This window comes from Streptomyces sp. NPDC050448 (genome assembly GCF_040655295.1).
GTDB lineage: Bacteria > Actinomycetota > Actinomycetes > Streptomycetales > Streptomycetaceae > Streptomyces.
The window spans coordinates 170,323-225,330 of record NZ_JBFAJR010000008.1 but is presented as its reverse complement, the minus strand read 5'-3'; the positions used below and the strand labels follow the sequence as shown (position 1 = coordinate 225,330).

General features: G+C 72.5%; 54 protein-coding genes and 4 pseudogenes (1 of these 58 only partly in view). 28 read left to right on the top strand and 30 right to left on the bottom strand.

The annotated features are described in order from the left end of the window. A protein-coding gene (locus AB0I68_RS13390; RefSeq protein ID WP_363177411.1) for an SAM-dependent methyltransferase crosses the window boundary here: on the top strand, positions 1 to 789 show its 3' portion. Its footprint begins 42 nt before the window's first position; only the last 789 of its 831 coding nucleotides appear in the window; its start codon lies beyond the left edge, outside the window; the stop codon is at positions 787 to 789. 107 nt (positions 790 to 896) lie between these two features. Further along, complete coding sequence (locus AB0I68_RS13385) at positions 897 to 3,062, top strand: EAL domain-containing protein (RefSeq protein WP_363177410.1); 2,166 nt, start codon at positions 897 to 899, stop codon at positions 3,060 to 3,062. A 104-nt stretch (positions 3,063 to 3,166) separates the two neighbouring features. Here the strand turns inward: AB0I68_RS13385 and AB0I68_RS13380 are convergent, their stop codons facing one another. Beyond that, complete coding sequence (locus tag AB0I68_RS13380; protein WP_363177372.1) at positions 3,167 to 4,297, bottom strand: FAD-dependent monooxygenase; 1,131 nt, start codon at positions 4,295 to 4,297, stop codon at positions 3,167 to 3,169. A 106-nt stretch (positions 4,298 to 4,403) separates the two neighbouring features. Between AB0I68_RS13380 and AB0I68_RS13375 the strand changes: the two genes are divergently transcribed. Next, a complete protein-coding gene (locus tag AB0I68_RS13375) occupies positions 4,404 to 5,048 on the top strand; it encodes a TetR family transcriptional regulator (RefSeq protein ID WP_363177371.1) in 645 nt (214 codons plus the stop codon). 32 nt (positions 5,049 to 5,080) lie between these two features. Then, a complete protein-coding gene (locus tag AB0I68_RS13370; protein ID WP_363177370.1) occupies positions 5,081 to 5,404 on the top strand; it encodes a hypothetical protein in 324 nt (107 codons plus the stop codon). 41 nt (positions 5,405 to 5,445) lie between these two features. On the opposite strand, the gene AB0I68_RS13365 is transcribed toward AB0I68_RS13370, so the two are convergent. Further along, positions 5,446 to 6,324, bottom strand: a complete 879-nt coding sequence (locus tag AB0I68_RS13365) for a LysR substrate-binding domain-containing protein (RefSeq protein WP_363177369.1) — start codon at positions 6,322 to 6,324, stop codon at positions 5,446 to 5,448. Positions 6,325 to 6,418: 94 nt separating this feature from the next. Between AB0I68_RS13365 and AB0I68_RS13360 the strand changes: the two genes are divergently transcribed. The 6 genes from AB0I68_RS13360 to AB0I68_RS13335 all read left to right on the top strand — a co-directional run bounded on the left by AB0I68_RS13360 (position 6,419) and on the right by AB0I68_RS13335 (position 12,904). Further along, positions 6,419 to 7,123 carry a succinate dehydrogenase gene (locus AB0I68_RS13360; protein ID WP_363177368.1) on the top strand — a complete coding sequence of 235 codons (705 nt, stop codon included), beginning with the start codon at positions 6,419 to 6,421 and terminating at the stop codon, positions 7,121 to 7,123. Between the two features lie 2 nt (positions 7,124 to 7,125). Further along, entirely contained in the window at positions 7,126 to 9,075 is a 1,950-nt protein-coding gene (locus tag AB0I68_RS13355; RefSeq protein WP_363177367.1) for a fumarate reductase/succinate dehydrogenase flavoprotein subunit, read from the top strand. Further along, positions 9,072 to 9,818 (top strand): succinate dehydrogenase/fumarate reductase iron-sulfur subunit, encoded by a 747-nt coding sequence (locus tag AB0I68_RS13350; protein WP_363177366.1) that lies wholly within the window; start codon positions 9,072 to 9,074, stop codon positions 9,816 to 9,818. Before AB0I68_RS13355 ends, AB0I68_RS13350 begins: the two co-directional genes overlap by 4 nt. Further along, positions 9,785 to 10,102, top strand: a complete 318-nt coding sequence (locus AB0I68_RS13345; RefSeq protein ID WP_363177365.1) for a hypothetical protein — start codon at positions 9,785 to 9,787, stop codon at positions 10,100 to 10,102. Before AB0I68_RS13350 ends, AB0I68_RS13345 begins: the two co-directional genes overlap by 34 nt. An 85-nt stretch (positions 10,103 to 10,187) precedes the next feature. Beyond that, positions 10,188 to 10,841, top strand: coding sequence for a hypothetical protein (locus AB0I68_RS13340; protein WP_363177364.1), 654 nt, complete (start codon positions 10,188 to 10,190; stop codon positions 10,839 to 10,841). Positions 10,842 to 10,891: 50 nt separating this feature from the next. Next, positions 10,892 to 12,904, top strand: a complete 2,013-nt coding sequence (locus tag AB0I68_RS13335; protein WP_363177363.1) for an SGNH/GDSL hydrolase family protein — start codon at positions 10,892 to 10,894, stop codon at positions 12,902 to 12,904. Here AB0I68_RS13335 and AB0I68_RS13330 read toward each other — a convergent pair. Further along, positions 12,868 to 15,315: an excinuclease ABC subunit UvrA gene (locus AB0I68_RS13330; protein ID WP_363177362.1), complete on the bottom strand. Its 2,448-nt coding sequence runs from the start codon at positions 15,313 to 15,315 to the stop codon at positions 12,868 to 12,870. The two genes, AB0I68_RS13335 and AB0I68_RS13330, sit on opposite strands and share 37 nt — an antisense overlap. Before the next feature lie 27 nt (positions 15,316 to 15,342). Continuing rightward, positions 15,343 to 16,332, bottom strand: a complete 990-nt coding sequence (locus tag AB0I68_RS13325) for an LLM class flavin-dependent oxidoreductase (protein WP_363177361.1) — start codon at positions 16,330 to 16,332, stop codon at positions 15,343 to 15,345. Between the two features lie 35 nt (positions 16,333 to 16,367). On the opposite strand from AB0I68_RS13325, the gene AB0I68_RS13320 reads away from it, so the two are divergent. Beyond that, on the top strand, positions 16,368 to 16,880 hold the full coding sequence (locus AB0I68_RS13320) for an HAD family acid phosphatase (RefSeq protein WP_363177409.1): 513 nt from the start codon (positions 16,368 to 16,370) through the stop codon (positions 16,878 to 16,880). 165 nt (positions 16,881 to 17,045) lie between these two features. Here the strand turns inward: AB0I68_RS13320 and AB0I68_RS13315 are convergent, their stop codons facing one another. Further along, positions 17,046 to 17,261 carry a dodecin gene (locus tag AB0I68_RS13315; RefSeq protein WP_363177360.1) on the bottom strand — a complete coding sequence of 72 codons (216 nt, stop codon included), beginning with the start codon at positions 17,259 to 17,261 and terminating at the stop codon, positions 17,046 to 17,048. A gap of 170 nt (positions 17,262 to 17,431) precedes the next feature. Here AB0I68_RS13315 and AB0I68_RS13310 point away from each other — a divergent pair, with 170 nt between their 5' ends. The 3 genes and pseudogenes from AB0I68_RS13310 to AB0I68_RS13300 all read left to right on the top strand — a co-directional run. Further along, a complete protein-coding gene (locus tag AB0I68_RS13310) occupies positions 17,432 to 18,688 on the top strand; it encodes an extracellular solute-binding protein (RefSeq protein ID WP_363177408.1) in 1,257 nt (418 codons plus the stop codon). A 135-nt stretch (positions 18,689 to 18,823) separates the two neighbouring features. Continuing rightward, on the top strand, positions 18,824 to 19,666 hold the full coding sequence (locus tag AB0I68_RS13305; protein WP_363177359.1) for a GNAT family N-acyltransferase: 843 nt from the start codon (positions 18,824 to 18,826) through the stop codon (positions 19,664 to 19,666). Beyond that, positions 19,663 to 20,238: pseudogene (locus AB0I68_RS13300) on the top strand (lysophospholipid acyltransferase family protein); the annotation flags it as partial. The gene AB0I68_RS13305 and the pseudogene AB0I68_RS13300, both read left to right, overlap by 4 nt. A 191-nt stretch (positions 20,239 to 20,429) precedes the next feature. Here AB0I68_RS13300 and egtD read toward each other — a convergent pair. The 4 genes from egtD to egtA are packed head-to-tail and all read right to left on the bottom strand — an operon-like array spanning position 20,430 to position 24,875. Continuing rightward, positions 20,430 to 21,464, bottom strand: a complete 1,035-nt coding sequence (egtD, locus tag AB0I68_RS13295) for an L-histidine N(alpha)-methyltransferase (protein ID WP_363177358.1) — start codon at positions 21,462 to 21,464, stop codon at positions 20,430 to 20,432. Beyond that, the gene (gene egtC / locus AB0I68_RS13290) at positions 21,461 to 22,219 is read right to left on the bottom strand and encodes an ergothioneine biosynthesis protein EgtC (RefSeq protein WP_363177357.1); all 759 of its coding nucleotides are present in this window, start codon (positions 22,217 to 22,219) and stop codon (positions 21,461 to 21,463) included. The genes egtD and egtC overlap by 4 nt, the downstream gene beginning before the upstream one ends. Next, positions 22,219 to 23,541, bottom strand: a complete 1,323-nt coding sequence (gene egtB / locus AB0I68_RS13285; RefSeq protein WP_363177356.1) for an ergothioneine biosynthesis protein EgtB — start codon at positions 23,539 to 23,541, stop codon at positions 22,219 to 22,221. Before egtB ends, egtC begins: the two co-directional genes overlap by 1 nt. Next, positions 23,538 to 24,875 carry an ergothioneine biosynthesis glutamate--cysteine ligase EgtA gene (gene egtA / locus AB0I68_RS13280; RefSeq protein ID WP_363177355.1) on the bottom strand — a complete coding sequence of 446 codons (1,338 nt, stop codon included), beginning with the start codon at positions 24,873 to 24,875 and terminating at the stop codon, positions 23,538 to 23,540. The genes egtB and egtA overlap by 4 nt, the downstream gene beginning before the upstream one ends. A 131-nt stretch (positions 24,876 to 25,006) precedes the next feature. Between egtA and AB0I68_RS13275 the strand changes: the two genes are divergently transcribed. Together AB0I68_RS13275 and AB0I68_RS13270 are read left to right on the top strand one after the other, a co-directional pair. Then, complete coding sequence (locus tag AB0I68_RS13275; RefSeq protein WP_363177354.1) at positions 25,007 to 25,840, top strand: TIGR02452 family protein; 834 nt, start codon at positions 25,007 to 25,009, stop codon at positions 25,838 to 25,840. Between the two features lie 48 nt (positions 25,841 to 25,888). After that, a complete protein-coding gene (locus AB0I68_RS13270) occupies positions 25,889 to 26,029 on the top strand; it encodes a hypothetical protein (protein WP_363177353.1) in 141 nt (46 codons plus the stop codon). A gap of 21 nt (positions 26,030 to 26,050) precedes the next feature. Here AB0I68_RS13270 and AB0I68_RS13265 read toward each other — a convergent pair whose 3' ends face one another. The 5 genes and pseudogenes from AB0I68_RS13265 to AB0I68_RS13245 all read right to left on the bottom strand — a co-directional run. Beyond that, positions 26,051 to 26,515 (bottom strand): type II toxin-antitoxin system PemK/MazF family toxin, encoded by a 465-nt coding sequence (locus AB0I68_RS13265; protein WP_363177352.1) that lies wholly within the window; start codon positions 26,513 to 26,515, stop codon positions 26,051 to 26,053. 46 nt (positions 26,516 to 26,561) lie between these two features. Continuing rightward, entirely contained in the window at positions 26,562 to 26,996 is a 435-nt protein-coding gene (locus tag AB0I68_RS13260) for an ester cyclase (RefSeq protein ID WP_363177351.1), read from the bottom strand. A gap of 51 nt (positions 26,997 to 27,047) precedes the next feature. Then, a pseudogene (locus AB0I68_RS13255) lies at positions 27,048 to 27,176 on the bottom strand (methyltransferase); the annotation flags it as partial. Positions 27,177 to 27,632: 456 nt separating this feature from the next. Further along, on the bottom strand, positions 27,633 to 29,063 hold the full coding sequence (locus AB0I68_RS13250) for an amidase (RefSeq protein WP_363177350.1): 1,431 nt from the start codon (positions 29,061 to 29,063) through the stop codon (positions 27,633 to 27,635). A gap of 76 nt (positions 29,064 to 29,139) precedes the next feature. Next, a pseudogene (locus AB0I68_RS13245) lies at positions 29,140 to 29,391 on the bottom strand (alpha/beta fold hydrolase); the annotation flags it as partial. A gap of 153 nt (positions 29,392 to 29,544) precedes the next feature. Between AB0I68_RS13245 and AB0I68_RS13240 the strand changes: the two are divergent. The 5 genes from AB0I68_RS13240 (at position 29,545) to AB0I68_RS13220 (ending at position 35,630) form a co-directional block, all read left to right on the top strand. Further along, positions 29,545 to 30,591: a LacI family DNA-binding transcriptional regulator gene (locus tag AB0I68_RS13240; protein ID WP_363177349.1), complete on the top strand. Its 1,047-nt coding sequence runs from the start codon at positions 29,545 to 29,547 to the stop codon at positions 30,589 to 30,591. 193 nt (positions 30,592 to 30,784) lie between these two features. Beyond that, entirely contained in the window at positions 30,785 to 31,984 is a 1,200-nt protein-coding gene (locus tag AB0I68_RS13235; protein WP_363177348.1) for a thiolase family protein, read from the top strand. Between the two features lie 151 nt (positions 31,985 to 32,135). Then, entirely contained in the window at positions 32,136 to 33,575 is a 1,440-nt protein-coding gene (locus tag AB0I68_RS13230) for an aldehyde dehydrogenase family protein (RefSeq protein ID WP_363177347.1), read from the top strand. Between the two features lie 73 nt (positions 33,576 to 33,648). Further along, positions 33,649 to 34,056: a thioredoxin family protein gene (locus AB0I68_RS13225; protein WP_363177346.1), complete on the top strand. Its 408-nt coding sequence runs from the start codon at positions 33,649 to 33,651 to the stop codon at positions 34,054 to 34,056. Between the two features lie 143 nt (positions 34,057 to 34,199). Beyond that, positions 34,200 to 35,630 (top strand): NAD(P)/FAD-dependent oxidoreductase, encoded by a 1,431-nt coding sequence (locus tag AB0I68_RS13220; RefSeq protein WP_363177407.1) that lies wholly within the window; start codon positions 34,200 to 34,202, stop codon positions 35,628 to 35,630. A 37-nt stretch (positions 35,631 to 35,667) separates the two neighbouring features. Here AB0I68_RS13220 and AB0I68_RS13215 read toward each other — a convergent pair whose 3' ends face one another. From AB0I68_RS13215 to AB0I68_RS13185, 7 genes are all read right to left on the bottom strand, one after another. Beyond that, the gene (locus tag AB0I68_RS13215) at positions 35,668 to 35,973 is read right to left on the bottom strand and encodes a DUF2087 domain-containing protein (protein ID WP_363177345.1); all 306 of its coding nucleotides are present in this window, start codon (positions 35,971 to 35,973) and stop codon (positions 35,668 to 35,670) included. A 201-nt stretch (positions 35,974 to 36,174) separates the two neighbouring features. Continuing rightward, entirely contained in the window at positions 36,175 to 36,825 is a 651-nt protein-coding gene (locus AB0I68_RS13210; protein ID WP_363177344.1) for a hypothetical protein, read from the bottom strand. Further along, positions 36,822 to 37,337, bottom strand: a complete 516-nt coding sequence (locus tag AB0I68_RS13205) for a DUF6114 domain-containing protein (RefSeq protein WP_363177343.1) — start codon at positions 37,335 to 37,337, stop codon at positions 36,822 to 36,824. Before AB0I68_RS13205 ends, AB0I68_RS13210 begins: the two co-directional genes overlap by 4 nt. Continuing rightward, positions 37,328 to 37,885, bottom strand: coding sequence for a DUF6230 family protein (locus AB0I68_RS13200; protein WP_363177406.1), 558 nt, complete (start codon positions 37,883 to 37,885; stop codon positions 37,328 to 37,330). The genes AB0I68_RS13205 and AB0I68_RS13200 overlap by 10 nt, the downstream gene beginning before the upstream one ends. A 211-nt stretch (positions 37,886 to 38,096) precedes the next feature. Next, positions 38,097 to 38,864 (bottom strand): MerR family transcriptional regulator, encoded by a 768-nt coding sequence (locus AB0I68_RS13195; protein ID WP_363177342.1) that lies wholly within the window; start codon positions 38,862 to 38,864, stop codon positions 38,097 to 38,099. A gap of 40 nt (positions 38,865 to 38,904) precedes the next feature. Beyond that, positions 38,905 to 40,101, bottom strand: a complete 1,197-nt coding sequence (locus AB0I68_RS13190) for a methyltransferase (RefSeq protein WP_363177341.1) — start codon at positions 40,099 to 40,101, stop codon at positions 38,905 to 38,907. 84 nt (positions 40,102 to 40,185) lie between these two features. Next, positions 40,186 to 40,536, bottom strand: a complete 351-nt coding sequence (locus AB0I68_RS13185) for a tetratricopeptide repeat protein (RefSeq protein ID WP_363177340.1) — start codon at positions 40,534 to 40,536, stop codon at positions 40,186 to 40,188. A 106-nt stretch (positions 40,537 to 40,642) separates the two neighbouring features. Here AB0I68_RS13185 and AB0I68_RS13180 point away from each other — a divergent pair, with 106 nt between their 5' ends. After that, a complete protein-coding gene (locus AB0I68_RS13180; protein WP_363177339.1) occupies positions 40,643 to 41,608 on the top strand; it encodes a pirin family protein in 966 nt (321 codons plus the stop codon). Between the two features lie 837 nt (positions 41,609 to 42,445). On the opposite strand, the gene AB0I68_RS13175 is transcribed toward AB0I68_RS13180, so the two are convergent. Next, complete coding sequence (locus AB0I68_RS13175) at positions 42,446 to 42,991, bottom strand: SRPBCC family protein (RefSeq protein WP_363177338.1); 546 nt, start codon at positions 42,989 to 42,991, stop codon at positions 42,446 to 42,448. A gap of 138 nt (positions 42,992 to 43,129) precedes the next feature. Here AB0I68_RS13175 and AB0I68_RS13170 point away from each other — a divergent pair, with 138 nt between their 5' ends. The 4 genes from AB0I68_RS13170 (at position 43,130) to AB0I68_RS13155 (ending at position 47,773) form a co-directional block, all read left to right on the top strand. Then, positions 43,130 to 44,107: a helix-turn-helix transcriptional regulator gene (locus AB0I68_RS13170; RefSeq protein WP_363177337.1), complete on the top strand. Its 978-nt coding sequence runs from the start codon at positions 43,130 to 43,132 to the stop codon at positions 44,105 to 44,107. A gap of 208 nt (positions 44,108 to 44,315) precedes the next feature. Beyond that, the gene (locus tag AB0I68_RS13165) at positions 44,316 to 45,284 is read left to right on the top strand and encodes a hypothetical protein (protein ID WP_363177336.1); all 969 of its coding nucleotides are present in this window, start codon (positions 44,316 to 44,318) and stop codon (positions 45,282 to 45,284) included. A 30-nt stretch (positions 45,285 to 45,314) separates the two neighbouring features. Further along, complete coding sequence (locus AB0I68_RS13160; protein ID WP_363177335.1) at positions 45,315 to 46,220, top strand: MBL fold metallo-hydrolase; 906 nt, start codon at positions 45,315 to 45,317, stop codon at positions 46,218 to 46,220. Between the two features lie 95 nt (positions 46,221 to 46,315). Beyond that, the gene (locus tag AB0I68_RS13155) at positions 46,316 to 47,773 is read left to right on the top strand and encodes a carboxylesterase family protein (protein ID WP_363177334.1); all 1,458 of its coding nucleotides are present in this window, start codon (positions 46,316 to 46,318) and stop codon (positions 47,771 to 47,773) included. A gap of 499 nt (positions 47,774 to 48,272) precedes the next feature. Here the strand turns inward: AB0I68_RS13155 and AB0I68_RS13150 are convergent, their stop codons facing one another. Further along, positions 48,273 to 48,917 carry an NAD(P)-binding domain-containing protein gene (locus tag AB0I68_RS13150; protein ID WP_363177333.1) on the bottom strand — a complete coding sequence of 215 codons (645 nt, stop codon included), beginning with the start codon at positions 48,915 to 48,917 and terminating at the stop codon, positions 48,273 to 48,275. Between the two features lie 48 nt (positions 48,918 to 48,965). Next, positions 48,966 to 49,778, bottom strand: a complete 813-nt coding sequence (locus AB0I68_RS13145) for an inositol monophosphatase (protein WP_363177332.1) — start codon at positions 49,776 to 49,778, stop codon at positions 48,966 to 48,968. 115 nt (positions 49,779 to 49,893) lie between these two features. Between AB0I68_RS13145 and AB0I68_RS13140 the strand changes: the two genes are divergently transcribed. Continuing rightward, positions 49,894 to 50,871, top strand: a complete 978-nt coding sequence (locus AB0I68_RS13140) for a LysR family transcriptional regulator (RefSeq protein ID WP_363177331.1) — start codon at positions 49,894 to 49,896, stop codon at positions 50,869 to 50,871. A gap of 363 nt (positions 50,872 to 51,234) precedes the next feature. Here the strand turns inward: AB0I68_RS13140 and AB0I68_RS13135 are convergent, their stop codons facing one another. The 6 genes and pseudogenes from AB0I68_RS13135 to AB0I68_RS13110 form a co-directional block, all read right to left on the bottom strand. Further along, complete coding sequence (locus tag AB0I68_RS13135) at positions 51,235 to 52,026, bottom strand: ABC transporter permease (protein WP_363177330.1); 792 nt, start codon at positions 52,024 to 52,026, stop codon at positions 51,235 to 51,237. Then, complete coding sequence (locus tag AB0I68_RS13130; RefSeq protein ID WP_363177329.1) at positions 52,023 to 53,009, bottom strand: ATP-binding cassette domain-containing protein; 987 nt, start codon at positions 53,007 to 53,009, stop codon at positions 52,023 to 52,025. The genes AB0I68_RS13135 and AB0I68_RS13130 overlap by 4 nt, the downstream gene beginning before the upstream one ends. 128 nt (positions 53,010 to 53,137) lie before the next feature. Continuing rightward, positions 53,138 to 53,461, bottom strand: coding sequence for a DUF1048 domain-containing protein (locus AB0I68_RS13125; protein WP_363177328.1), 324 nt, complete (start codon positions 53,459 to 53,461; stop codon positions 53,138 to 53,140). 1 nt (position 53,462) lies between these two features. Beyond that, on the bottom strand, positions 53,463 to 53,819 hold the full coding sequence (locus AB0I68_RS13120) for a DUF1048 domain-containing protein (protein WP_363177327.1): 357 nt from the start codon (positions 53,817 to 53,819) through the stop codon (positions 53,463 to 53,465). Then, a complete protein-coding gene (locus AB0I68_RS13115) occupies positions 53,816 to 54,142 on the bottom strand; it encodes a PadR family transcriptional regulator (protein WP_363177326.1) in 327 nt (108 codons plus the stop codon). The genes AB0I68_RS13120 and AB0I68_RS13115 overlap by 4 nt, the downstream gene beginning before the upstream one ends. A 146-nt stretch (positions 54,143 to 54,288) precedes the next feature. Continuing rightward, positions 54,289 to 54,429, bottom strand: a pseudogene (locus AB0I68_RS13110) (MerR family transcriptional regulator); the annotation flags it as partial. A gap of 6 nt (positions 54,430 to 54,435) precedes the next feature. On the opposite strand from AB0I68_RS13110, the gene AB0I68_RS13105 reads away from it, so the two are divergent. Next, the gene (locus AB0I68_RS13105) at positions 54,436 to 54,660 is read left to right on the top strand and encodes a hypothetical protein (protein ID WP_363177325.1); all 225 of its coding nucleotides are present in this window, start codon (positions 54,436 to 54,438) and stop codon (positions 54,658 to 54,660) included. The last annotated feature ends 348 nt before the right edge of the window (positions 54,661 to 55,008 follow it).

Here is a 55,008-nt window from a genome sequence, read left to right as displayed (position 1 = left end):
GTGCCGAGCGTGTCCCGCATCTACGACTTCTACCTGGGCGGCTCCCACAACTTCGAGGTCGACCGCCAGGCCGCCCGCCGCGCCATGGAGTTCCTGCCGGGCCTGCCCAAGATCATGCAGGCCAACCGCGCCTTCATGCGCCGCGCCGTCCGCTACGCCGTGGCCCAGGGCGTCACCCAGTTCCTCGACATCGGCTCCGGCATCCCCACTTTCGGCAACGTCCACGAGATCGCCCGGGCGGCCAGCCCCGAGGCCCGCGTGGTCTACGTGGACCACGACCCGGTGGCCGTCGCGCACAGCCGCGCCGTCCTGGCCGGCGACGACCGCACCGGCATCGTCGCCGCCGACCTGCGCAAGCCGAAGGACGTCCTCGCCGCCCCCGAGGTCGCGCAGCTGCTGGACCTCGAACGCCCGGTCGCCCTGCTGCTCGTCGCCGTCCTGCACTTCCTGGAGGACGCGGACGACCCGTACGCCGCCGTCGCCGAGCTGCGCGACGCGCTGGCCCCCGGCAGCCTCCTGGTGCTCACGCACGCCTCCTACGAGGGGATCCCGCTCTCCCAGGAGGTCGCGGGCGGGATGGTCGGCGTCTACCGGGACATCCGCAACCCGCTCGTGATGCGCAACGGCGAGCAGATCACCCGCTTCTTCGACGGGTTCGAGCTGGTCGATCCCGGCGTCGTGTCGATGCCGTTGTGGCAGCCCGAGGGCACCGAGGACCCGGAGGACAGTGAGGCGTCCGAGGACCCGTACGCGTTCTCGGGCTTCGGCGGAGTGGGACGCAAGGCGTGAGATCCCCGGCCGCGGTGCCCTCCGGCACACCGACCCCGAAGAACGCGGAGCCCGCGCAGGGAGCAGAGCCCCCGGCCCCGCTCACAGGCCCGTCGGCTCCGGCGGGCCTGTCGGCGGGTCCTGCCGCGTTGCGGAGCGGGCTGGAGGACCGGATCGGGCGCTTCGCGACCATCTGGGGACGGGCGATCTTCCCCGTCACCGCGACCTCGCTGACCCGCGTCGAGTTCGAACAGCACCTCATACCGCTCGCCCGGACCCTCGCCGAGGCCCTGCACGCCCGGCCCTTCGAAGCGGGCGTAGCCCAGCGGGTGGGGGCCGAACTCGTCTCCGTGCACTGCACCGACCCGGAGGCGCTGGCCGGCACGCTCGGCGTGGTCGAGTCGTACCTCGTGCTCTACTGCGGCCCCGACGGCGTGGGCGTGGAGGGCACCGAGGAGTACCGGTCCCGCTGCGCCCGGCTCCAGCACGGGATCGCGGCGGGATTCGCCCGCGCCCTGCGCGAGCGGACGCTCAGGGAGCAGGAGGCCATCGCCCGCTCCGCGCTGACCGCCCGCATCGACGCCCAGCAGGCCCTGCACGCGAGCGAGGAGCGCTTCCGGGCGGTCTTCGAGGGGGCGGCCATCGGCATCGGCATCGCCGACCTCGAGGGCAACGTCCTCGAGGTCAACGACGCGCTGCTGCAGATGTTCGGCGGTATGGGCGGGCACGTCCGGGGCCGCAACGTCAGCGAGTGGGGCCACCCCGACGACGCCCCGCACGTCTGGCGCATGTACGGGGAACTCGTGCGCGGCGAGCGCGAGAGCTACCGCGTGGAGAAGCCGTACTACCGCCACGACGGGACCGTGCTGTGGACCAACCTGACGGTGTCGCTGCTGCGCGACGCCGAGGGGATGCCCCAGTACCAGCTGGCCCTGATGGAGGACACCACCGAGCGCCGGCTGCTGAACCTGCGGCTCCGCTACGAGGCCACGCATGACGCCCTGACCGGGCTGCCGAACCGGACGCTGTTCTTCGAGCGCCTGGAGAAGGCCCTGAGCGGGGCCGGCGGCAGTCGCTTCGGCCTGTGCTACCTGGACCTCGACGGGTTCAAGGCGGTCAACGACAGCCTCGGCCACTCGGCGGGCGACCGGCTCCTGGTGGAGGTCGCCGACCGGCTGCAGAGCTGCGCGACGGGCCCCGGCGAGGTCGTCGCACGACTCGGCGGCGACGAGTTCGTCGCGCTGACCACCGGCTCGGACACCGAGGAGAAGGTGACCGAACTCGCGGTCCGGATCCTGTCCGCCCTGTCGGTGCCCATCCGGATCGAGGGCCGCGAGCTGTCGGTCCGCGGCAGCATCGGCATCGTGGAGGGACCGGCCCGGGAGCGCACCGCGGCGGAGGTGCTGCGCAGCGCCGACATCACCATGTACCGGGCCAAGGCGGCCGGCGGCAACCGCTTCGAGTTCGCCGACGCCGAGGCCGACGCCCGCGCCATCACCCGGCACGGCCTGACCAACGCCCTCCCGGCGGCACTGGAGCGCGGCGAGTTCTTCATCGAGTACCAGCCGCTGGTCCACATGCACGACGGCAGCGTCCACGGTGCCGAGGCACTGGTGCGCTGGTCGCACCCCCAGTACGGGGTGCTCGGGCCGGACCGCTTCATCCCGCTCGCCGAACGGACCGGGCTGATCGTGCCGCTCGGCCGCTGGGTCCTGGAGGAAGCCGTCCGCCAGGCCCGCAACTGGCAGCGCCAGCACGGCGGCTCGGCCCTGCGGATCAACGTCAACCTCTCGCCGACCCAGCTGCACCACCCCGGCCTGGTCGCCGACACCGTCGCAGTGCTGGAGAACTCGGGCCTCGCCCCGGGCGCCCTGTGTCTGGAGGTCACCGAATCGGCGCTGATCGGCGCCGACGACGAACTCCTGGAACCCCTGCGCCGGCTCGCCGCCCTCGGTGTGGACATCGCGCTCGACGACTTCGGCACGGGCTACTCGAACCTGGCGAACCTGCGCCGCCTCCCGGTCAGCGTGCTGAAGCTGGACCGCTCCTTCACCAAGGGGATGCAGCAGCAGCCCGCCAACCCGGTCGACGTCAAGATCGTGGAAGGCATCGTCGCCCTGGCCCACAGCCTCGAACTCGCCGTCACGGTCGAGGGCGTGGAGACGGGCGCCCAGGCCGCCCAGCTGCGCGACCTCGGCTGCGATACCGCCCAGGGCTGGTACTACGCTCGGCCCGGCGCCCCCGACCGCATCCACACCCTCTCGCTGTCGGACGCGGTGCCCACACCCTCCTGACACCGGCTCCGGCCCCGGACCCCCGATCCCGGGCGGCCGGTCGGCCCGACCGGCCGCATCGGCCCGGACCCGGTCGGCCCGACCGGCTCCCCGGCGGGCGCCGGTCACTCCAGGCCGGCCTCTATGCCTCGGCCGGGCGTCCGGACGGCCTCCACGACCCGCTCGTACCGCTGCGCCGTATCGGCCACCACCGCGGTGGCCACCGGCAGCCGCTCGGCCTCGTACACGTCGAGCACCTCCTCCCCGCCGTCCCCTTCGAGGGCGGCGCCGAGGGTCCGCGCCAGGGCGGCCGCGTCCTCGATGCCGGTGTTCATGCCCAGCCCGCCGGCTATGGGGTGGACGTGCGCGGCGTCTCCGGCGAGGAAGGCCCTGCCCTCGCGCAGACGGCCGGCCACGCGGACGTTGACCCGCCAGGTGGAGAGCCAGGTGGCTTCGGTCAGCCGGATCCCGGGCGTCCGGGCGTGCCGGTCGAAGAGCCGCTGGAAGCTCTCCAGCGAGGGCGGCAGCGGCTCGCCGTGCTCGTCCGTCTCGGGCGAGGCCTGCAGCTGGAAGGTGTCCGTCCCCGGCATGGGGCAGAGCATGGTCCCGCCGCCCTCCGAGGTGAACCACTGGTGCCAGTGGTCCCGGCTGAGCCCGGGTGCCCGGACGTCCCCGACGACCATCGCGGGCTCCGTCTCCGTGCTCCCCTCGAAGGGAATCCCGAGCAGCTTGCGGGTGGTGCTGCGCCCGCCGTCACAGCCGGCGAGGTAGCGGGCCGCGATCACGCTGCCGTCCTCCAGCTCGGCCCGGACCCGGGCCGCGTCCTGGGTGATGCCGGCGAGCCGGGCGCCGTACTCCACCGTCACGCCCAGCCCGGCGAGCCGGTCGCGCAGCGCCGCCTCGATCTGCCACTGCCCTATCAGGATCCCGGTGCCGGCCACGGGGGTGTCGTTGATGTGCTCCCCGTCGAAGTACTTGCGCAGGACCACCTCCTCGTAGCCGATGGCGGTCAGGGACTCGGCGACACCGAGCCTCCGGAAGATGTCGAGGCTGCTCTGGCGGAGCCCCTTGCCGCGGGACTCTTGGTGCGGCTCGGTGCGCTGGTCGATGACGCGGACGGCGGCGCCGCGCAGGGCGAGGTCGCAGGCCAGGGTCAGCCCCGTGGGCCCGGAGCCCACGATCAGCACGTCGGTCGGCGCGCCGCTCCGCGTCTCGGCCATCGAGTCGGTCGTCGAGCCGGTCAGTACGTCGGTCATCGGAGGTCCTCTCCTCGTCGTTGCCTCAAGGAAAGCGGCTCCCACCGGAAAATGCAACCCGGTTAAGAAAGTTACCGAGTCGCATATTTCGTGGTACGCTCGCGCCATGGAGAACACGACGGGTCTGCGCGAGAACAAGAAGCTCCGCACGCGGGGCCGGCTGGCTGCCACGGCGCTGGAGCTCTTCCTGGAGCGGGGCTTCGATGCCGTGTCGGTGGCGGATGTCGCCGCTGCGGCCGAGGTCTCCAAGCCCACCCTGTTCCGGTACTTCCCGAGCAAGGAGGACCTGGTCCTCGACCGGTTCGCCGACCATCAGGACGAGGTGGCGCGCATCGTGCGCGACCGGCCCGCCGGCCGGACGCCGGTGGGTGCGGTCCACACGCACTTCCTGGACGCCCTCGCCGAACGGGACCCGATCACCGGCCTGTGCGACCACCCCGAGGTGCTCGCGTACCAGCGGCTGCTCTACACCACGGCCAGCCTGGAGACCCGGCTCGGCCACTACACCGACCGCGAGGTGGAGCTGCTCGCCGCCGTGTTCGAGGCGGAGTCGGTCCCGCCGCTCACCGCCCGGCTGGCCGCGATCCACCTGGTGGCGGTCCGTCACGAGCTGGGCCGGGAGAACTGGCGGCGGGTCGACTCCGGTCAGAGCGCGGACGAGGCCCACCCGGCCGCCGTGGCCGACGCCGACCAGGCCTTCGGGATGCTGGCCGGCGGCCTCGACAAGGCCCTGCCCGTACGCCCGGCCTGACGGCCGCTCCGCCCGTGGTGTTGGATGGCCGCATGGTGAGAGCGAACGGGAAGACGGAGCCGCGGTCCTCGCCCTTCGGATGGCCCACGGGGCTCGTCCTGCTGGCCGGCCGGGGCGGCACGGGGACGGACGGGTGGCGCACCGTGCTCATCACCGAGAGGCCCTCGGGGACGGTGTGCGGCGGGGTCCGCGGTCTGGCGGCCGACGCCACCCCGGAAGAGGCGCGGCGGGCTGCCGCCACGATGGTGGAAGGGCTCGCCCGCGAGTTCCACGGCCAGGAGGTCCAGGTGCTCTGGGAGCCTCCCGGCGACGCCGGCTCCTGGACGGCCCGGGTCGTCCTCGCGGACGCCGGCTGACGGGGCACCCCGGCGGGGTTCGGCCCGGCAGCCGACGCGGGTCAGCCCAGCAGGATGCGCTTCAGCTCGCGGGCGGCGCGCGGGGGAGCGACGTCCGTGCGGTGGGCCAGGGCGATCGTGCGGCGCAGCGGAGAGCCCGCCAGCGGGGTGACGCGCAGTCCCGGGCCGGCGTGGTCGACGACCATCGCCGGGACCACCGCGACGCCGAGCCCCGCGCGGACGAAGCCCAGGATCGCGTCCATCTCCCCGCCCTCCACCGTGAACACCGGCTCGAAGCCCTCCGCCCGGCAGGCGGCCACCGTCAGGTCCCGCAGGTCGTAGCCGTGGCGGAACATCACCATCGGCTCGTGGCGCAGCGCGGACACCGTGAGCGGGTCACCGCCCGCCGGAGGCGGCAGCTCCGCGGAGGAGACCACCACCAGGTCCTCCGTCAGCAGCTCCACCGTGGTCAGTGCCGGAGCCGAGGGCGGCAGCGGCAGCGCGATCAGGGCCAAGTCCAGGGCCCCGCGCGCGAGTTCCCGTACGAGGTCCAGCGAACCGCTCTCCTCGATCAGCAGCTCGATCCCCGGATGCGCGGTGTGAAAGGCCCGCAGTACATGCGGCAGCAGGCCCGTGCACACGCTCGGAGTGGCCCCCAGTCGCACCCGCCCGCGCCGCAGCTGCGCCAGTTCCTGCACCTCGAGCCGCGCGGTGTCCGCGTCCGCGAGGATCCGCCGGGCCAGCGGCAGCAGCGCCTCGCCCGCGTCGGTGAGCGCGATGTTTCCCCGCGCCCGGCTGAACAGCTCGGCCCCCAGCTCCCGTTCGAGCGCCTTGATCTGCTGAGAGAGTGACGGCTGGGCGACATGTACCCGCTCCGCGGCCCGGGTGAAGTGCCGGGTCTCGGCGACGGCCACGAAGTACAGGAGCTGCTGGAACTGCATCGTCCCAGCATACGCCGTACATAGGCAGCCCCTATCGGGATCAGCGTCATCATGTCTTGGACCTCTCGGGGCTTTGGTCCTTACCGTCTGTGACATGGCTCTGGCAACGCGGACGGGCCGACGGCCGTCCACCACGCGCACGCTCTGGGACTCCACCGTCGGCAAGAAGTCCGTGATGGCGGTGTCCGGGCTGATCATGCTCGGATACCTGGTCGTCCACATGCTCGGCAATCTCAAGATCTTCTTCGGTGCGGAGGAGTTCAACGGGTACGCGCACTGGCTCCGCCACATGGGCGAGCCCTTCCTGCACAGCCACTGGGGTCTGTGGGCGGCCCGTGTCGTCCTGCTCGCCGCCGTGATCGCGCACGCCGTGTCCGCTTACCAGCTCAGCCGCCGGGACATCAAGGCCCGCCCGGTCAAGTACGCCCACAAGCGCCGCCGCGCGAGCTACGCCACCCGCACCATGCGCTGGGGCGGCGTCATCCTCGCCCTGTTCATCGTCTGGCACCTGCTCGACCTCACCACGCTCACCGTCAACGAGCGCGCGTGGTCCGGCCACCCCTACGAGAACGTCCTCGCCACCTTCTCCACCTGGTACGGCAACACGATCTACATCGTGGCGATGGCGGCCCTCGCGGCGCACGTCCGGCACGGCTTCTGGTCCGCCGCCCAGACCCTCGGCGCGGGCAACGCCCGGCGCGACCGGGCGCTGAAGATCCTCGCCAACACCCTGGCCCTCGTCCTGTTCGCGGGCTTCGTCTCCGTCCCCGTCGCCGTCATGACCGGAGTGGTGAGCTGACCATGAGCGAGTACGCCGACTACGCCACCGGCGAGAAGATCGCCGACACCAAGGCCCCCGCAGGCCCCATCGCCGAACGCTGGGACCGCCGCCGTTTCGAGGCCAGGCTCGTCAACCCGGCCAACCGCCGCAAGCACACCGTCATCGTCGTCGGCACCGGTTTGGCCGGCGGGGCGGCCGGCGCCACCCTCGCCGAACAGGGCTACCACGTCGTCCAGTTCTGCTTCTCCGACTCCCCGCGCCGGGCCCACTCCATCGCCGCGCAGGGCGGCATCAACGCCGCCAAGAACTACCGCAACGACGGCGACTCGGTGCACCGGCTCTTCTACGACACCGTCAAGGGCGGCGACTTCCGCGCCCGCGAGTCCAACGTCCACCGCCTCGCCCAGATCTCCGTCGAGATCATCGACCAGTGCGTGGCCCAGGGCGTGCCCTTCGCCCGTGAGTACGGCGGCCTCCTCGACACCCGCTCCTTCGGCGGCGTCCAGGTCTCCCGTACGTTCTACGCCCGCGGCCAGACCGGCCAGCAGCTCCTCCTCGGCGCTTACCAGGCGCTGTCCCGGCAGATCGCCGCCGGCGCCGTGGAGATGCACGCCCGCACCGAGATGCTCGACCTGATCACGGTCGACGGCGTGGCCCGCGGCATCGTCGCCCGCGACCTGGTCACCGGCAGGATCTCCTCGCACTACGCCGACGCCGTCGTCCTCGCCTCCGGCGGCTACGGCAACGTCTTCTACCTCTCCACCAACGCCATGAACTCCAACGCGACCGCCATCTGGCGTGCGCACCGGCGCGGCGCGTACTTCGCCAACCCCTGCTTCACCCAGATCCACCCCACCTGCATCCCGCGCACCGGCGACCACCAGTCCAAGCTCACCCTGATGAGCGAGTCCCTGCGCAACGACGGCCGCATCTGGGTCCCCAAGGCCCAGGGTGACACCCGTCCCGCCGCCGAGATCCCCGAGGCGGAGCGCGACTACTACCTGGAGCGGATCTACCCCTCCTTCGGCAACCTCGTGCCCCGCGACATCGCCTCCCGCGCCGCCAAGAACGTCTGCGACGAGGGCCGCGGCGTCGGCCCCGGCGGCCAGGGCGTGTACCTCGACTTCGCCGACGCCATCCGCCGCATGGGCCGGGACAAGGTCGCCGAGAAGTACGGCAATCTCTTCGAGATGTACGAGCGGATCACCGCCGAGAACCCGTACGAGGTCCCCATGCGGATCTACCCCGCCGTGCACTACACGATGGGCGGCCTGTGGGTCGACTACGACCTCCAGACCACCGTCCCCGGCCTCTTCGCGATCGGCGAAGCCAACTTCTCCGACCACGGAGCCAACCGCCTCGGCGCCTCCGCCCTGATGCAGGGCCTCGGCGACGGCTACTTCGTGCTCCCCTCCACCATCAACGACTACCTGGCCCGCCATCCGCACCGGGAAGTCGTCGACGACGGCCACCCCGAGGCCGCGGCCGCGATCCGCGAGACCCGCGACTGCCTCGCCAAACTGCTCGCCGTCGACGGGGACCGCACCCCCGACTCGTTCCACCGCGAGATCGGCGAGCTCATGTGGGAGTACTGCGGCATGTCCCGCACCGAGGAGGGCCTGCGCAAGGCGCTGGACCGGATCCCGCAGATCCGCGAGGAGTTCTGGAAGCGGATCAAGGTCCCGGGCAGCGGTGACGAGTTCAACCAGTCCCTCGAGAAGGCCAACCGCATCGTCGACTACCTGGAGCTCGCCGAGCTGATGTGCCTCGACGCGCTCCACCGCGCCGAGTCCTGCGGCGGCCACTTCCGCGAGGAGTCCCAGACCCCGGACGGCGAGGCCGCCCGCCGCGACGAGGAGTTCGGCTACGCAGCCGCCTGGCAGTACCAGGGCACCGGCGCGGCCCCCGTCCTGCACAAGGAAGACCTCGTCTTCGAGTACGTCCACCCCACCCAGCGGAGCTACGCATGAGGCTCAACCTGCGCGTCTGGCGCCAGCAGAACCCCGACACCCCCGGCGCCATGGTCACGTACGAGGTCGACGGCATCTCCCGCGACATGTCGTTCCTGGAGATGCTCGACACCCTCAACGAGGACCTCATCCTGCGCGGCGAGGACCCGGTGGCCTTCGACCACGACTGCCGCGAGGGCATCTGCGGTGCGTGCAGCCTCGTGATCAACGGCGACGCCCACGGCCCCGAGCGCACCACCACCTGCCAGCTCCACATGCGCTCCTTCGCCGACGGCGACACCATCGACGTCGAGCCCTGGCGGGCCGCCGCCTTCCCGGTGGTCAAGGACCTCGTCGTGGACCGCAGTGCCTTCGACCGGATCATCCAGGCCGGCGGGTACGTCACGGCCCCGACCGGATCGGCCCCCGAGGCACACGCCACCGCCGTGCCCAAGGCCGACGCCGACTTCGCCTTCGAGCACGCCGAGTGCATCGGCTGCGGGGCGTGCGTGGCGGCCTGCCCCAACGGCTCCGCGATGCTCTTCACCTCCGCCAAGGTCAACCATCTGAACGTCCTGCCGCAGGGCTCGCCGGAGCGGGAGACCCGCGTGCTGGACATGGTGGCCCGGATGGACGGCGAGGGCTTCGGCGGCTGCACCCTCACCGGGGAGTGCGCCACGGCCTGCCCCAAGGGCATCCCGCTGCCGTCCATCGCCGCCATGAACCGCGAGTGGCTGCGGGCGGTCCGCAAACACGGCGCCTGAGGGAGGCCGGAGGGTACGGACGCTGCGCCGGCCCGGCGGCGTACCGAAACAGCTGCGCGGTCGAGGGCGAACTGCTCCACGCGTACGTCAGCACCGGCCGGACCGGCGAGATCGACCGGCTGCGCGGCCTCGCCGCCGACCGCTGGGCCGACGCGTTCTGCCTCGCCGACGACGACGCCGGACCCGGCCTGTCGCCCCGGGAACAGCAGCGCGCGGTCGCCGCCTTCCTGGAGGCGTACTTCCCGGTGCCCTCCCCGTACGAGAAGTCTCGGCCGATCGGCTGATCCGATCGGCCGACCGGGCGCTCGTGGCGGCAGTACGACGCGCCGCGGCCCGCCGGCGTCCGGTCCGTGGGGGACAGTGGGCCCCATGCCAGAAGCCCCCGCCGGGTCCGGACCGCGCCGCCGCACCCTCCTGGCGGCCGCCGCCCTCGCCCCGCTCGCGATGGCCGGCTGCTCTGCGCAGGACCCGTCCGGCGCCTCGGCCCACGGTCCGAAAGCCGCACCGAAGGACGCCCTGGTCATGGTGATCCGGCACGCGGAGAAGCCGTACGCCGGGGACCTCGGCGAGGACGCGGAGGGCAACGAGGACCCCGGATCCCTGGCCGGGCGCGGCCGGCGCCGCGCCGAGGAACTGCACCGTCTCTTCCCGCCGGCGGGCGGCTCGGCGCTGCCCCGCCCCACGGCCGTCTTCGCGGCCGGCGGCCCGGCCGGAGCCCCCGCCCGATGCCGCCAGACGGTCGAGCCGCTGACCGCCGCCCTCGGTATCCCCCTGCGCGGCGAGTTCGCCGTCGGCGGCGAACCGGCACTGGCCCGCGCCGTGCTGGCCGCCCCCATGCCCGTACTCGTCTGCTGGGAGCACACCGGCGTCCCCCGCCTGATCCGCTCCCTCGGCGCCCACCAGGTGCTCGGCATCCCCGCCGCCTGGCCCGACCGCTACGACCTGGTGTGGCTGTTCACCCGCCAACAGGGCCGGTGGAGCTTCCGCGAACTCCCGCAGCACCTGCTGCCGGGGGATGCCTAGCACGTCGGGCGGCGTCCGGCGTCGTCCGACCGGCAGAAGGGTGCAGGGACATGCACAGTGACGAGCCGGCGGGACCGGCCGGCGGGCGGGACCGGCGCGCCATCCTGCTGTGGTGGGGACCGCGGACCCTGTTCGTCGTGGGCGCCGTGGTGCTCGTCGTCGAGTCGAGCCGCGGAGTGCCCCTCCCGGAGCTGTACCTGGCCCTGGGCTTCTTCGCCGTCTGCAGCGCCGTCTTCGTCGGACGACAGCTGGGGCTCGGGCACGAGCGAGACCCCGGCGGGCACTCCCCGCGCTGGCTGCTCTGCGCGGCCGCCCTGCTGAGCATCTTCGGAGTGGCGGCACTCGTTGCGCACCTGGCAGGCCTGGCATGGGACGCTCTGCCGCTCGTCGGGTCGGTTCTGCTGCTGCTCGGCCTGGGCTGGTTCGTCGAAGTGTGGCGGGGAGCCGAGCCGGGCCGCCCGAGGCCGGCCCTGCTGGTGTGGGGTGCGGCCCTGATGGCCGCGACCGCGCTGGCGGCAGTCGTCGCCGCCCTCGCCATGCCCAAGGCCAAGGGCAGCCTGTTCGCCGTCCTGCTCATCATCCTCGGCGTGGCCCTCTTCGTGTTCCTCCCGCTCGGCCTCAACCTCCTGTCCGAATGGGGGGTACGACAGCTGCACGCGCGGCGCTCCGACCCCGGAACCGGTGCCGGTGTGCGCGTCGTCGCGTTCCTGGGCCTCGCCGTGGTCGTCCTGGCCGTCCTGTTCGTGGTGGCGCTCTGGTATCTGGACTGGGTGCTGGCAGCGGTCCTCGTCGCCGTGGCGCTGGTGCTGCTCCTGGCCATCGTCTCGAATACGCACGCCGACATCGCCCTCGTGCTGGCGGGCCTCTGCCTGCTCGCTGCGGCCCCCCTGGAGTACCCCGCACCGCAGACGCTCTCGCCCACCGGAGGGCAGCGCGTCCTCGTGGCGATGGGGGACTCCTACATGTCGGGCGAGGGAGCGGGCAGCTACTTCGAGGGGACCGACGACGGCGGCGGCAACGAATGCCGACGCTCGCCCTCCGCCTACGCGGTGGGACTCACCAGCGCCGGCCGGGGGTTCGACCGCATGCTGTTCCTCGCGTGTTCCGGCGCGCGGACCTACAACGTCAACCCGGGCTCCGGCCCCGGCCCCTTCCGTAGGCAGCCGGGCGAGCCGGCCACCCAGATCGACCAACTGAAAAGCCTGGCGTCCTCGTTCCACCCGGCCCTCGTCATCGTCGCGGTGGGCGGCAACGACGCCGGTTTCGCCATCCTCGGAGAGGCGTGCCTCGCGCCAGGAGACTGCGAGACCCGCAAGCCCGTGTTCGTGAACAACCTGCCGAAGGTCCGCGAGGACCTCGTCGCGACCTACCGGTCGCTCCGGCAGGCCGTGCCCGCCGACGTGCCCATCGTGGCCGTTCCCTACCCGCAGCCGATCGCCGCGGCCGGCAGTTGCACCGGAGTCGCCCTCACGAAGACCGAGCGCGATTTCATCCGCGCCTTCGTGGAACGGATCGACACCACGATGCACGAGGCGGCCGACACGGCGGGCATCACCTACATGGCCGAGATGAAGGACAGCTTCGCCACGCACCGGCTCCAACTGTGCGAGCGGAGAAAGGGCGCCGCCGGAGTCAACTTCGTGGACATCGAGACGGTCAACGGGCTCGCCTCACAGCGCTTCAGCCCCGCCAAATGGCTCCACAACAGCCTGCACCCCAACGAACGCGGCCACGCGGCCATGCGCGACACCTTCACCACCTGGCTGGACTCCCACCCCGAGCTCCTGACGCCCCGCACGCCCACGGGCCGGGAACAGGCGAAGGTCGTCGCCGCGGCCGAACCCGAGCCGCTGTGCGGCATGACCGACATCGCGGTGAGCGCACACTGCAAGGTGCAGATCCGGGCCTGGGAGCTGGAACAGGTCCGCAAGGGCTGGCCGTGGCTGCTCCTCGTCCTGTTCGCACTGGCCGTCCTGTGGGCCGCGAGCATCGCCGTCTTCAGCCTGCTCCCCTGGACGGGATGGTCCTACCGGGATCCCGTCTCCAGAGCGCGGGCGAGGTAGGGGGCCGTGCGGCTCGCCGCCGTACGGGCCACCCGCGCGGGCGGACCGGAGGCGACGATCCGGCCGCCTTCGTCGCCCCCGCCCGGGCCCAGGTCGATCACCCAGTCCGCGCCCGCCACCACCTCCATGTCGTGCTCCACGACCACCACCGAGTGCCCGCCGTCCACCAGCCCGTGCAACTGCCGCAGCAGCACCCGCACATCGGCCGGATGCAGCCCCGTCGTCGGCTCGTCCAGCACGTACAGGGTGTGGTCGCGGCGCTGCCGCTGGAGCTCCGTCGCCAGCTTGATCCGCTGCGCCTCGCCGCCCGACAGCTCCGTGGCCGGCTGCCCCAGCCGCAGATAGCCCAGCCCGATGTCCTCCAGCGCCCGCAGGCTGCGCGCCGCCGCCGGGACCTGTGCGAAGAAGGCGGCGGCGGACTCCACCGTCAGGGCCAGCACCTCCGCGATGTTCAGCCCCTCGTACCGCACGTCCAGGGTCTCGGTGTTGTACCGGGCGCCGGCGCACTCCGGGCACGGCGCGTACGTACTCGGCAGGAACATCAGCTCCACCGAGACGAAACCCTCGCCCTGGCAGGTCTCGCACCGGCCGCCCGGCACGTTGAAGGAGAACCGGCCCGCCTTCCAGCCGCGCGCCCGCGCCTGCGGAGCCGCCGTGAACAGCTTGCGCACCACGTCGAACAGCCCCGTGTACGTGGCCAGGTTGGACCGCGGCGTCCGGCCGATCGGCTTCTGGTCCACCTCCACCAGCCGCCGCACCGGGAACCCCGGATCCCCGAGCCGCTCGCCGACCTCCCGGGCGAGTACCTGGCCCACCAGCGTGGACTTGCCCGACCCCGACACCCCCGTCACGGCCGTGAACACCCCGAGCGGGAACTCCGCGTCCACGCCCCGCAGGTTGTGCCGGTCGACACCGGTGAGCCGGACGGAACCGCTCGCCTGCCGCACCTCCCGCACCACCCGTACGTCCCGTCCCTCCCGCCCCGGCACCGCCTCGCGCGCGGCGAACAGGTGGCGCGCCGTCGCCGACCCGGGCACAGCGGCCAGCTCCTGAGGCGGCCCGCTGTACAGCACCCGCCCGCCGTGCTCCCCGGCCAGCGGACCCACGTCCACCAGCCAGTCCGCATGCCGCACCACATCCAGATGGTGCTCCACCACGAACACCGTGTTCCCCGCCGCCTTGAGCCGGTCCAGTACGCCGAGCAGCGCCTCGGTGTCGGCCGGATGCAGCCCCGCCGACGGCTCGTCCAGCACGTACACCACCCCGAACAGCCCGGACCGCAGCTGCGTCGCCAGCCTCAGCCGCTGCAGCTCGCCCGCCGACAGGGTCGGCGCCGTGCGGTCCAGGCTCAGGTAGCCGAGCCCGAGCTCCACGACGGGTCCGATCCGGGACCGCAGATCCTCGGCCAGCACCCGGGCCGCCTCCCCGTCCACGGGCGCGGCGGCCAGGACGTCGTCCAGGGCGGTCAGCGCCAGCGCCGCCAGCTCCGCGATCGTGCGGCCCGCGAACGTCACGGCCAGCGCCGCAGGTCCCAGCCGCCGCCCCTCGCACACCGGGCACGGCGAATCGGCGAGGAACCGCTCAGCGCGGGCCCGGAGCGTCGCGCTCTTGCTGTCCGAGAAGGTCCGCATCACATAGCGGTGGGCGCTCATGTACGTGCCCTGGTACGGCCGTTGGATCCGGTCCGCGTCCCGCACCGGATGCACGGTGACCACCGGCTGCTCCTCGGTGAACAGGATCCACTCGCGGTCCTTCGCCGCCAACTCCCGCCAGGGCGCGTCCACGTCGTACCCCAGCACCTCCAGGATGTCCCGGAGGTTCTTGCCCTGCCAGGCGCCGGGCCAGGCGGCGATGGCCCCCTGACGGATCGACAGCCCGGGGTCGGGCACCAGGAGCTCCTCGCCGGTGCGGTGGACGCTGCCGAGTCCGTGGCAGGACGGGCAGGCCCCGGCGGCGGTGTTGGGGGAGAAGGCGTCGGAGTCGAGCCGCTGCGCACCCGGCGGGTAGGTTCCGGCGCGGGAGTAGAGCATGCGCAGGGAGTTGGACAGCAGGGTCACCGTCCCGACCGAGGACCGCGAGCCGGGAGAGGAGCGCCGCTGCTCCAGCGAGACGGCGGGCGGCAGCCCGGTCACGGAGTCCACCTTCGGGGCGCCGATCTGGTGGATCAGGCGGCGGGCGTACGGGGCCACCGACTCGAAGTACCGGCGCTGGGCCTCGGCGTAGAGCGTGCCGAAGGCGAGCGAGCTCTTCCCTGAGCCGGAGACCCCGGTGAACACGGTCAGGGCGTCGCGCGGGATGTCCACGTCGACGCCGCGCAGGTTGTGCTCCCGGGCGCCCCGTACCCGTACGTAGGGATCGAGGGCGGGGGCCTGGGCCCGGACCGGGTCCCGGGGATCGGTGGAGTGGTGCATTCGCCCCACTTTACGGGCCGCCCCGGATCAGAGCCCGGCCACCCGGGCCAGCCGCTCGAAGGAGTCCAGCAGCGCCGTCCGGTCGTACGTGGAGGTGGTGACCAGCAGCTCGTCCGCGCCCGTCAGCTCGGCCACCGCGGCGAGCTCCGCCGCGACCTGCTCCTCGGTGCCGTGGATGTGCCCGGCGAGCCCGCCCTCGTACAGCTCCTGCTCCTTCGGGGTCATGGCCATGGCCTCCACCTCCTCCGCCGGACGCAGGGGCGGGAAACTGCCGCGGGTGCGGGAGTGCGCGAGGGACCACGCCTCCGGGACCAGGATCCGCCGGGCGGCCTGCGGGGTGCGCGCCACCGCCACCGTCCCGGAGACCACGACGTACGGCTCCGAGCCGCCGGGCGAGGGGCGGAACTCCTCGCGGTAGCGCCCGATGACCTCGGTGACCCGGCCCCGGGCCCGCAGGTCGCCCACGACCAGGGGCAGCCCGGCCCGGGCCGCGATCCCGGCGCCCTCGCCGGTGGCCAGCACGTACGCCGGGATCCGCAGCCCCTCGGCCGGGCGGGCGTGCACCTCGGGGTGCGCCTGCTGGGTGCCGTCGAGCCAGCCCAGCAGCTCCGCCAGTTGCTCCTCGAACCGGTCGGCGTCCTCGGTGTCCCGGCCCAGCGCGCGCCGGATCCCGCCCGTGAAGCCGACCGAGCGGCCGAGCCCCATGTCGATCCGGCCCGGGAACAGCGACTCCAGGACCCCGAACTGCTCGGCGACCATCAGCGGTTGGTGGTTGGGCAGCATCACCCCGCCGGTGCCGACCCGGATCCGCCGGGTCGCCCCGGCGACGGCCGCGGCCAGTACGGCGGGCGCGGAGCCCGCGACTCCGGGGACGCTGTGGTGCTCGGACACCCAGAAGCGGTGGTAGCCGAGCCGCTCCGCCGCACGGGCGAGCTCCACGGTGTCGCGCAGGGCCTGCGCGGGCGGGTGCCCTTCGCGGGTGCGGGACCGGTCGAGGATGGAGAGTTTCCGGATCACACAAGGCTGTAACGCACGCGCGCCGTCAGGATTCCCTGCCTACTCTGACCCGTATGAGTGACAGCAACGACCACCGGCCGCTGGCCGTCTTCGACATCGACAACACCCTGGCCGACACCGACCACCGCCAGCATTTCCTGGAGAGCCGGCCCCGGGACTGGGACGGGTTCTTCGGCGCGGCCCCGGCCGACCCGCCGCTCGCGCCCGGGGTGGCGCTGGCGGCGGAGCGGGCGGCCGACTGCGAGGTCGTCTACCTGACCGGGCGCCCGGAGCGGTGCCGGGCGGACACGGTGGAGTGGCTGACCCGGCACGGGCTGCCGGAGGGGCGGCTGTGGATGCGCGGGAACCAGGACCGCAGGCCGGCCCGGACCACCAAGCTGGAGGTGTTGCAGCGGATCGCCCGGGGCCGGGAGGTGCGGATGCTCGTGGACGACGACGAGCTCGTCTGCCAGGCCGCGCGCGCCGCGGGCTTCAAGACGGTGCTTGCGGACTGGGCGGCGGACGCGCCGGAGCTCAGGACCGCGCAGGAGGGCGAAGGCCGTACCTGAGGCGGCAGGCAGCCGACCCGGGCCGGCCGGGGGCCGCAGGCAGCCCGCACGGGCAGGCCGTGCCCGCCGGGCCGTGCGGGCGGAGCCGTGCGGGCGCCGGCATGGGATCGAGCCGTGCAGGCGCCGGCCCGGGCCCGGCCCGGCGCCTGCACGGCTCCGCCGTGCTCAGTCCCCGCCGTCGAGGCGGAACCCGACCTTGAGCCCCACCTGGTAGTGCGCCACCGCGCCGTTCTCGATGTGTCCGCGCACCTGTGTGACCTCGAACCAGTCCAGGTTGCGCAGCGTCTGGCCGGCCCGGGTGATCCCGTTGCGGATGGCCTGATCGATGCCCTCGGGGGAGGTGCCGACGATCTCGGTCACCCGGTAGGTGTGATGGGACATGGGGGTCTCCCGACGGTGGGGGCTTGTGCCTCGTTCCACGGTGCCCCAGTAAGTCCGTCTCCGCGAACTTTGTGTGGACAGTCCCGAGCGAAAGGGCCTTGACCCGCCCATTGGTCTATGCCAATTTCAAGCCATCTGAGATTGATCCCCAGAAGGTGACCCTCGTGAAGATGCGCTTCCTCGCCGTGTGCACCGCCCTCGCGGCCGCGACCGCCCTCACCGGCTGCAGCCGGCTGGAAGGATCGGCCGAAGGGACGCAGAAGGTGACGCTCTGGCTGATGAAGGGCAGCGCGTCGGAGGACTTCGTCACGAAGTTCACCGCCTCCTTCGAGAAGGACCATCCCGGCGTCGACCTGGACGTCAAGATCCAGGAGTGGACGGGCATCGGCGTGAAGGTCAACGCCGTGCTCGCCGGCAAGGGCAGCGAGAGCGCCGACGTCATCGAGGTCGGCAACACCCAGGTCGCCCAGTACATCGAGACCGGCGGCCTGTCCGAACTCACCCTCGAGGGCCTGCGCGAGTGGGGCAACAAGGACTGGCTCAAGGGCCTCTCCGACCCGGGAAGCATCAACGGGGCCCAGTACGGCATCCCCTGGTACGCCGCCAACCGCGTGGTGATCTACAACAAGGACCTCTTCGCGAACGCCGGGATCAAGAACCCGCCCAAGAACCGGCAGGACTGGATCCAGGCCACCCAGAAGCTCGACAAGGGCGACCAGCAGGGCATCTACCTGGCCGGGCAGAACTGGTACGTCCTCTCCGGGTTCATCTGGGACGAGGGCGGCGACCTCGCCGTCGAGACCAGCGGACAGTGGGCCGGCACCCTCGACGACGAGAAGGCCCTGGCCGGCATGGAGTTCTACAAGCAGCTGCAGGCCCTCGGCGACGGCCCCAAGGACGCCGACGAGGAGACGCCCCCGCAGTCCGAGGTCTTCGCCCGCGGCGAGGTCGCCCAGATCATCGCCCCGCCCGGCCTGGCAGCCGCGATCGAGGCCGCCAACCCCGCACTCAAGGGCAGGATCGGCTTCTTCCCGATCCCCGGCAAGACCTCCGACAAGCCCGGAGCCGTCTTCACCGGCGGCTCCGACCTGATCATCCCCGAGCGGACGAAGCAGCGGGCCCACGCCGTCGACGTGATCACCGCCCTGGTCAGCGAGACCTGGCAGACCGAGCTCGCCCGCACGATGAGCTACGTACCGAACAAGACCACCCTCGCGCACGTGGTCGACGGCAACGAGGGCGCCGCGAGCATGGCGCCCGGAGCCGCCCAGGGCCGGGCCACCCCGAAATCCGCCCTCTGGGCCCAGGTCGAGGCCAAGAACCCGATCAAGCCCTACATGACGGCCGTACTCACCGGCCAGAACCCCCAGCAGGCCGCCAAGGCGGCCTCGGACACGATCAGCAAGGTCCTCGACTCCGACCGCTGAGCCCGCCGAGTTCAGCGTTCGCACATCCAAGGGCCGCTGAGCGGTCATGTCGAATCCAGTCGGTCACGGAAGAAGTAAAGGAGCCAGGCCACCACACCTGCCGGCCTGGCTCCCGTGCCCGGATCAGGAGCCGCCATGACCATCGCCCCCCTGTCCCCGTCCACCCTTCCCCCCCTCGTCACCCCCACCGTCACCCCCGCCGCCGTCCCCGCGGCCGCACCCGTCGCGGCACCCGCCGCCCTCCCCGCCACCCCCCGCTACGCCGTCCGCCTCGCCCGCAACGAGGACGAGGTACGCGCCGCCCAGCGGCTGCGCCACCAGGTCTTCGCCGGCGAACTCGGCGCCCGCCTCGACGGACCCGAGCCGGGCCTGGACTCCGACGCCTTCGACGCGTACTGCGACCACCTCCTCGTCCTCGAGGAGGAGACCGAACAGGTCGTCGGCACCTACCGGCTGCTGCCCCCGGAGCGCGCCGCCGTCGCCGGCCGGCTCTACTCCGAGAGCGAGTTCGACCTCTCCGCCCTCGACCCGATCCGCCCCGACCTCGTCGAGGTCGGCCGCTCCTGCGTCCACCCCGACCACCGCAACGGCGCCGTCATCGCCCTGATCTGGGCCGGCCTCGCCCGCTACATGGACCGCTCCGGCCACAACTGGCTCGCCGGCTGCTGCTCGCTACCGCTCGCCGACGGCGGGGTCCTGGCCGCCGCCACCCGCGAGAGCGTCCTCACCCGCAACCTCGCCCCCGAGGAGTACCGGGTCACCCCCCACCTCCCCTGGAACCCCGAAGGCATCACCTTCCCGGCGCGCATGGAGCTTCCCCCGCTGCTCCGCGGCTACCTGCGCCTGGGCGCCTGGGTCTGCGGCGAGCCCGCCCTCGACGCCGAGTTCGGCTGCGCCGACCTGTACGTCCTGCTCTCCCTGCGGCGCACCAACCCGCGCTACCTCAAGCACTTCCTCTCGCTCGCCCCGGCCGCATGAGCGTCTGGCTGCCCACCTCGCCCTGCACCCCCGAGGCCTGCGCCGGCCACGAGGGGGACAGCGCGAGTCCCGTCCGCGCGGTGCTCCGGCTCACCGCCGCCGTCGCCCTCGTCCTGCTCGGGATCCTGGGCGCCCCGCCGGTCCGGCTGCTCCCCGCCCGTCCCCGCCAAGCGCTGGTGAGGGGCTGGGCGACCGCCCTGGTCCGGTCCTTCGGGATACGGATCACCGTGCACGGAAGTCCCGGCCCGGGCGGCGGCCGCCTGATCGTCGCCAACCACATCTCCTGGCTGGACATCGCACTCGTCGCCGCCGTCATGCCCTGCCGGATGCTGGCCAAGAGCGACATCCGCGACTGGCCGGTGCTCGGCCCGCTCTCCCGGCAGAACGGCACCCTGTTCATCGAACGGGAGCGGATCCGCGCCCTCCCCGACACCGTCGAGGCCATCACCGGCGCCCTGCTGGCCGGAGACCGCGTCACCGTCTTTCCCGAGGGCAGCACCTGGTGCGGGCGCGCCCAGGGGCCCTTCCGGCGGGCCGCCTTCCAGTCCGCCCTGGACGCCCGGGTGCCCGTACAGCCCGTACAGCTCGCGTACCGGCTCCCGGACGGGAATCCCGCCGCGGCGCCCGCCTTCGTCGGGGACGATCCGCTGACCGCCTCCCTGTGGCGGATCGCCCGGGCCCGCGGGGTGCGGGCCGAGGTCCGGCTGCTGCCGCGGATCCCGCCGGGCCGTCACACGGACCGGCGGGAGCTCGCGGCCGCGGCTCAGGCGGCCGTCGCCGTCGGCTCCGTCCCCGCCTCCTCACTGCTCGCAGGGGTGCCGGCCCAGCCGGCCTCGCCGTCGGCCACCGCCAGGGACAGCGCGAAGCGGCCCTCGGCATCCGTCCACCACTGGGTCAGCTCAAGCCCGGCCTCGGCGAGTTCCTTCCGTACGCCCTCCTGACGGAACTTCGCGGAGACCTCCGTCAGAATCTCCTCACCCGCCCCGAACGGCACCACCAGATCCAGCGCCCGGACCTTCACCACCAGCTCCGACCGGGCCCGCAGCCGCATCTCGATCCACTCCTGCTCCCGATTCCACACCGCGACGTGCGCGAAGTCGTCGGTGTGGAAGTCCGCGCCCAACTCCCGGTTGACGACGGTCAGGACGTTCTTGTTGAACTCGGCCGTCACCCCCTGCGCGTCGTCGTACGCGGCCACCAGCACGGCCTCGTCCTTCACCAGGTCCGTCCCCATCAGCAGGGCGTCCCCGGGCGACAGCATCGCCCGTACGGAGGCCAGGAACGCGGCTCGCTCCGGCGGCAGCAGATTGCCGATCGTGCCGCCGAGGAACACCACCAGCCGGGGGCCGGGCGTGTCCGGCAGCCGCAACGGCTTCGTGAAATCGGCCACCAGCGCGTGCACCCGCAGCCCCGGGTGCTCCGCCAGCAGCGTCTCGGCCGCTCCCTCCAGGGCGCTCCCGCTGACGTCCACCGGGATGTACGTGTCCAGCGCGGGCATCGCCTCGATCAGGTGCCGGGTCTTCTCCGAGGAGCCGGAGCCCAGCTCCACCAGCGTGCGCGCCCCGCTCGCCGAGGCGATCTCCCCGGCCCGAGCCAGCAGGATCTCCCGCTCGGCGCGCGTCGGGTAGTACTCCGGCAACCGGGTTATCTCCTCGAAGAGTTCACTTCCCCGGGCGTCGTAGAACCACTTGGGCGGCAGCACCTTGGGGGACACCGTCAATCCGTGCAGGACGTCCGCGCGCAGCGCGGTCTCGGCTGCGTGTTCGTCGAGGGTGCGGGTCAACTGGAAGTCGCTCACGGGGAGGTCTCCTTCAGCGGGGTCAGGGCGACCCGTGTGCCATGGGTGGTCAGCAGGGTCCGGTCGGGTACTTCGCACCAGCGGGGATCGTCGTCGTACGGCTCGGACGCCACCACCGTGCGCTGCGCCGCCGTGTCGGTCAGGTACCAGAGCGAATCGCCCCAGGCCGTCGCGGCGATGCCGGTGCCGTCGGTGAGCAGCAGGTTCAGCCGGGAGTCGGGCGAGATCGCCGCGAACTCCCGCACCGGCTCGGCGAGCGCCGTGCCGAGGTCGTCCCCCCGCTGCAGCCGGTGCAGCACCAGCGCCCAGATCAGCGCCGAGTCCGTGCTCGCGGCCAGGGACAGCAGGACCTCGGGCGGCAGGGCGGCCGCGAGCGGCGCCGCCGCGTCCGGCCAGTCGCGCACCGCGCCGTTGTGGCTGAACAGCCACGGCCCGGACGCGAACGGCGCCGCCGCGGCCTCCCCGTCCGCCCCGAACACGGTGGCGTCCCGTACGGCGGCCAGCCCGGCCCGCGTACGCACCGTGCGGGCCAGATCGGCGAAGTTCAGGTCGCCCCAGATCGGCCCGGCCCGCCGGTAGCGGGCGGGGACCGGGTCGCCCTCCGCGTACCAGCCGACGCCGAAGCCGTCGGCGTTGACCGTTCCGTGGCGCTGCCGGCGCGGCTCCCAGGACTGCCGCACGAGGGAGTGCTCCGGCTCGCTCAGCAGCCGCGCCAGAGGCACCTCCGGGCCTACGAACGCGATATGACGGCACATCAGGCGTCCCTCGCGGTCCGGAAGCCGGAGAAGATCTGCCGGCGCACCGGCAGGTCCCAGTTGCGGAAGGTGCCCCGGCAGGCCACCGGGTCCACGGCGAACGAGCCGCCGCGCAGCACCTTGTGCTCCGGACCGAAGAACACCTCCGAGTACTCGCGGTACGGGAAGGCCCTGAACCCCGGGTACGGCAGGAAATCGGAGGAGGTCCACTCCCACACGTCGCCGATCAGCTGGCGCACCCCGAGCGGGGACGCCCCGGCCGGGTAGCTGCCCGCCGGGGCCGGGCGCAGGTGGCGCTGGCCCAGGTTGGCGTGCGCGGGGGTCGGGTCCTCATCGCCCCAGGGGTAGCGGGTGGAGCGGCCGGTGGCCGGGTCGTGCCGGGCGGCCTTCTCCCACTCCGCCTCCGTGGGCAGCCGGCGCCCCGCCCAGCGGGCGTACGCGTCCGCCTCGTACCAGCTGACGTGGAGCACGGGCTCGTCGGCGGGCACCGGCTCGGTCACGCCGAACCGGCGGCGCAGCCACTGCCCGGCCTCCCGGCGCCAGAACAGCGGTGCCTCGATCCCGTGCCGGCGTATCTGCTCCCAGCCCTCGGCAGCCCACCAGCGGTCGTCCCGGTAGCCGCCGTCCGCGAGGAACGCCTGGTACGCGGCGTTGGTCACCGGCGCCGTGTCGATCCAGAACGGCCCGGTGTCCCGGGTGTGCGCGGGCCGCTCGTTGTCCAGCGACCACGGCTCGGCCGACGTGCCCATCGTGAACGGGCCGCCGGGCACCAGGACTTCGGCGGCGGCCGGCGCCGCGCCCTGCGGCGGATCCGGATCCGGGGCGGTGAGCACCGGACCGCCGCGCCGCAGCTGATGGGTGATCAGCATTGTCTCGTCGTGCTGCTGTTCGTGCTGGGCGATCATCCCGAAGGCGAAGCCGTCGTCCAGCAGCGCCGAGCCCTCCAGCGGAGTGCGCTCCAGCAGGTCGAAGACGCGCCCGCGGACCTCGGCCGTGTAGCGCCGGGCCTCCGCCGGTCCCAGCAGGGGCAGTTTCGGCCGCTCGGAGCGCGGATGCCGGAAGGCGTCGTAGAGCGGGTCGATCTCGGGGCGCAGGGACGCCTGCCCGGCCACGTTGCGCAGCAGCCAGAGCTCCTCCTGGTTCCCGATGTGCGCCAGGTCCCAGACCAGCGGGGACATCAGGGGGGAGTGCTGTTCGACGAGGTCCCGGTCGCTCACCGCGTCGGTGAGCAGCGCCGTACGGGCGCGGGCGGCGGTCAGGGCCTCGACGGCCCGCTCGCGCAGGTCCGCGGGCGCCGGCTCCGTGGCGGGTGAAGTGGTCATGAGCGTGCCCCCGTCCCGGTGAGCTGCAGGTATCCGTCGTCGGCGGGACATCGGCCGCGCAGTACGAAGCGCTCCGTGAAGGCGCCGACCACGTCCTGGACGTGCCGGCTCGCGCCGAGGCGAGGCAGCGCCTCGGCGGCGGCCCGGAAGAGCGCCGCCGCGGCCGTGCGCAGCTCCGGATCGGCCAGGCCGTGCCGGGCGGCGGACTGCCACAGGGGATTGCGCGGCGCGGGCCGCGACCCGTGGGTGTCGGCCAGCGCCTTCGCCACCCGGTACGCGCCCTCGGCGGCCTCCGGGTCGTCGAACAGCGCGTGCACGACGGCCACCGGAACCAGCCAGCCGTCGTCGCCGGGCTGGGCGTCGATCATCCGGAACTCCAGGTGTCCGCGCGGGCGTACAGGCGGGAACAGCGTGGTCAGGTGGTACTCCAGGTCCTCGGCGGTGGGCGGCCGGAGGGCGGGTGGGCCGTCGGCGCTCCCGGTGCCGTCGGCGGCGCCGCCGGCCCGGAGCCAGTCGCGGAAGGTCAGGCCGGGCGGGACCGCCCACGGCCCGCCGTCGTGCGACCGCACGCACATCACCTCGGTGTCCAGCGCGTGCCGGGTCCACCCGGCCCGCGGCTCGGCGTCCGGCGGCGGGGCGAGCGCGCGCCGGGCATCGAGATCGCTCCAGATCCCCTGGCGGGCGCACCGCCAGCCGGCGTACGGGCCCTCGTGCGCGGGGGAGTTGGCGAAGGCCGCCACGAACACGGCGCCCAGCAGATGTGCCAGCCGCCAGCGCCGGCCGTGCCCGAGCGGACCCGGTTCCTCGTACCCGGCGTCCACGCAGACCTGCACGGAAGCCGTGGAGCACATCATGGCCCGTCCGGCCGGGCCGGTGCGGTCGAAGTGGATCTCCATCGCGTCGTAGCGCGGGCTGGACAGCAGCCGGCGCAGCGGCCGGCGCGGATCCCGGCCGGTCCCGTGCAAGACCAGGCCCTGGGACCGCAGGGCGGTCCGTACGGCGGTGAGATCGGCCTGCAGGCCGTCCACGCAGCCGGAGAGGGAGGGGGCGGGGGCCGAGCTGAGCTCCAGCTGGCCGCCGGGCTCGATGCTGAGCCGGGAGTGCAGGCGCAGGGCACGGGCCGCCTCGTGGGCGGCGGTCAGCCGGTCGGGCGGCAGTATCTCGCCGGGTCGCTCGGCGTCCAGTACGAGCCATTCGAGCTCGGCACCGAGGGTGCGGGGCGGCCCGGTCTTGAAACAGATGCCGTGGACCAGGTCCTCGGCGGCGGTTTCACTGAGTGCGGGTGAGGCGCCTGGGGTCTGGGAGGTAGGTGGTGCCGATGAGCCTTGAGGCATGGCCGGGTCTCCTGTCCAGTGTTGTGACTTGACCATGCCTACCCGTCCTTGTCGGCCTGAAAGGTGGGAACGGGCCACTACGCGGAAAAAATCTCTGGCCGCGGGTGACCCGCACTGCCGATGATGGCGACGTGAGCAGCAGATTGCGTGAGATCGCGCGCGAGAACGCGACCATCGTGGCGGCCGGGGGATACCGGACGCGATCCGGGCGGCAGGTCTCCCTCGCCGCTGCCCTGGCGGAATCCAGGGCCAGAACAAGGATATATGGGCCAAACCAGATCATTCCAGACGAAAACCTTCCCCCGGGAGGCCGCGAGACGGCCGTCGAGGTCACGGGGGAGAGCAGCACGGTCGCAGCCCGTAGGCTCGCCGCGGACGGATCGGAGCCGGTCCCGGTGGCCGTCCTGAACTTCGCCTCGGCCCGCAATCCCGGGGGCGGCTACCTCCGCGGGGCCAAGGCTCAGGAGGAGGCGCTGTGCCGCGCCTCGGCCCTGTACGAGACCCTGCTCGAGGCCCCGGAGTACTACGAGGTCCACCGCGCGGGGCGCAGCACCTTCTACACCGACCGGGTGATTCACTCGCCCGGGGTCCCCGTCTTCCGCGACGACCGGGGCGAACTGCTGGACACCCCCTTCCACGCGGGCTTCCTCACCTCCCCGGCGCCGAACGCGGGCACCATCCGCCGCCAGGAGCCGGAGCGCACCGCCGAGATCCCGGCGGCCCTGGCCCGGCGCGCGGAGCGCGTCCTGGAGACGGCGACACTGCACGGGTACCCGCGGCTGGTGCTCGGGGCGTGGGGGTGCGGGGTGTTCCAGAACGACCCCGCGGAGGTCGCCGAAGCCTTCCGGGCGCTGCTGGCCGGCCGTTTCGCGGGGGTCTTCGAACGCGTGGTGTTCGGGGTACTGGACCGCAATCCGGGGCCCCGGGAGGCGTTCGAGCGGGCCTTCGCAGGGTTCGGGGCGTAGGGGGGCGGGGGTCGGGCGGGTGTCAGTGGGGCCCGCCCTACTCGGCGTGTGACCGAACGTCGTGTGGCCGACACCGATGCCCTGTTCGACGACATCGCCGCCGAGTTCGCCCTGCCCGCCGCCCACGCCGGCCGCTGGCCGCACTACGCCGAGAGCGGGCTGGCCGCCCCCGGCGGTCCCGGCGGCTGATCTGCCGACTCGTCCGGCGCGCTACCGCCAGCCGTAGCGCTCGCGGAGCCGGTTCACGACCAGCTGGAACCGGCCCCGGTCCAGGGCGCAGGCCTCGCGCCGCATGCCCGCCTCGTGCACGCGCAGCACCCGGTCCACGTCGACCCAGGACTCCCGCCCGGCCCCGTCCCACGGCCCGGTCCCGATCGGCACCCACTCCCGGTCGTTGTCGTGCCGCTTGCTGGACAGCTGTACGGCGAGCAGCGTCCGTCCGCCCGCCTCCCGGGCGACGACCAGGACCGGGCGGTCCTTGCCGCGGCCGTCGTTCTCCTCGAACGGGACCCAGGTCCAGACGATCTCGCCGGGGTCGGGATCACCGTCCTTGTCGGGCGCGTACTCGGTGCGCACGGGCCCGATGGCATGCGGATCGGCCTCGGCGGTGGCGGTGGCCCCGTCGCGCCCGGGCTGCTCGATGGGGTCGGAGCTGTGGTGGGAAAGTGCCGTCATTCGGGTGAGGTTACTGGTTCGGGCGTCCTCGGTGCGGGACGGGTGGTCAGTCCGCCTGCGGCCAGTCCCAGCCCAGCTGGAGGAAGATGCCGAGACGGTCGCTGACCGCCCGGATCTCCGCGATCTTCCCCTCTGCGAGCGTGAAGATCCAGATGGCCTCCACCTCGAAGTCGCGCCCGGTCGGCTGCGGCATCCGCGGGTGCGTGCCGCTGTGGGTGCCGCGCTGGGTGACGCGCGCGACGACGCGGTCGCCCTCGCCGACGAGTTCGTCCACCTGGACGACGAGCGGGTGGAAGGCGGCGAGCTGGCTGCGGATGCCGTCGAAGGCGGCGCCGGGCTCGTCGGCCTCGCCATGGATGATCTTGTTGTGGTCGACGACGTCCGCGGCCATGAACGTCGGCAGGGCGCCGGGTCGGCGCTCGCTGACGGCCTCGAAGAAGCCGAGTACCGTCTGCTTGTTGTCTTCCACCATCGTGCTCATGCCGTTCCCCCATGGGTCGTTGGTCGACGCGAGCATACGGCGGGGTGCAGGTCAGTCGGTGACCAGGGCCAAGACGAGGCCGTCGTAGCCCTTGCTGCCGACGGTCTGGAGGGCGGTGGCGGTCAACCGCGGGTGCTCGGCGATGAGTTCGGTGAACCGGCGGACGCCCTGGAGGGTGGGGGCGGGTCTGGCGAGTCGGGGTCGGGAGGTTGGTCGGGAGGGTGGGGTCGGGGTCCATGTGCTCGGGGCCTGTGGGGTTGGTCGGGAGTCCACGGACCCCGCCCTCGAATTCCCGATGGACTGTTCCGGCGCCGAGTGCACGGATCCCGATCCTTGGCGCCGGTCGGCTGTTCTGGTGCCGAGTGCGCGGCCTCCGTCCCTGGCGTCCCGGTCGGGCCGCCTGTCGCCGGGTGCGTGCAACCCGCGCCCCGCGCCGCCGGTCGGCTGTTCTGGTGCCGAGTGCGCGGCTCCGTCTCTGGCGTCCCGTTCAGGTCACCCGTCGCCGGGTGCGTGCAACCCGCGCCCCGCGCCCCGCGGCCTTCGGCGCCGAGTCGACGGAGCGCGCTCCTCGTGTCCCGGTCGGCTCAGCCGCCGCCGACTCGCCCGGTCCGGACAACCCCACCCCACCCCGTGGTCTCACCCCCCGCCCGGCCGCCGCTCCGCCCAGCCCTCCGCCGCTTCCACCTGCGCAGCCAGGCCCAGCAGTAGTGGCTCCGCTCCCTCCGGGCCCAGGAGTTGGGCTCCCATCGGGAGGCCCGTGTCCGTGAATCCCGCCGGGATGTTCACCCCCGGCCAGCCCAGGACGTTCCACGTCCAGGCGTACGGGCAGGCCGCGATCATCGCCCGGTCCGTGGCCATCGCCCCCAGCCCGTCCAGGGCTCCGATCCGCAGCGGTGGAGTGGCCGTCGTCGGGGTCAGGACCACGTCGAACCGGCCGAAGATCTCTCCGACCCGCCGCCGCAGCACGACTTCCGCCCGGCGGGACACCCGCAGCGGCAGCCCGCCCAGGATCCGCCCCGTGCGCATCGCCTCGTGCGTGCGCGGGTCCAGCAGGGCGGGGTCCGGCACCCGGGACGCCCAGTCCCGTACGCCCCTGGTCGCCCGGGGGACGAAGGCCAGGCCGATCTGCCCGTAGCGCGGGTCCTCCGGGACCACCTCGTGGCCCAGGGACTCCAGCCGCCCGGCCAGTCGCTCCACCGCCGAACGGACCTCCGGATCAAGGGACTTCGGCGTCGCCGTGAACGCCATCCCGAACGACAGGGCGATGCGCAGCCGGCGCGGAGTGCGGCGGGTCGCCTCGACCGCCGAGATCGGGGCCGGGCGGTGCAGGTCGCCGGGATCGGGGCCGCTCGCCGCGTCCAGCAGGAGCGCCGCGTCGGCGACGGTGCGGGCCAAGACGCCGTTGACCGTCAGCCCGTGGAACGACTCCGGCTCCGGCCAGGTGGAGATGCGTCCTCGCTGCGGTTTGACGCCCACCAGGTGGGTCCAGGCCGCGGGGATCCGGACCGAACCCGCCCCGTCGGATCCGAGCGCCGCCGGGACGAGCCCCGCGGCCACGGCGACCGCCGAGCCGCCGGAGGAGCCGCCGGGCGTGTAGGCAGGGTTCCACGGATTGCGGGTTGCGCCGAACGCCGGGCCCTCGGTGAAGGGCCATTGCCCCAACTCGGGCGTGTGGGTCTTGCCGACGACGATCGCGCCGGCCGCGCGCAGCCTCCGTACGGCCTCGCTGTCGGCGGTCTTCGGCGGGAACTCCCCGGCGCAGCCGAACGCGGTCGGCTCCCCGGCCACGTCCATGTCGTCCTTGACGGCCACCGGCACGCCGAGCAGCGGGAGCCGCTCGCCGGCGGCCAGTCGCCGGTCGGCCGCGTCCGCCTCGGCGAGCGCGGCCTCGGTCCGTACGATCCGGAAGGCGTTGAGCTCGGGCTGCGCGGCCGCGATCCGCTCCAGCGCCTCCTCGGTCAACCGGCGTGCGGAGACACCTCCTTCGGCGAGTGCCCTCGCCGTGTCCACCAGACCGGCAGAGAAAGAAGGGACAGTTGAAGCCTTGGAACCTGACGTCACCGACATCGGACCTCCCCGTTACCGCTCGGTAGGACCGAAGGTAACGGGGAGGGGCCGAGGGTGGCTAGAGCGGTTGGATCCAGCCCAGCGAGTGGCCGATGGCGAGGTCGGCGCCGGCCGGCAGGGTCTCGGCCACGTCGTCCGCGAAGAGCTCGGGGCTGTACGCGCCGCGCCCGCTGGCGCCGTGGCCCCGCAGGTCCACGGCGATGACGCGGTAGCCGCGCCCGGCGAGGGCCGGACCCACCCGGCGCCAGGTCCGGTGGTCGGCCATCATGCCGTGGATCAGGAGTGCGACGCGGTCGCCCGCGCCCCAGGTGTGGGTGTGCAGCTGCACGGCGCTGATGCCTTTCACGTGCTGCGACGCCGCGGGGAACGGGTGCGTCATCGCGGTTACACGTGTCAATGAATCGTGTGAGCACTGTGTAGCATTCGTTTCCGGCCATGCGCCAGCCCCCGGACGCAATCGGTCTGGAAAGATGCCACGGCAATGTCACAGTCATCGAAATCGCCGAAGCCGTCCTCCCCGGCCCCGACGCCTTCCTCTGCGCCGGCCCCCGTGCCGACCAGCGCCGACGTGGCCCGTCTCGCAGGCGTGTCGCGCGCGACGGTCTCGTACGTCCTGAACAACGCGGAAGCCGTACGTATCAGCGAACCGACCCGCCGCAAGGTCCGCCGGGCCGCCGAGGAACTCGGGTACGTGCCGCACGCCGCCGCCCGCAGCCTGCGCGCCGGGCACACCCGGATCGTGCTGCTGCCCACCTCGCACGTGCCGATCGGCCCGCTCTACAGCGCCTTCCTCAACGAGCTCCAGTGGTCGCTGCGCCGCCTCGACTACACCGTGGTCCAGTACGGCAGCCTCGGTCTCAGCGGTGACGAGGCCGCCCGCGCCTGGGCCGAGCTGCGCCCGGTCGCGGTGATCTCCCTCGGCGAGATCGCCCTGTCCGCGCACAACGTGGCCACCCTCAAGCGGGCCGGCGCCCGCGCGGTGATAACGATGGGACCGGTCGGCGTCCCCGGGGCCCACGCCCTGGTCATGGACCAGACCGAGGTCGGCGCCCGGGCCGCCGCCCACCTCGTCGAGCGGGGCCACCGGCGGATCGGCGTGGTCGTCCCCGAGGAGGAGGGGCTGGAGCTCTTCTCCGCCCCCCGGCTGGAGGGCGCCCGCTCGATCGCGGACGCCGTGATCGAGCCGCTCCCGATGGCCTACTCGGAGGAGTCGGCCGCCGCCCTCGCGGCCCGCTGGCGCTCCCTCGGCCTGGGCGCGGTGTTCGCCTACCACGACGAGTACGCGATGCTGCTGATGCGCGCCCTGCTGGACGAGGGCCTGCGGGTCCCCGAGGACGTCGCGGTCATGGGCGCGGACGACCTGCTCATCGGCAGGCTGCTGCGGCCCCGGCTGAGCACGGTGCAGATCGAGCTGCCCACCGGGGACCACCTGGCCGCGCTGGTCGACAAGGCGGTCCGCGAGCCGTCCGAGATCATGCAGCGGCACGACCTGACGGCCGCCGTGGCCATCCACCGGGAGTCGACCTGACGGCAGTCCCGTGACGGTCCGCCCCCGGTCGGCGGGGGTCGCCCGCCCCTGGCCGGCAGAGGGCCGTTGACAGGCGGTGACCTGCGGACGGAAACTGCGGGCGCGCCCCACCGGGCGCGCCCGGCGCCGGACCGGGTGCCGACCGCGGCACCGCCCCGGCGCCGCCCGTACGGATCCGCCCAGGAGAGCCCCGATGAGCATCCGCACCGTCCGCGACGTCTACGTCGTCGACGCCGTCCGCACCCCGATCGGCAAGTTCGGCGGCGCCTACGCCGGGGTCCGCCCGGACGACCTCGCCGCGCACGTCGTGCGTGCGCTGGTGGACCGTACGCCCGACCTCGACCCCGCGCGGATCGACGACGTCGTCTTCGGCGACGCCAACGGCGCCGGCGAGGACAACCGCGACGTGGCCCGGATGGCCGTCCTGCTCGCCGGGCTCCCGGTGTCCGTCCCCGGGGTCACCGTCAACCGGCTCTGCGGGTCGGGTCTCGAAGCGGTGATCCAGGCCGCCCGGGCGATCGCGCTGGGCGACGCCTCCGTCGCCATCGCGGGCGGCGTGGAGTCGATGAGCCGCGCCCCCTGGGTGGTGCAGAAGCCCGAACGGCCCTTCCCGGCCGGCCACCAGCAGATGTGGTCCACCACCCTCGGCTGGCGGATGACCAACCCGCGCATGCCCGCGGAATGGACGGGCTCGCTCGGCGAGGGCGCCGAACTCGTCGCGGAGAAGCACGGCATCACCCGCGAGGCCCAGGACCTCTTCGCCCTGGAGAGCCACCGCAAAGCCGCGGCGGCCTGGACCGCCGGGCTGTACGACGACGAGGTCGTCCCGTACCCCGGGGTGGACCTCGTACGCGACGAATGCATCCGGGAGGGTTCCACCCCCGAGGCGCTGGCCCGGCTGAAGCCCGCCTTCCGGACGGACGGCACGGGTACGGTCACGGCCGCGAACGCCTCCCCGCTCAACGACGGCGCCGCGGCGCTGCTGCTGACGGACGAGGAGGGGCTGGCGGCCACCGGCCGGGAGCCGCTCGCCCGGATCAGCGCCTCCGCGGTCACCGGCATCGAGCCCCAGCTCTTCGGCCTGGGCCCGGTCGACGCCGTGCAGCGGGCCCTCGCCAAGGCGGGCCGGAGCCTGGCCGACCTCACCACCCTCGAGCTCAACGAGGCTTTCGCCGCACAGGCGTTGGGCTGCCTGGCGGCCTGGCCGGAGCTGGACCCGGCCGTGGTCAACCCGCGGGGCGGCGCCATCGCGATCGGCCACCCGCTCGGCGCCTCCGGGGCGCGGCTGGCCGGCTCGGTGGCGCACCAACTGGCCGCGGCCGGCTCGGGTACCGGCATGGCGACGCTGTGCATCGGGGTCGGGCAGGGGATCGCGCTCGTCCTGGAGCGCTGAACTGGCGTACACGGCAGGGCCGTCGATCGTTTCCGGTCACGGCGACTCGTCAACTGCCCAATAACTGAACAGATGCGGTGCCTCCGGTCTGGCACGATGGCGCGTGCTGCCGCCCCCTGCCCCGCCCATCCCCACCCGGAGGCCCCGCGCCATGCCGCTCCTCGAACCGACGCTCTGGCAGGACGGACCGACCCTCACCGGAGGCGCCGCCCCGGTCGTCGAACCCGCCACCGGCCGTACCCTCGCCACCCTCGAACTGGCCGCCCCCGCCGATGTCGCGGAGGCCGCCGTACGGGCCCGGGCCGCCCAGCACGACTGGGCACGGGCCACGTACGCGGAGCGTGCCGCCGTGCTGCGCCGCGCCGGTGACCTGTTCGCCGCCCACGCCGAGGAGCTGCGGGACTGGCTGGTGCGGGAGTCCGGCTCCATACCCGGCAAGGCCGACTTCGAGCTGCACGTCGCCGCGCAGGAGTGCTACGAGGCCGCCGCGCTGGCCTCCCGCCCGGCCGGGCAGGTGCTGCCGAGCGAGGCGCCGCGCCTCTCCTTCACCCGCCGGGTCCCGGCCGGAGTGGTGGGCGTGGTGGCCCCGTTCAACGCCCCGCTGATCCTGGCGATCCGTTCGGTCGCCCCGGCTCTGGCCCTCGGCAACGCGGTGCTGCTCAAGCCGGACCGGCGCACCGCAGTGTGCGGCGGCTTCGCGCTTGCCGCCGTCTTCGCCGCCGCCGGCCTGCCGGGCGGGCTGCTGCACGTGCTGCCCGGGGGCGTGGAGACCGGGGCCGCCGTGGTCGCCGATCCACTGGTACGGGTGGTGTCGTTCACCGGGTCCACGGCCGCCGGACGGGTCGTCGGGGAGATGGCGGGCCGTCATCTCAAGCGTGCACACCTGGAGTTGGGCGGAAACTCCGCCCTCGTCGTGCTCAAGGACGCCGATGTCGGGGCCGCTGTCGCGCAGGCCTCCTGGGGCTCGTTCTTCCATCAGGGCCAGATCTGCATGACGGCCGGCCGGCACCTCGTCCACGCCTCGCTCTACGACGAGTACGTCGAGCGGCTCGCCGCGCGGGCCGAGACGCTGGCGGTGGGGGACCCGTACCGCGACCGGGTGCACTTGGGCCCGCTGATCGACCGCGGCCAGCTGGAGCGGGTCCACGGCCTCGTCGAGGCCAGTACGGAGCAGGGCGCCAAGCTCGTCGCCGGGGGCACCCACGAGGGGCTGTTCTACCGGCCGACCGTGCTGGCGGGCGTCGCCGACGACACCCCCGCCTACGCGGAGGAGGTCTTCGGCCCGGTGGCGCCCGTACGGTCCTTCGCGACGGAGGAGGAGGCGGTGGCCCTGGCTTCGGCCGGCCCGTACGGCCTCTCCCTCGGGATCGTGACCCGGGACGCGGCGCGCGGGCTCGAGTTCGCCGGGCGGATCCCGACCGGGATCGCGCACGTCAACGACCAGACGGTGAACGACGAGGCGGTGGCCCCCTTCGGCGGGGTCGGCGCTTCCGGCACCGGGGCCCGGTTCGGCGGCGAGGCGAACCTGGACGCCTTCACGGAGCTGCGCTGGACCACGGTCCGCTCGGCCCCGGCGGGGCACCCCTTCTGAGTGCCGCAGCGGAATGCGCGGGGCCTGCCGATCGTTCACGGTGCATACGAACCACTCAGGAGGTCTGGAAGCCGTGGCTACTGTCGAGCTCACCAAGGACAACTTCGACCAGACGGTCAGCGAGAGCCCGTTCGTGCTGATCGACTTCTGGGCGGGCTGGTGCCGGCCGTGCCTGCAGTTCGCCCCGGTCTACGAGAAGGCCTCGGAGGCCCACCCCGACCTGGTCTTCGCCAAGGTGGACACGGAGGCGCAGCAAGAGCTGGCCGCCGCCTTCCAGATCACCTCGATCCCGACGCTGATGATCGTCCGGGACCAGGTGGCCATCTTCGCGCAGCCCGGAGCCCTGCCGGAGGCCGCGCTGACGGACATCATCGGGCAGGCGCGGGCGCTGGACATGGACGAGGTGCGCGCGAAGATCGCCGCGTCGCAGCAGGGGGGCCAGGAGGGCGCGGCGGGGTCCGCCGGTACGACGGAGGCCTGAGCTCCGGCCGTGCCCGGGCGCGCGTGCGCCCGGGCGCGGTGCCGCGCGTGTGCTCCGGCGCGGTGCCGCGCGTCTCCCGCTCCTCCCGCGGTGCACACGTAAGGTGACAGGGACATGAGCCCCTGGAACCCCGGAAGGTGACTGTGTCGGAAGCGGTGGAGTACGACGTCGTGGTGCTCGGCGGGGGACCGGCCGGCGAGAACCTCGTGGACCGGACCCGCGCCGCCGGGCTGACCACGGCCCTGGTGGAGGGCGAACTCGTCGGCGGTGAGTGCTCGTACTGGGCCTGCATCCCGAGCAAGGCGCTGCTGCGCCCCGCGCTGGCCAGGGCCGATGCCCGCCGCGTACCGGGCCTCGCAGGCGCCGTCGAGGGGCCGCTGGACGCGGCGGCCGTGTTCGCGCACCGCGACTACTGGACCGGCAGCTGGAAGGACGGGGGCCAGGTCGACTGGCTGGACTCGATCGGCGCCCACCTCTACCGGGGCCACGGCCGTCTGTACGGCGTCCGCAAGGTCGCCGTCACCAGCCCCGAGGGGGAGCACCACGTGCTCTCCGCCCGGCACGCGGTGGTCGTCGCCACCGGTACCCGCGCCATGGTCCCGGACGTGCCCGGGCTCGCCGGGGCGCGGCCGTGGACCAGCCGCGAGGCCACCTCCGCCCAGCAGGCGCCGGGCCGGCTGCTGATCGTGGGCGGCTCGGTGGTGGCCGCCGAGATGGCCACGGCCTGGCAGGCCCTCGGCTCGCAGGTCACGGTCCTCGTACGCGGCACCGGGCTGCTGCCGCGGATGGAGCCCTTCGCCGGAGAGCTGGTCGCCGAGGCGCTGCGCGAGGCCGGCGCGGTGGTCCGTACGGGAGTCTCCGTCGAAGCCGTCGTACGGGACGGCTCGACCGGGCCCGTCCGGGTCGTACTGGAGGGCGGTGAGTTCCTGGAGGGCGACGAGCTGCTGATGGCGACCGGCCGCTCGCCGCGTACCGAGGACATCGGGCTGGACACCGTCGGGCTGACGCCGGGCGACTGGATTCCGGTCGATGACAGCTGCCGGGTCCAAGGCCACGACTGGCTCTACGCCGTCGGCGATGTGAACCACCGCGCGCTGCTGACCCACCAGGGCAAGTACCAGGCCCGGATCGCGGGCGCCGCCATCGCGGCCCGCGCGGCGGGCAGCAGCGCGCTCGACACCGGCCGCTGGGGCGCGTGCGCGGCGACCGCCGATACGCAGGCCCTGCCGCAGGCGGTGTTCACCGACCCGGAGGCGGCGGCGGTGGGTCTCACCCTCGCCGAGGCCGAGCGGGCCGGCCACCGGGTGCGCGCCGTCGACTACGACCTGGGCAAGGTCTCGGGCGCGGGCCTGTACGCCGACGGGTACCGCGGCCGGGCCCGGATGGTCGTCGACCTGGACCGGGAGGTGCTCCTCGGGGCCACCTTCGTCGGCCCGGGCGCGGCCGAGCTCTTGCACGCGGCCACCGTCGCGGTCGCGGGGGAGGTCCCGATCGAGCGGCTGTGGCATGCGGTCCCGGCCTTCCCGACGATCAGCGAGATCTGGCTCAGGCTGCTGGAGACGTACCGCGGGTAGCGGAGTCCGGGGCGCCGGGCGGGCCGGGTGACGGCCGTCAGCGGGTGGCCGTGGCCCGGCGGTAGCTGCCGCCGTCCCGGGTGCGGGTCAGCAGGCCCGAGGTGATCAGGTACCGCCGCAGCGCCGAGAAGTCATCGTGCACGGTGCGCAGCGCGTCGTTCACCTCGGGCTCCGTGTATGCCCGGTCGGCCGCGAAGAGGGTCTCGGCGAGGTGGGCGAGCAACTGCTCGCGGCGGGCGGCCTTGCGCGGGATCGCGGTGATCCGGCCGCCGGAGAAGAGGTCGGCCACGGTGCGTGGCGTACTCGGTTGCGCGGTGTGGGGCGGAAGGGCGCTCTGTGACATGGCAGCGAGCCTGTCCGACCTCCCGTACTCCGGGCAACGGATTTTCCTGGACGTCTGGTGACCGCTGCTGATCGAGGCCGAGTCCGAACCGGGCGGTTGGTGGAGCTACGCCGGCTCAGTGGGCCGCCGATGTGCGCAAGGCCCGCCGGCCCCGGAGCGATCCGGGGCCGGCGGGCCTCCTCGTACGCGGGCCGGCGCCCGTCAGGGGCCGACGGTGATCTGCTGCGCCGGGTCGGTCGTGTCGGTGACCTTGTACACGGCGTTGAAGGTGGACGAGGTCGCGCTGGTCGGGCAGCCGAACCCGCCGGTGACCGTGACCGGTACGGAGGCGTTGGCGAAGGTCAGGCTCGGCGGGGCGCCGTTCGCCCAGGTCCCGGCGACGTTCGCCGGGGCGGACGGGGCCGCGGTGACGGTACAGGTGGCCAGGCCGGTCGTGTGCACGACGAGCCCGCCGACCGGGACGGTCATGGTGGCGGTGATCGGGGAGCCGTCCTGCATCGACACCGACCAGGAACCGCTGGTGGTGACCGTCGGGGTCACGCCCGGGATGCCGGAGGTGCACGAGCTGTACGTCGGCGGCGAGATCGGCGATGAGACGGGCCCGGCGGGGTTGCTGTTGCCGGGGGCGGCCGGGACCGTGCCGGTGGAGACGGAGACCGTACAGGTCACGGTCACCGACCCGGCCTTGAGGGTGGCCTTCCCGCTGAGGGTGGCCGTGAAGGAGTGTCCGGCCGGGGTGACGGTGGTCGGCCCGGCCGACGGAGACGGCGCGGCGGTGGCGGTGACCGAGGCCACCGACAGTGCTCCGGCGGCGGCCAACCCGAGGGCGAGCGCGGTACGCGTGCGGCTCATGGCTGTGCTCCTTGGGGATCGGGGTGCGCAGTGGTGCCGGTTGGGGTGGGGGACTGCGGCGAGGCGGGGGACTGCGGCCGTACGGGGGAGTGCGATGCGGGGGGTTGCGGCGCGGAGGGCGGGGGTGCGGGTGCGGAGGGTGTGGGGGAGGGGCGCGGGGCGGCGTGCGGCTGCCAGGCGAACATGAGGCCGCCGCCGAGGATCCCGAGCAGGGTGCCGATCAGGAACCCGCCGAGGTTCGACAGGACCAGCGCGGCGGTCGCGATGAGCGTGGTGAGGACGCCGGCGAGGCTGCGCTGCGCGGGCGAGAACCAGGCGGTGAGGCCGAGCACGATCATGACGATGCCCATGAGGACGGACGGGATGCCCGCGACGCCCTGCTGGAGCATCACCTTCAGCGGTGCCAGCGGCAGGGCGCAGATCTCGGCCCCGGCGAGGAGGGCGAAGAGCCCTCCCCAGAACGGCCTGCCCCGCCGCCACTGCCGCCACCGCCGCCGGCGGCTCAGAAGCATTCCTTCTTGCCCTTGCTGATGTTCATGCTCAGCCCGGAGAGCTTGAAGGTGCCCGCGTTCGTGGCCCATGCCGTCTGCTGCAGATCGGTGATGCTGACGGTGTCCGCCTGCTGGGCGAACAGGTCCTGCATGCCCACGGCCTCCGTCGGCCCCTTGTCGAGGGTCGAGGCGTCGCGGCCGATCTCGATGTTGGTGAAGACGGCGTTGCCGGAGAGCTGGGTGGCGTCGACGAACAGGTTGCTGGCCTCGACGGGGGTCTTCTTTCCGGCGGTGAGGTTCAGCGAGATGTCGCCGACGACCGGGAGCGTGGTCACCACCGACTGGCAGAGGCTGTGGAGCTTGGCCTCCTTGATGGCGGTGACCGCCACCGGGATGAGCTCCTCGCGGGCGTTGACGTCGATGCTGCCGTACTGGGCGAAGCCCTCGCCCTCCAGGCTCGTCGCCGACACCTTGAACTGCTGGCCCGACACGGCGAACGAGGCGGCGAGCGCGCCCTGCGCGAGGGCGATGCCGAGGCCTGCGGTCACGGCGACGGCGGGAACGGTCAGGACGGCGAAGCGGCGCCAGCGGACGCGGCCGCCTCCCTCGTCTTCTCTGCCGGGCGGGGCGGATGAATCCGATAAGTTGGGGGAATCTGCCATGAGATCGTCCCTTATTTCGGCTGTGCACCGTTGTTACCGACGAGTTGAATGTAAGAGTGCCAATGGGGGTTGGCAAGGTTGTTCGAGCGTGCCCTTTCGGCCGACTCCTACCGATCGGTCACTGCTCCGCGCGCAGCAGTTCGGCGACCTCCGCCTCCACCCGCCGGGCCATCGCCCGGGCGAACTCCGCGGCCACGACTTCGCCCGCCACCGGACGCAGTGCCGCCGCCGCGTCCGCGATGTGATCCAGTTGCGTGGCCGAAAGCTGCTCCAGCCCGTCCGGGCCGATCACATGCCGCCGGAACAGTGCGACGAACCGGTCCGCGAGCGCGGCCGCCTGCGTCTGTAAGAAGTCCCCCGCATCGAGGATCTCCGCCAGCGGCACGCCCTGCCGCACCAGCGTGAGCGTCGCCTCCAGCAGCCGCCGGCTCTGGTGCGTGACCCGGTCGCCGTCGATCGTCACGTACCCCAGCTCCGCGGCCCGCCGGGTGTCCTCGGCCGTCGCCGCCGGGCCGAACAGCTCGCGCAGCTCGGCCAGGGTCATGGTGACCGGCTCCTCCTGGACCCAGTCCCGGGTCATCGCCCGCTCCAGGCCCAGCAGTTGGGACAGGCCGCCGCCCGCCTCCCAGGCGTGCAGCAGCTCGGCGATGCCGTTGACGGTGTACCCGCGCCCCAGCAGATCGCTGATCAGCCGCAGCCGCGTCAGGTGGTCCGCGGAGTACCACGCGATCCGGCCCTCGCGGCGCGGCGGCGGGAGCAGCCCGCGCTCCTGGTAGTAGCGCAGGTTGCGCACCTTGACGCCGGCCGCGCGGGCCAGGTCCTCCCGGCGGTAGCGCCGGCGGTTCGCGTCGTCGTCCGTGCCGTCTTCTCGTACCAGGCTGCTCACGCGGCCGAGTGTAGGACGTACCGGCGGATGTACCGGCAGGTCACATGGGGCGTGGCCGCACTTCCTGCTTGACCGCCCGCAGCACCACGAACTTCGGCTCGCTCGCGACGACTTCACTGTTGCCGAAGAGGCGGCGCAGGTGGGTGTGGTAGCCCATGTGGCGGTTGGCGACCACCCACAGCTCACCGCCCGTCCGCAGCACCTTGCGCGACTGCGCGAACATGCGCAGCGCCGTCGCGTCCGTCGTCGCCTGGTGGGAGTGGAACGGCGGGTTGCACAGCACCAGGTCGACCGAGCCCGGGTCCAGCATGGCCACGCCGTCGCCGACGAGGAAGTCGGCCCGCTCGCGCTCGCGCTGGACGTTGGCGCGGAACGTGGCCTTCGCCGAGGCGACCGCCTGGTACGACTCGTCCGTGAACACGACTTCCGCGTCGGGGTCCGCGACCGCGACCGCCGTACCGACGATGCCGTTGCCGCAGCCGAGGTCCACGACCCGGGCGCCGTTCGTGTTGGTGGGGATGCTCTGGAGGAAGAAGCGGGTTCCGACGTCGAGCCGGTCCGCGCAGAAGATCCCGGCGTGGTTGACGGCGGTCAGGCCGGCGCCCGAGCCCGCGTCCTCGTCCAGCGTGTACGTCACCGGCCAGGGGTCGACGGCCCGCGTCGAGGTGGCGCTCGGCGTGCAGAAGATCAGCCGGGCCTTCTTCTCGGCGAGCGAGGTCCTGGTCGGGCCGAGGATCCGCTCGAAGAGCTTCAGCGTGGAGGTGTGGATCTCCTTGACCATGCCCGTGCCCACGATGACGGTGCCCGCGTGCACGTGCGGGGCCAGCCGGTACAGCTGGTCCTCCAGCAGCGCCAGGCTCTTGGGCACCCGGACGAGGAGTACGTCGATCCGCTCGGGCGGTGCGTCCTGCGTGGTCAGCAGCCGCACCGTGGCCTTGGCGGTGCCGATCCCGGCGCGGTCCAGGTTCGCCGCGGTGCCGGCCCGGGCGAGGTAGGAGTCGGTGATCTGCGTCGGGTGATAGGCGGCCAGTGCCGTCGTCAGCGCCCCCCAGCGGTCCCCGAGGACGGTGATCTGCCCGGCGCCGGCGAGGTCCACCGGGCCGTGTTCCCCCGTACCGGAGTCGAGGTGGCGCAGCAGGTACTCGTCGGCGGCGTCCCAGGCGCGGAGCTGGTCGCGCGGGTCTTCGGGGAAGCGGGTGAGCTCGTAGGAGCCGAAAGGCGTGGTCAGACGGTTCATCGTGCCTCCAGGCTAACCGAGGCGGCCGCCCGCCCCGGCACACACGGGCCGAGGCGCCGCTCTTTCTCCTCGTACTCGCCCCGCCTACTCGGGGAACTCGCCGGCCATGGCGGCGGCGAGCCGCAGGTACGCAACCGCCTCCGCGGCCCGGCCCCGGCGCTCCAGCGTCCGGCCGAGCATCAGCTGCGCGTAGTCCTCCACCGGCCAGCGCTCGAGGATGGCGCGGAGCTCCCGCTCGGCGCGGGACAGCTGGGCGGAGTGGTAGTAGGCGCGGGCCAGCAGGAGCCGGGGTGCCAGCTGCTCGGGGGCCTCGTCGGCCAGCGCGACCAGGATGCCCGCGGCCGTCGTGTACTCCTTCGCGTCGAAGAAGAGCCGGGCCCGCTCCCAGCGCTCGGCTGCCGTCCCGTGCTCGAAGTACGTCGTCGGCGCGTTCATCGCGTCCCTTCCGCCGTTCAGGTGGTGCGTTCGCCCCGTCCAACACGTGACGACAGCCGGACATTCCACCGAACACGGCGCTGGTGTCGGTACTAAGTTGTGCGGCATGAGCAATCTCGATCGCCAGCCCGCTCTTTCCGCCTGCGGCGGCCGCGGATTCGTCGTGGCCGAACCCGTCCGCGAGCTCCTCAGCCCGCGCACGGTCAAGCTCGGGGAGTCCACCGAGGTCCGCCGACTCCTGCCGAACCTGGGCCGCCGCATGGTGGGTGCCTGGTGCTTCGTCGACCACTACGGCCCGGACGACATCGCCGACGAGCCCGGCATGCAGGTTGCCCCGCACCCCCACTCCGGGCTCCAGACCGTGAGCTGGCTCCACGACGGCGAGGTGCTGCACCGGGACAGCGTGGGCAGCCTCGAGACGATCCGCCCGCGCGAGCTCGGCCTGATGACCTCCGGCCGCGGCATCAGCCACTCCGAGGAGAGCCCCCGCTCGCACGGCCGCCTCCTGCACGGGGCCCAGCTGTGGGTGGCCCTTCCGGAGGCCCACCGCCATGTGGAACCCCATTTCCAGCACCACGCGGAGCTCCCGCACGTGACCGCCCCGGGGCTGACCGCCACGGTCATCCTGGGCACCGTTGACACGGCGACCTCGCCGGGCACGGCGTACAGCCCGATCGTCGGCGCGGACCTCGCCCTCGCGGCGGGCACGGAGACCCGGCTCCCGCTCGACCCGGACTTCGAGTACGCGGTCCTGTCGATGTCGGGGGAGGCCCACGTGGACGGCGTCCCGGTCCTCCCGGGCTCGATGCTCTACCTCGGCTGCGGCCGCACGGAACTTCCCCTGCGCGCGTCCTCGGACGCCGGCCTGATGCTGCTGGGCGGCGAGCCGTTCGAGGAGGAGATCGTGATGTTCTGGAACTGGATCGGACGGTCGCACGAGGATATCGCGCAGGCCCGTGAGGACTGGATGAACGGGTCGCGCTTCGGCGAGGTGAAGGGCTACGACGGCCCTCCGCTTCCGGCCCCCGCTCTGCCTCCGACCCACCTGAAGTCCAGGGGAAGGGTGCGTTGACCTGCTTCTTTGTTCGCACCCGGGCTGGGTGTGATGCTCGCGCCCAGCCCTCCGCTTCGGGCTTCGGAGGGGAGGGTGCCGAACGCGGTGTGACAGCCTTCGGCGCCGGTGGTCGAGTCTCACGTGTTGCAGGCCGTAATCAACTTTGGTCGGACGAATGCTGACCTGTTGCTGACTTTGCTGACGAGTAGTTAGATTTTGGGTGACCGCGTCCATGCGGTCGGAGAACCCGACCGGTGTGTGGTCCGCCAAGAGGTCGAGGTGGTCGGCGGGCCAGGCCCGCGGGTTGCCCAGGTGCGCGCCTGCGACCTGCTGCGAATGTTCGGGCGTGAGGGCCACCCGACCCCACTGGGGGCGGCGTTCGTCCTGCGCCTGGCCAGGGGCTGTGCCTCCTGCGCGACCCGGACGCCGCGCAGGAGGACGAGCCGGAAGAAGGGTGAGGGGCGCCGTTCAGCTGCCGCAGGCACACCCCGAGACCGTTGGCGTCGGTTCGGTGCTCTCCTCCTGCCTCCTCGGTGGAGGCGACCTCGACGCCGAGGTGGTCGAGCCGGGTGGCCTCGCCGGCCTCACCCTCGATGAGGACGATCCTGAGCTGAGGCTCGGCGATGGCGATCGAGGACGACGAGAAGGAGGACTGACGGCCGGATACACCCGAGACGTCAAGGCCGGATAGCCGCGCGGATGACGGCTTCCGCCGCGACGTTGTCGCCGGCGAAGGAGCAGGCGGGCCCCGCCGCGGTGGCCGAGGACGAGTGGCGGGTCGGCCAGCCGGTCGGGCCGGAGGCCGGCTCCGCAGTGCGGCGGGCGGGCGGCGTCTGCCGCTCACATCCGGACTCGTCAGGCGTGGGCGTCGGGGACCACCGTGGATGGCTTGCGGTCCTCGGCGATCCACTGGGCCAGGGAGGCCAGGGTGGCTTCCACACTGTTGGCCATGTAGGCGCGCAGGGCGTCCAGGTCGGTGTGGGTGGTGCCCAGGACCGGGTCGAGGCGCAGGAGTCGCCAGGACTGCTGGACGATCGTGCCGCGTCCTTGGGGCCGGAAGGTCCAGTCCCATCCGACGATGCCGTCCTCGGCGCCGCCGACGACGAAGCCGAACGCGTTTGCCGGGTCGGCGCGTACGACTTGGGAGCGGGTGGTCCACTGCCTGCCGTCCTTGCGGCTGTGGCCGCTGAACCAGGCGCCGGGCCGGGGGCCGGCGCCGTGGTCGTAGGCGGCGCGGGTCGCGTTGGGGCTCCAGCGGCTGATCGCGGACACGTCGGCGACCAGTTCGTACACCCGGGCGGGCGGGGCGTCGACCCAGGCCCGCCTGGTGAAGGCGTAGGTGAGCGGGTCCAGGGTCTCGAGTGCGGTGTGGGGGGCGTGTTCGCCGGTGGTGGAGCTCACGGTGTCCTCCTGGTGCGTGGGGCGGCCGGATCGGCCGCGTCCATGGGACCGGTCGCGCCGCCGGGGGACCAGACCCGCTCGTGCCTATCCACAGCTGGGGCAGGCTGACTGTTCCCGGGGCGGTTGATACTCGGAGCCATGAACCGGAAATCGCAGCTCGGGGAGTTCTTGCAGACGCGGCGTTCCCAGCTGCGCCCCGAGGACCTCCACCTGCCCACCTACAACGAGCGCCGGCGGGTGCCGGGGCTCCGGCGCGAGGAGCTGGCTCTGCTGGCGGGGGTGAGCGCCTCCTACTACACGCGGCTGGAGCAGGGGCAGTCGCAGAGCGCCTCACCGGAGGTGCTGGACGCGATCGCCCGGGCGCTGCGGCTGGACGAGTCCGAGCGCCGCCACCTGCACGACCTGGCCGAGGTCGACAGGGACCGGCCCCGGCACCGGGCCCGGCGGCCCGCGCCGGAGCGCGTGAGCGAGGCGGCACGTCAGTTGCTGGACGTCCTGACGGACGTACCGGCGATCGTGCTCGGCCTGCGCAGCGACGTACTGGCGTGGAACCGCCTGGGACACGCCCTGTTCGCGGGACATCTGGACTTCGGCGCCCCGCAGACGACGGCGCAGCCTCCCAACATGGCCCGCCTGGTGTTCCTCGACAGCCACACCCGTGCGCTGTACGCGGACTGGCCGGGCAAGGCCAGGGCAGTGGTGGGCAGCCTGCGGCTGGTGGCCGGCCGCCACCCCGAGGACGCGATGCTGCACGCCCTGGTGGGCGAACTCAGCTCACGGAGCCGGGAGTTCGCCACGATGTGGGCCGACCACCGGGTCAGGGCGTGCACCGTCGCCTCCTATGAGATGCGGCACCCGCTGGTCGGCGCGCTCACCGTCATTCAGCAGACCCTGAGCCATGGCCCGGGGCCCAATGTCGTGGTGGCCACCACGGAGGAAGGTTCGCCCTCCCGTGCCGCGGTGACCTTGCTGGCGCAGGCCACCGCCCAAGCCACGGTCCTGGGCACCGGATCCCGTACGGCACGGCAAGCCACCGCGGCCACGGGCGGGACCGCCTCGCGGGACGCCCGACCGGCCGATCCGGGCAGGCGCGGCCCGTCTGCGACCGCCGGCTGACCCGCGCACCACCACCTCACCACCTCACCACCTCACCGCCTCACCGGGCTCCCGACACCCGCCCGTCTCTCCCGTCTCTCCCCGGCACGGCCGACGACCGGCCGCCGCCGGGACTGGCCTTGTGCCCGTTCGGCCCCGGCCGGCACCCCCGCCCCCCTGTGTGCGTCGGCATGCCGCTTCCGCATGCCCGAAAACGAGTGAAGGAACCATGCTCAAGAAGAACCTCTCCCGGTCCGCCGTCATGATGGCCGCCCTGGCCACCGCAGCAGGTGTCGCCCTCGGCCCGGCCCAGGCGTCGGCCGACACTCCGCCGCTGAGCGGCGCGCGGATCGCCGTGCACTTCGACCCGGCCCAGGGCCGGACACCGGAGAACATCGCCCTGGCGCCGGGAGGCGACGCGTACGTCACCTTCGCGGCCGGCCGACAGGTCGCCAAGGTCACCCCGGACGGCGTCACCAAGGTCCTGGCCACCCTGCCCGCTCCCGCCGACGGCGGCGTCCACACCCCGGTCCTGGGCTTCGCGCTCACCACCGGCATCGTCCGTGCCCCCGACGCCACCCTGTACTTCCTGTACGCGACGGGCACCCCCGACCTGACCGGCCTGTGGCGCCTGCGGCCCGGCGGCCGGCCGCAGCGCATCGCCGCGCTCCCGGCGGACGGCCTGCCCAACGGCCTGGCCCTGGACGCGCGCACCCGCACCCTGTACATCACCGACTCCGTACGGGGCACCATCTGGCGCGTGCCGACCCGGGGCGGCACCCCCGTCGCCTGGTCCACCGCGCCCGAACTGGCTCCGGCCGGTTTCCTCGGCGCCAACGGCCTGAAGTTCCGCAAGGGTGAGCTGTGGGCCACCAACCTCGACAAGGGCACCGTCCTGCGCATCCCCGTCGAGCGCGACGGGCGTGCCGGCCGGGTCCGCACCGAAGCCACCGGGCTGCCGGGAATCGACGACTTCGCCTTCACCGGCCGCGGCGAGCAGCTGCTGGCCGCCCTCAACGGCTCCAGCCAGGTCGCGCTCGTCCAGCCCGACGGCAGCCACAGCATCGTGCTGAGCGGGGCCGACGGCCTGCAGAACCCCACCTCCATCGCCCTGAGCGGCACGAGCGTCTACGTGATGAGCGCCGCGTACCTCACCGCCAAGGACCCCAACATGCTGCTCGCCCGCCTGACCAAGTAAGGCCGCCCCCCGCGCGTAAGGAGAAGCACCATGCAGGACGTCCACACGATCACACTGGGCGATGTCACCGTCACCCGCATCGAGGAGATGCACGGTCCGATCATGCCCGCGGACCAGTTCTTCCCGGACCTGCCCGCACAGGCGTGGCAGGAGCACCGCGCCATGCTGGTGCCCGACCACCTGGGCGCCGACGACGCCATGGTCCACGTCGCCATGCAGACCTGGCTGTTGCGCAGCGGCGGGCGGACCATCCTGATCGACACCGGAGTCGGCAACGACAAGGCCCGCCCGGCCGTCGCCGCGTGGGACCACCTCAGCCTGGACTACCTCGGCACGCTCGCCCTCGCCGGCGTACGGCCCGAGGACGTCGACCTCGTCGTCAACACCCACCTCCACGTCGACCACGTCGGCTGGAACACCCGCCTGCTCGACGGCGCCTGGGTGCCCACCTTCCCCAATGCCACCTACCTGATGCCCAAGGCCGACTTCGAGTTCTTCAACCCCGACGCCGGCCCCGATATCCCGGGCGGCGTCAACGAGAACGTGTTCGAGGACAGCGTCGTCCCTGTGCACGCCGCCGGCCAGGTCCAGCTGTGGGAGGGATCCCACACCATCGACGCGCACCTGCGCCTGGAGGAAGCCCCCGGCCACACTCCCGGATCCTCCGTCGTCAAGCTGGCCTCCGGCAGCGACCGGGCCCTCTTCGCCGGCGACCTGCTGCACACCCCGCTCCAGGTCACCCACCCCGATCACAACAGCTGCTTCTGCCAGGACCCGGCACGCTCACGCACCACCCGCCGCGAGCTGCTCGGCTGGGCCGCCGACACAGGAGCCCTCGTCCTGCCGGCCCACCTCAGCGGCCACAGTGCCCTCGAAGTCCAGGACACCGCAGACGGATTCGCCATCAAGGGCTGGGCGCCCTTCACCCGGTACTGACACCGGCTCCCGTACCCATCCCCACGACGACCGCCGCCCCGGGACCCGCCGGGGCGGCGGTACGGCCGGAGAGACCGGCAGCAAGGAGACACACGGTGAACCCCGCCGATCTCACCACGATCACCACCACCCACGGCCCGGTCCGCGGTCGCCGCCACGACCACGGAACCGTCTACCTCGACATTCCCTACGCCGCCCCGCCCACGGGCCGTGAGCGTTTCGCAAAGCCGCGTCCGCACGCCGGATGGACCGAGGTACGGGACGCGGCACGGCCGGGGCCCACCGCGCCCCAGCCCGCCCGGGACGCCTTCGGCACCCTGGACATGTCGCCCTACTTCGGCCCCGGCTGGCAGCGCGGCGAGGACTACCTCACCGTGAACATCTGGGCACCACGGCCCGACGGACAGGGGCGGCGGCCGGTCATGGTGTTCGTCCACGGCGGAGGCTTCGTCGCCGGCTCCAACCGGGCACCGCTCCACGACGGCACCGCCTTCGCCCGCGACGGCGTGGTCCTGGTCACCGTCAACTACCGCCTCGGCATCCCCGGCTTCCTCCACCTGCCGGACGCACCCGACAACCGAGGCATGCTCGACGTGCTCGCCGCCCTGCGCTGGATCCGCGACAACATCGACCGGTTCGGCGGCGACCCCGCCAACCTCACCCTCTTCGGCCAGTCCGCCGGAGCCATCATCGTCGGCGGCATCCTCTCCGATCCGGCCGCACCCGGCCTGGTGCGGCGGGCCATCATCCAAAGCGGCACCGGCACCGGCGCCCTGACCCCCGACCAGGCCCGCATCGTCACCACGCGGGTCGGACGCGAACTGGACATCGCCTGCACGGCCAAGGCCCTGGCGGACGTCCCGGACACCCTCCTCGTCGACCTCCTGCCCCGCCTGACCGGACTGGACCTGCATACCCCCACCCACCACCACCCGCTGGGCGGCATCACCCCCTTCAGCCTGGTCGCCCGCCGACAACCCGCCGACGCGCTGGCCGCCATGGACACCGGCATCGACCTCATGATCGGCTCCAACCTCGACGAAGGCAGCCTCTACCTCGCCCCGCTCGGCATCCTGGGCGCCACCACAGAAGCCGACCTCCGCAACACCGCTGCCCTGTTCCAGTCCGACCCCGGCCCCGGCCCGGTCGACTCCGTGCGCGCCTACCGGGCAAGACACCCGGACGCCGGCCCCGCCGAACTGCGCACCCTCATCCTCGGCGACGGCCTGTTCACGGCCGGCACCCGGCGGATGGCCGCCGCACACGCCGCCGCCGCATCCGGGCGGACCTACCGCTACGAATTCGCGTGGCGCTCCGACGCACTCAGCGGACAACTCGGCGCGAGCCACGTCATGGAAATGCCCTTCGTGTTCGACCGCCTGACACTGGCTTCCCTGCACGGCCCCCACGCCCTCCTCGGTACCACCCCACCCCCCGCCGAACTGGCCCGCAAGATCCACCAGACGTGGATCCGCTTCGCCGAAACCGGCACCCCCGGATGGCCCGCCCACCAAGAGGACGACGGGCACGTCGAACGCCTGGGCACAGACTGATCGTCGCCCTCACCGACGACGGCCCCGGCATCCCGCCCTACCAGCGCCACGCCACGTAGGGACGCTTCACCTGCGTAACCCGAACCCGCTCGCCCGGATCCGTCTGCCGACCGGCGCGGCGGCCAAGCCGATCCGGATCGGGTACGCCCGCTGCTCGACCGCCCAGCAGGAACTCGCCTCCCAGCTCGCCGTGCTCGAACCTACTCACACCCCGGTTTCCGGCAGCCCCCATGGGAGGGATGCGGGGGGTGGGGAGCACCCCGATGGATGCGTCGATCCACGCGTCCGCCAGCCGGAGGCGCCCATGCGGCGCCTGTTGATCGAACAGTGCCACCGGGCGCCCGTGACTGTGCGCATCCATCCCGGTACGTTCGGTGGTGGCTGCTGCTGCGAGTGAGAGTGCGCCCGGCTGCTGTCCGCCTCGGCGAACCGGGGGAAGTTGCGGGCAGCTTCCTCATTCGGGGCCGGCTCCCGCTCCGTGGTGCCGGCCCTGGCGGGGTCAGTGGGCGAGGGATACGGCGAAGGGCCGGAAGCCGTGTCGGCGCAGGATGTGGGGCACCACGAGGATCATGGCCTCGGTGGCGCGGGCTGTGGTGATGTCGCCGAGGTCCTCGATCCATGCGGGCTGCCAGCCCAGGTCGTCGAGCAGGCCGGTGACTGTCTTCTTCGCGTGTTCGTCGTTACCCGATACGTAGACGGTCGGCGGGGTGGCCAGGGTTTCGGGGGCAGTCATGACCATGAACAACATGGTGTTGAGGGTCTTGACCACACGGGTGTCGGGCAGGGTGGCCTGGAGTTGCTCGGCGAGGCTGCTGCCGGGGTAGCACAGGGCGGCGGGCAGGCCGTCGTCGGCGTCGCGGGTCGCGTTGGAGACGTCGACCAGTATCTTCCCGGCGAGTTCGGCGCGCAGATCGGTGAGGCGGTCCAGGGTGCTGTCGCCGGGCGTCGCGTTGATCACGATGTCCGCGGTGCGGGCGGTGGTGCGCTGGTCGGCGAAGGAGATGCGGGGGTCGATGCTTTCGGCAGGCGCTGCGGTCTCTTCCGGGTTCCGGACACCGAGGGTGACACGGTGTCCGGCTGCGGAGAGCTTGCCGGCGAGGTTGGTTCCGACGCGGCCGGCGCCCAGGATGCCGATGTTGGTCATGAGGTGATGCTCCTTGCGGTGTGAGGTGGGCAGAGCGGAGGTGTCCGGTCAGGCGATCGGCGACAGGACCTTGAGGGCGGCGGTGTGGATGCCGGGGGCGGCGGCCAGGAAGTCGCGGCTGCCCGTGTTCCAGGGCTTGCCCGCCAGGTCGGTGACGGTGCCTCCGGCCTCGGAGACCAGCAGCGCACCGGCGACCAGGCCGGAGCGGACGTCGGAGAACTGCCAGAAGGCGTCCGTGCGTCCGGCCGCGACGTGGATGAGCTGCATCGTGGCGGGAACGGACACGCGTACGACCAGGCCGTTGATGAGCATGGCGGTGACCGAGTCACCGATCCGCCGGAAGGTGCGCTCGTCCTCGCCGGGCCTGGCCTGGCCGGTGCCGACGAGCGCGGCGCCCAGATCGGACTTGGCGGACACCTTCAGGGGCCGCTCGTTGAGGCGGGCACCGCCGCCGGCGACAGCGGTGTAGGTGTCGCCGGTCAGTGGCAGGTGGACGACGGTGAGCACCGGCTGGTTGTCGCGGACCAGGGTGGCGGTCACGGCCCAGTCCTCCATGCCGTGAACGTGGTTGATGTTGCCCTCGGCGGGGTCGACGACCCACCACTCTCCCGACGGGAGCGCACCGCCGGCCAGCTCGTCCTCGGCCCACTGCGATCCCCGCCGGGCCCGCAGCAGCGGTTCCCGCAGCACGTCCAGCACCGCGTCGTCGTTGGCGTGGATCTCAGCGACGACCTCCTCCAGGCTCACGCCCCGGGCGTGCGGGGTGTGGCGGTCGCGCAGGGTGAGGCCTGCGGTCTTCACCGCGGCGGTCACCTCGGACAGGAGCGTCGTGCCGGCGGCGAAAGGCATGGCTGTGCTCATGGTGGGCTCCCTGGATTCGATGTATGCGGGCGGCTTGTCTTGCGCCTGCACTTCGAAGGTAGGCCTCCCGGTCGTTAACAACAAGTGCATGCTATTCAGTTATAGAGTTACTGCCATGCAACTGGATCTGAACCTGCTCATGGCCTTGGACGCACTACTGGAAGAGGGCAGCGTCGCCGGCGCCGCAGCACGCCTCCACGTCACCCCACCGGCGATGAGCCGCTCCCTGGGCCGCATCCGCAAGGCCACCGGTGACCAGATCCTGGTCCGCACCGGCCGCAGCATGGTTCCCACCACCCGCGCACTGGCCATGCGCGCCCAGGTCCACGCCCTCGTACAGCAGGCCCACCACCTTCTCTCCGCGCAGCAAGAACTCGACCTGGCAGCTCTGGACCGGGTATTCACCGTGCGCTGGCACGACGCCCTGACCGCCGCCTGCGGCACCGCCCTGATCACCGCCGTCCACGGCCAGGCCCCCGGCGTCCGGCTGCGCCTGTCCGCCGAACCCGGGACGGACGACGCCGAGCTGCGCCGGGGTGAGGTCGACCTCGAATCGAGCTCCAGCGCTCCGACGCTCCCCGACATCCGCCACCGCCTCGTCGGCAGCGACCGGCTGGTCATCGCCGTCCGACCAGGCCACCCCCTCACCGAAGGCCCGCTGAGCATCGAGCGCTACGCAGCCGCCGAACACCTCACCGTTTCGCGACGCGGAAGCCTGCGCGACCCGATCGACGACGCCCTGACCACCCGCGGCCTCGAACGACGCGTCGTCGCCGCCGGACCCACCGCCGCCTTCGCGCTGCAACTCGCCTTCGACACCGACCTGGTCGTCACCCTCCCCGACGCGGTCACCCGCGCAGCCCGGGAACAACTCGGCCTCGCCACACTGCCGCCGCCACTCCCGCTGCCCGAGGTCCCCCTGTACCTGTTGTGGCACCAGCGCTACGACGACGACCGCGCCCACACCTGGCTGCGAGACCTGGCCACCGAAACCGTCCGGACACTGTTCACGCCACCGACCGCCTCCCAACAGGCCCTCACGCCCGGACCGGGCAGTGACGGGTACGCCCGGGAACAGGCCCAGGGAGGCTGACTCCCGTTCTCGTGAACATCGGCTATTCGTGCGAGGGCCAGTACGACCCGGTCAATCTTCGTCGGTGGCTTCCGGGTCGCGCAGCAGGCGCAGGCCGCCGGGCAGGTCGGGGTCGGAGCGCTCCATTGTCCCCGTTGGAGAACGGCAGGCTGGGCACGCAGCCGGCGAACCCCGCCATCCGGCTCCTGAGGTGAACGGGACACCGGCACAAGGCTCTGTCATGTCCTGGCCATGCCCCTCCGTGCGGGAGCCGGCGCTCGCCACGGCTCGTCTAGCCCCGCCACCAGCCGGGCAACGGGAGCGGATCTGCCCGTGGGCGGGGCGGGGACGTGCTGCGGGAGGCGGCCGGCGCGGTCATCGTGGCTACTTCGGGTCGCGGTTGAACTGCGCCGTCGACCAGCGGTAGCCGAGCGCGATCAGAGCGACGCACCAGGCGATCGAGATCCAGCCGTTGTTGCCGATCTCGGTGCCGAGGAGGAGGCCGCGGAGGGTTTCGATGGCGGGGGTGAAGGGCTGGTACTCGGCGATCGGCTGGAACCAGCCGGGCATGGTGTCGGCCGGGATGAAGGCGCTGGAGATGAGGGGGAGGAGGATCAGCGGCATGGCCATGTTGCTGGCCGCCTCGGGGTTGGGGCTGGCCAGGCCCATGCCGACCGCGATCCAGGTCAGCGCCAGGGCGAAGAGCACGATGAGCCCGAGTGCTGCCAGCCACTCCAGGACGGTTGTGTCGGTGGAGCGGAAGCCGATGGCCACGCCGACGGCGCCGACGAGGAGCACGCTCACGACCGATTGCAGCACGCTGCCGACGACGTGCCCGATGAGGAGCGAAGGGCGGTAGACCGCCATCGTGCGGAAGCGGGCAATGAGACCTTCGGTCATATCCATGGAGACGTACACCGCGGCCCCGATCACGGTGCTGCCGATGGTCATCAGCAGCAGCCCCGGGACGATGTAGGCGATGTAGTCGGAGCGGTCGGCGCTGCCGCCGCCGATGCCCGCGCTCATCACGTCGCCGAAGATGTAGACGAAGAGCAGCAGCATCATGATCGGCGTGAGCAGCAGGTTGAGGGTCCCGGACGGGTAGCGCCGTGCGTGCAGCAGGTTGCGGCGCAGCATCGTGTTCGAGTCGCGTACCGCGAGAGACAGGGAGCTCACCGGGCGTTCTCCTTGGGCTGGTTGGGGACGGTGGCCGGGCCGGTGAGGGCGAAGAACACGTCGTCGAGGTCGGGGGTGTGGACGGTCAGTTCGTCCGCCTCGATGCCGGCGGAATCGAGCCAGTCGAGGACGGAGCGCAGTTCGCGCTGACTGCCGTCGCTGGGGATGGACAGCGACAGTGCCTCCTCGTTGCGGGTGACCTCGCGCAGGGAGTCAGCGGCGGACTGGTAGGCGACCGGGTCGGTGAAGCGGAGTCGGATGTGCCCGCCCGGGATGAGCCGCTTGAGCTCCTCGGCGGTGCCCTCGGCGGCGATCTTCCCGTCGTTCAGCACCGCGATGCGGTCGGCGAGTTCGTCGGCCTCCTCCAGGTGCTGGGTGGTGAGGAAGACGGACATGCCGTCGGCGACGAGGCCGCGGATGATGCCCCACATGTTGTGGCGGGAGCGCGGGTCGAGCCCGGTCGTCGGCTCGTCGAGGAAGATGATCCGCGGGCTGCCGACCAGCGTCATCGCGAGGTCCAGGCGGCGCTTCATACCGCCGGAGTAGGTCGAGGCGGGCTTCTTCGCAGCCTCCACCAGGTCGAAGCGCTCCAGCAGTTCGGCGGCGACCCGCCGGCCCTCGCTCTTGGGCAGGTGGTGCAGGTCCGCCATGAGGAGCATGTTCTCCTCGCCGGTGATCAGGCCGTCGACGGCGGAGAACTGCCCGGTGACACCGATCGCGGCACGCACCGCCTGCGGGTCGGCGGCCAGATCATGCCCGCCGACGTGCAGGTCGCCTGCGTCGGCGGTGATGAGCGTGGACAGGATCTTCACGGCGGTGGTCTTGCCCGCGCCGTTCGGGCCGAGCAGCGCGAACACAGACCCGGCCGGGACGCGCAGATCGATACCGTCGAGGACGAGCTTTTCGCCGTACGACTTGCGGAGCCCGACGGCGGAGACTGCGGTCGGCGACGGGTGACCGTCACCGTGTCTGGACATGGGCATGACAGATGAAGGCATGGTGGCTTCCTATCGGAGGCTGACGATGCAGGGGGCGGTGGCCCGCACCTGTTCGCGCTGCGCCGAGGCGAACGGCGGTGCGGGCTACGCTCGCTGGTATGAGGCGACGGGTGCTACTTCTCGGCCGTGCCGGCTTGCGTGATGGACTCCTGGTAGACGTCCGCGTAGGTGCGGGAGTCCTTGACCAGGTCGTCGCAGAACGCGGCGACGTCCGTGCCGATGAGTTCCAGGACCCCCTTGCCTGCGGCGACGCCCTCCTCGAAGAAGTCGACGATCCCGGGGAGCAGGGGCCCGTCAGGCAGGTCGATCGGTCCGACCTTGAACAGGTACTTCTGCATCTCCTTGTAGACGATCTGGTAGTCCGGCGGGAGTGCTTTGACCCGAGCCGTGTGGGCCCGCCACTGCTTCTTGCCTTCGATGATGTCTTGGATGCTCACGTCAGCCTCCCAGCTGGCTCAGTTTCCTTGCGACGTTCCTGTTCAACTGCTCGCGCCACCGGTCGCGATAGGTGCGAGCCCCTTCTCCGCCGGCCAGCGCCGCGCAAAAGCCTCGGATGTCGTCGCCGAGCACCTCGTGGACGCTCTGCCCGTCCGCCGCTGTTTCTTCGAGCAGCGCCAGGGCGGCGTCGAGGATCGGCATCAGGTTGCGGCCGGTGAAGTCGCCATGGGGAAGGAGGTGAGCCTTGATCTGTTCCCACGCCGCCCGGTAGTCGTCTGGCAGGGCCTCGCCCCGTGCTTCGAACGCCTTCCATTCCCTGGTGAGATCGCTGCCTGTGATGGTCTCCCAGAAGTTCATCTCCCGCCCTCCTTGAGCCTGTCGATGCGTGATGAGACGTACTGCCATTTCGTCCAGAACTTCGCGAGTTCCTCGCGTCCGGCGTCGTTGAGCGCGTAGAACTTGCGCGGCGGACCGACCTCGGACGGTCGTTTCGTCACCTGGACGAGTTTGTTCCTCTCCAGACGCAGCAAGATGGTGTACACCGTCCCCTCGACGACGTCGGCGAAGCCGAGCTCGTTCAGCTGACGGGTGATGGCGTACCCGTAGGTTTCCTCGCTGCCGATGATTTCGAGCACGCACCCTTCGAGCGTGCCCTTCAACATCTCCGTCAGGTCGTCCAACGCGAATCCTCCTCGGCATCGGTACTTCGTAGTACCGAGTACCACTACACGGTATCACCGAGTAGTGGAGCCCGCCAGCGATCGGCGAACACGGACCGGGCCCTCTGCCCGGCAGCGAGCTCGCGCAGGCGACCTTGCGTTGCCTGCAGGTCCCGGATACGGGCCAGGGGGACGCCGGCTTCGGCAAACGTCCGAATTTTGATCAAGTCGATGGCGTCGTTCGCGCCGTACTGCCGGTAGCCGGACGCATCGCGGTCGGGCTCAGGGAGCAGGCCCTTGTCGTGCATGGCGACATGGAGAACACGAACATCGATCGAGAGACCCTGCGCGAGCTGGCCGACGAGGGCAACGAGACCGCTCTGGACCGGCTGGCCGAGGTCGCCGACACGGCCGGCGACCTCGGGGAACTGAGCGAACCATTGGACGAGAGATCCATGCGCGCCGGGTTTCTGCCCACTCGACGCGCGGCCTTCAACGGCGGCCTGCGCGAGCTTCAACGGATCGCCGACGCCGGGTAACGACGAGGCCGGGGACGAGCTGAACCGAGTACTGAAGGCACGTAGCTGGGGTAGCCGCCGTCCTCCCCTGCGATGGCGCGGAAGTACCCGGCGGCGCTCTCCAGATCTGTACCGGACGGGGTCGACGCTGGCCAGGCAGGCCCGCGGCGTACGAGCTGGCGTCGACGTCGCTTTGCCGCATCTCCTCGCCGAACGCCCACCCGCCGTCCGGCATCTGCCGGGCGAGGAGGTAGTCGCACATCCGCTCTCGCTCCGGCTCGGTGATCTGCGTGGCCGCGGCCAGGCCGTGCGCGACCAGGACCCGCACACCGAGCGGCAGAGGCAGGTTCTGTCATGGAAACCTCCGGA

What these genes read in the sequence shown, in the direction of transcription:
- AB0I68_RS13380 (WP_363177372.1), bottom strand. Translation starts at nt 4,297, where the DNA reads ATGACCGACGTACTGACCGGCTCGACGACCGACTCGATGGCCGAGACG.
- AB0I68_RS13375 (WP_363177371.1), top strand. Translation starts at nt 4,404, where the DNA reads ATGGAGAACACGACGGGTCTGCGCGAGAACAAGAAGCTCCGCACGCGG.
- AB0I68_RS13370 (WP_363177370.1), top strand. Translation starts at nt 5,081, where the DNA reads ATGGTGAGAGCGAACGGGAAGACGGAGCCGCGGTCCTCGCCCTTCGGA.
- AB0I68_RS13365 (WP_363177369.1), bottom strand. Translation starts at nt 6,324, where the DNA reads ATGCAGTTCCAGCAGCTCCTGTACTTCGTGGCCGTCGCCGAGACCCGG.
- AB0I68_RS13360 (WP_363177368.1), top strand. Translation starts at nt 6,419, where the DNA reads ATGGCTCTGGCAACGCGGACGGGCCGACGGCCGTCCACCACGCGCACG.
- AB0I68_RS13355 (WP_363177367.1), top strand. Translation starts at nt 7,126, where the DNA reads ATGAGCGAGTACGCCGACTACGCCACCGGCGAGAAGATCGCCGACACC.
- AB0I68_RS13350 (WP_363177366.1), top strand. Translation starts at nt 9,072, where the DNA reads ATGAGGCTCAACCTGCGCGTCTGGCGCCAGCAGAACCCCGACACCCCC.
- AB0I68_RS13340 (WP_363177364.1), top strand. Translation starts at nt 10,188, where the DNA reads ATGCCAGAAGCCCCCGCCGGGTCCGGACCGCGCCGCCGCACCCTCCTG.
- AB0I68_RS13335 (WP_363177363.1), top strand. Translation starts at nt 10,892, where the DNA reads ATGCACAGTGACGAGCCGGCGGGACCGGCCGGCGGGCGGGACCGGCGC.
- AB0I68_RS13330 (WP_363177362.1), bottom strand. Translation starts at nt 15,315, where the DNA reads ATGCACCACTCCACCGATCCCCGGGACCCGGTCCGGGCCCAGGCCCCC.
- AB0I68_RS13315 (WP_363177360.1), bottom strand. Translation starts at nt 17,261, where the DNA reads ATGTCCCATCACACCTACCGGGTGACCGAGATCGTCGGCACCTCCCCC.
- AB0I68_RS13310 (WP_363177408.1), top strand. Translation starts at nt 17,432, where the DNA reads ATGCGCTTCCTCGCCGTGTGCACCGCCCTCGCGGCCGCGACCGCCCTC.
- AB0I68_RS13305 (WP_363177359.1), top strand. Translation starts at nt 18,824, where the DNA reads ATGACCATCGCCCCCCTGTCCCCGTCCACCCTTCCCCCCCTCGTCACC.
- egtC (WP_363177357.1), bottom strand. Translation starts at nt 22,219, where the DNA reads ATGTGCCGTCATATCGCGTTCGTAGGCCCGGAGGTGCCTCTGGCGCGG.
- egtB (WP_363177356.1), bottom strand. Translation starts at nt 23,541, where the DNA reads ATGACCACTTCACCCGCCACGGAGCCGGCGCCCGCGGACCTGCGCGAG.
- egtA (WP_363177355.1), bottom strand. Translation starts at nt 24,875, where the DNA reads ATGCCTCAAGGCTCATCGGCACCACCTACCTCCCAGACCCCAGGCGCC.
- AB0I68_RS13265 (WP_363177352.1), bottom strand. Translation starts at nt 26,515, where the DNA reads ATGACGGCACTTTCCCACCACAGCTCCGACCCCATCGAGCAGCCCGGG.
- AB0I68_RS13260 (WP_363177351.1), bottom strand. Translation starts at nt 26,996, where the DNA reads ATGAGCACGATGGTGGAAGACAACAAGCAGACGGTACTCGGCTTCTTC.
- AB0I68_RS13250 (WP_363177350.1), bottom strand. Translation starts at nt 29,063, where the DNA reads ATGTCGGTGACGTCAGGTTCCAAGGCTTCAACTGTCCCTTCTTTCTCT.
- AB0I68_RS13240 (WP_363177349.1), top strand. Translation starts at nt 29,545, where the DNA reads ATGTCACAGTCATCGAAATCGCCGAAGCCGTCCTCCCCGGCCCCGACG.
- AB0I68_RS13235 (WP_363177348.1), top strand. Translation starts at nt 30,785, where the DNA reads ATGAGCATCCGCACCGTCCGCGACGTCTACGTCGTCGACGCCGTCCGC.
- AB0I68_RS13230 (WP_363177347.1), top strand. Translation starts at nt 32,136, where the DNA reads ATGCCGCTCCTCGAACCGACGCTCTGGCAGGACGGACCGACCCTCACC.
- AB0I68_RS13215 (WP_363177345.1), bottom strand. Translation starts at nt 35,973, where the DNA reads ATGTCACAGAGCGCCCTTCCGCCCCACACCGCGCAACCGAGTACGCCA.
- AB0I68_RS13210 (WP_363177344.1), bottom strand. Translation starts at nt 36,825, where the DNA reads ATGAGCCGCACGCGTACCGCGCTCGCCCTCGGGTTGGCCGCCGCCGGA.
- AB0I68_RS13205 (WP_363177343.1), bottom strand. Translation starts at nt 37,337, where the DNA reads ATGCTTCTGAGCCGCCGGCGGCGGTGGCGGCAGTGGCGGCGGGGCAGG.
- AB0I68_RS13190 (WP_363177341.1), bottom strand. Translation starts at nt 40,101, where the DNA reads ATGAACCGTCTGACCACGCCTTTCGGCTCCTACGAGCTCACCCGCTTC.
- AB0I68_RS13185 (WP_363177340.1), bottom strand. Translation starts at nt 40,536, where the DNA reads ATGAACGCGCCGACGACGTACTTCGAGCACGGGACGGCAGCCGAGCGC.
- AB0I68_RS13180 (WP_363177339.1), top strand. Translation starts at nt 40,643, where the DNA reads ATGAGCAATCTCGATCGCCAGCCCGCTCTTTCCGCCTGCGGCGGCCGC.
- AB0I68_RS13170 (WP_363177337.1), top strand. Translation starts at nt 43,130, where the DNA reads ATGAACCGGAAATCGCAGCTCGGGGAGTTCTTGCAGACGCGGCGTTCC.
- AB0I68_RS13165 (WP_363177336.1), top strand. Translation starts at nt 44,316, where the DNA reads ATGCTCAAGAAGAACCTCTCCCGGTCCGCCGTCATGATGGCCGCCCTG.
- AB0I68_RS13160 (WP_363177335.1), top strand. Translation starts at nt 45,315, where the DNA reads ATGCAGGACGTCCACACGATCACACTGGGCGATGTCACCGTCACCCGC.
- AB0I68_RS13150 (WP_363177333.1), bottom strand. Translation starts at nt 48,917, where the DNA reads ATGACCAACATCGGCATCCTGGGCGCCGGCCGCGTCGGAACCAACCTC.
- AB0I68_RS13145 (WP_363177332.1), bottom strand. Translation starts at nt 49,778, where the DNA reads ATGAGCACAGCCATGCCTTTCGCCGCCGGCACGACGCTCCTGTCCGAG.
- AB0I68_RS13140 (WP_363177331.1), top strand. Translation starts at nt 49,894, where the DNA reads ATGCAACTGGATCTGAACCTGCTCATGGCCTTGGACGCACTACTGGAA.
- AB0I68_RS13130 (WP_363177329.1), bottom strand. Translation starts at nt 53,009, where the DNA reads ATGCCCATGTCCAGACACGGTGACGGTCACCCGTCGCCGACCGCAGTC.
- AB0I68_RS13120 (WP_363177327.1), bottom strand. Translation starts at nt 53,819, where the DNA reads ATGAACTTCTGGGAGACCATCACAGGCAGCGATCTCACCAGGGAATGG.
- AB0I68_RS13105 (WP_363177325.1), top strand. Translation starts at nt 54,436, where the DNA reads ATGGAGAACACGAACATCGATCGAGAGACCCTGCGCGAGCTGGCCGAC.